At 72.4% G+C, this 57,488-nt stretch carries 49 protein-coding genes, 1 tRNA gene and 1 pseudogene (2 of these 51 running past the window's edge); 24 read left to right on the plus strand and 27 right to left on the minus strand.

The window, feature by feature from the left end; all coding sequences use genetic code 11:
• On the minus strand, positions 1–317 hold the start of the coding sequence (locus tag FHX40_RS01265; protein WP_142257893.1) for a Wzz/FepE/Etk N-terminal domain-containing protein. 484 nt of this gene lie to the left of the window's left edge; the window shows 317 of its 801 coding nt (coding positions 1–317); it begins with the start codon at positions 315–317; the stop codon falls past the left edge of the window.
• A gap of 273 nt (positions 318–590) precedes the next feature.
• Here FHX40_RS01265 and FHX40_RS01270 point away from each other — a divergent pair, with 273 nt between their 5' ends.
• On the plus strand, positions 591–1,649 hold the full coding sequence (locus FHX40_RS01270) for a glycoside hydrolase family 26 protein (protein WP_142257894.1): 1,059 nt from the start codon (positions 591–593) through the stop codon (positions 1,647–1,649).
• A 12-nt stretch (positions 1,650–1,661) separates the two neighbouring features.
• Here FHX40_RS01270 and FHX40_RS01275 read toward each other — a convergent pair whose 3' ends face one another.
• From FHX40_RS01275 to FHX40_RS01285, 3 genes are all read right to left on the minus strand, one after another.
• Complete coding sequence (locus FHX40_RS01275; RefSeq protein WP_142257895.1) at positions 1,662–2,591, minus strand: sulfite exporter TauE/SafE family protein; 930 nt, start codon at positions 2,589–2,591, stop codon at positions 1,662–1,664.
• Entirely contained in the window at positions 2,591–3,838 is a 1,248-nt protein-coding gene (gene cysC / locus FHX40_RS01280) for an adenylyl-sulfate kinase (protein WP_142257896.1), read from the minus strand. Before cysC ends, FHX40_RS01275 begins: the two co-directional genes overlap by 1 nt.
• A gap of 403 nt (positions 3,839–4,241) precedes the next feature.
• A complete protein-coding gene (locus FHX40_RS01285) occupies positions 4,242–4,970 on the minus strand; it encodes a class I SAM-dependent methyltransferase (RefSeq protein ID WP_142257897.1) in 729 nt (242 codons plus the stop codon).
• Positions 4,971–5,142: 172 nt separating this feature from the next.
• Between FHX40_RS01285 and mfd the strand changes: the two genes are divergently transcribed.
• The 12 genes from mfd to FHX40_RS01345 all read left to right on the plus strand — a co-directional run bounded on the left by mfd (position 5,143) and on the right by FHX40_RS01345 (position 18,725).
• Positions 5,143–8,682 carry a transcription-repair coupling factor gene (gene mfd, locus FHX40_RS01290; RefSeq protein WP_142257898.1) on the plus strand — a complete coding sequence of 1,180 codons (3,540 nt, stop codon included), beginning with the start codon at positions 5,143–5,145 and terminating at the stop codon, positions 8,680–8,682.
• Positions 8,683–8,804: 122 nt separating this feature from the next.
• Complete coding sequence (locus FHX40_RS01295) at positions 8,805–9,413, plus strand: SurA N-terminal domain-containing protein (RefSeq protein WP_170198674.1); 609 nt, start codon at positions 8,805–8,807, stop codon at positions 9,411–9,413.
• Between the two features lie 15 nt (positions 9,414–9,428).
• A complete protein-coding gene (locus FHX40_RS01300) occupies positions 9,429–10,400 on the plus strand; it encodes a nucleoside triphosphate pyrophosphohydrolase (RefSeq protein WP_142257900.1) in 972 nt (323 codons plus the stop codon).
• 166 nt (positions 10,401–10,566) lie between these two features.
• Positions 10,567–11,844 (plus strand): phosphopyruvate hydratase, encoded by a 1,278-nt coding sequence (eno, locus tag FHX40_RS01305; protein WP_142257901.1) that lies wholly within the window; start codon positions 10,567–10,569, stop codon positions 11,842–11,844.
• 4 nt (positions 11,845–11,848) lie between these two features.
• Entirely contained in the window at positions 11,849–12,304 is a 456-nt protein-coding gene (locus tag FHX40_RS01310; RefSeq protein WP_142257902.1) for an FtsB family cell division protein, read from the plus strand.
• A gap of 88 nt (positions 12,305–12,392) precedes the next feature.
• A complete protein-coding gene (locus FHX40_RS01315) occupies positions 12,393–12,914 on the plus strand; it encodes a DUF501 domain-containing protein (protein ID WP_189136218.1) in 522 nt (173 codons plus the stop codon).
• Positions 12,911–13,861 (plus strand): Ppx/GppA phosphatase family protein, encoded by a 951-nt coding sequence (locus FHX40_RS01320; protein WP_142257904.1) that lies wholly within the window; start codon positions 12,911–12,913, stop codon positions 13,859–13,861. The genes FHX40_RS01315 and FHX40_RS01320 overlap by 4 nt, the downstream gene beginning before the upstream one ends.
• A gap of 46 nt (positions 13,862–13,907) precedes the next feature.
• Positions 13,908–14,705 carry a uracil-DNA glycosylase gene (locus FHX40_RS01325; protein ID WP_142257905.1) on the plus strand — a complete coding sequence of 266 codons (798 nt, stop codon included), beginning with the start codon at positions 13,908–13,910 and terminating at the stop codon, positions 14,703–14,705.
• Between the two features lie 290 nt (positions 14,706–14,995).
• Positions 14,996–16,324, plus strand: a complete 1,329-nt coding sequence (locus FHX40_RS01330; protein WP_229788835.1) for an NAD(P)/FAD-dependent oxidoreductase — start codon at positions 14,996–14,998, stop codon at positions 16,322–16,324.
• A 440-nt stretch (positions 16,325–16,764) separates the two neighbouring features.
• Positions 16,765–16,837, plus strand: a tRNA-Leu gene (locus FHX40_RS01335).
• A 673-nt stretch (positions 16,838–17,510) separates the two neighbouring features.
• Positions 17,511–18,296: a Bax inhibitor-1/YccA family protein gene (locus FHX40_RS01340; RefSeq protein WP_142257907.1), complete on the plus strand. Its 786-nt coding sequence runs from the start codon at positions 17,511–17,513 to the stop codon at positions 18,294–18,296.
• A gap of 201 nt (positions 18,297–18,497) precedes the next feature.
• A complete protein-coding gene (locus FHX40_RS01345; protein WP_142257908.1) occupies positions 18,498–18,725 on the plus strand; it encodes a DUF4287 domain-containing protein in 228 nt (75 codons plus the stop codon).
• A 91-nt stretch (positions 18,726–18,816) separates the two neighbouring features.
• Here FHX40_RS01345 and FHX40_RS01350 read toward each other — a convergent pair whose 3' ends face one another.
• Complete coding sequence (locus tag FHX40_RS01350; RefSeq protein WP_142257909.1) at positions 18,817–20,034, minus strand: acetyl-CoA C-acetyltransferase; 1,218 nt, start codon at positions 20,032–20,034, stop codon at positions 18,817–18,819.
• 118 nt (positions 20,035–20,152) lie between these two features.
• Complete coding sequence (locus FHX40_RS01355) at positions 20,153–21,526, minus strand: outer membrane protein assembly factor BamB family protein (RefSeq protein WP_142257910.1); 1,374 nt, start codon at positions 21,524–21,526, stop codon at positions 20,153–20,155.
• Between the two features lie 506 nt (positions 21,527–22,032).
• Here FHX40_RS01355 and FHX40_RS01360 point away from each other — a divergent pair.
• Entirely contained in the window at positions 22,033–23,403 is a 1,371-nt protein-coding gene (locus FHX40_RS01360; RefSeq protein ID WP_142257911.1) for a cystathionine beta-synthase, read from the plus strand.
• Positions 23,404–23,507: 104 nt separating this feature from the next.
• Positions 23,508–24,746 (plus strand): acyltransferase family protein, encoded by a 1,239-nt coding sequence (locus FHX40_RS01365; protein WP_229788837.1) that lies wholly within the window; start codon positions 23,508–23,510, stop codon positions 24,744–24,746.
• Here the strand turns inward: FHX40_RS01365 and FHX40_RS01370 are convergent.
• A complete protein-coding gene (locus FHX40_RS01370; RefSeq protein WP_142257913.1) occupies positions 24,743–25,921 on the minus strand; it encodes a sensor histidine kinase in 1,179 nt (392 codons plus the stop codon). The genes FHX40_RS01365 and FHX40_RS01370 overlap by 4 nt on opposite strands.
• Positions 25,922–26,064: 143 nt before the next feature.
• On the opposite strand from FHX40_RS01370, the gene FHX40_RS01375 reads away from it, so the two are divergent.
• A complete protein-coding gene (locus tag FHX40_RS01375) occupies positions 26,065–26,307 on the plus strand; it encodes a hypothetical protein (protein ID WP_142257914.1) in 243 nt (80 codons plus the stop codon).
• A 33-nt stretch (positions 26,308–26,340) separates the two neighbouring features.
• On the plus strand, positions 26,341–27,480 hold the full coding sequence (locus FHX40_RS01380) for a cystathionine gamma-synthase (RefSeq protein WP_142257915.1): 1,140 nt from the start codon (positions 26,341–26,343) through the stop codon (positions 27,478–27,480).
• A gap of 73 nt (positions 27,481–27,553) precedes the next feature.
• Here the strand turns inward: FHX40_RS01380 and FHX40_RS01385 are convergent, their stop codons facing one another.
• From FHX40_RS01385 to FHX40_RS01395, 3 genes are all read right to left on the minus strand, one after another.
• Positions 27,554–27,994, minus strand: coding sequence for a hypothetical protein (locus tag FHX40_RS01385; protein ID WP_142257916.1), 441 nt, complete (start codon positions 27,992–27,994; stop codon positions 27,554–27,556).
• Positions 27,995–28,076: 82 nt separating this feature from the next.
• Positions 28,077–30,050, minus strand: a complete 1,974-nt coding sequence (locus FHX40_RS01390) for a vWA domain-containing protein (RefSeq protein WP_142257917.1) — start codon at positions 30,048–30,050, stop codon at positions 28,077–28,079.
• A gap of 42 nt (positions 30,051–30,092) precedes the next feature.
• Positions 30,093–31,505: a sigma 54-interacting transcriptional regulator gene (locus FHX40_RS01395; RefSeq protein ID WP_142257918.1), complete on the minus strand. Its 1,413-nt coding sequence runs from the start codon at positions 31,503–31,505 to the stop codon at positions 30,093–30,095.
• Between the two features lie 151 nt (positions 31,506–31,656).
• On the opposite strand from FHX40_RS01395, the gene FHX40_RS01400 reads away from it, so the two are divergent.
• Positions 31,657–32,847: an FIST signal transduction protein gene (locus tag FHX40_RS01400; RefSeq protein WP_142257919.1), complete on the plus strand. Its 1,191-nt coding sequence runs from the start codon at positions 31,657–31,659 to the stop codon at positions 32,845–32,847.
• A gap of 61 nt (positions 32,848–32,908) precedes the next feature.
• On the opposite strand, the gene FHX40_RS01405 is transcribed toward FHX40_RS01400, so the two are convergent.
• Positions 32,909–33,292, minus strand: a complete 384-nt coding sequence (locus tag FHX40_RS01405; protein WP_142257920.1) for a hypothetical protein — start codon at positions 33,290–33,292, stop codon at positions 32,909–32,911.
• The gene (locus FHX40_RS01410) at positions 33,289–33,513 is read right to left on the minus strand and encodes a hypothetical protein (RefSeq protein ID WP_142257921.1); all 225 of its coding nucleotides are present in this window, start codon (positions 33,511–33,513) and stop codon (positions 33,289–33,291) included. Before FHX40_RS01410 ends, FHX40_RS01405 begins: the two co-directional genes overlap by 4 nt.
• 216 nt (positions 33,514–33,729) lie before the next feature.
• On the opposite strand from FHX40_RS01410, the gene FHX40_RS01415 reads away from it, so the two are divergent.
• On the plus strand, positions 33,730–35,094 hold the full coding sequence (locus tag FHX40_RS01415) for a helix-turn-helix domain-containing protein (RefSeq protein ID WP_142257922.1): 1,365 nt from the start codon (positions 33,730–33,732) through the stop codon (positions 35,092–35,094).
• 48 nt (positions 35,095–35,142) lie between these two features.
• On the plus strand, positions 35,143–36,507 hold the full coding sequence (locus FHX40_RS01420) for a helix-turn-helix domain-containing protein (protein WP_142257923.1): 1,365 nt from the start codon (positions 35,143–35,145) through the stop codon (positions 36,505–36,507).
• Between the two features lie 451 nt (positions 36,508–36,958).
• Here FHX40_RS01420 and FHX40_RS01425 read toward each other — a convergent pair whose 3' ends face one another.
• The 7 genes from FHX40_RS01425 to FHX40_RS01455 all read right to left on the minus strand — a co-directional run bounded on the left by FHX40_RS01425 (position 36,959) and on the right by FHX40_RS01455 (position 44,177).
• Positions 36,959–37,567, minus strand: a complete 609-nt coding sequence (locus FHX40_RS01425; RefSeq protein ID WP_142257924.1) for a DUF3455 domain-containing protein — start codon at positions 37,565–37,567, stop codon at positions 36,959–36,961.
• 338 nt (positions 37,568–37,905) lie between these two features.
• A complete protein-coding gene (locus FHX40_RS01430) occupies positions 37,906–39,114 on the minus strand; it encodes an ABC transporter permease (protein WP_142257925.1) in 1,209 nt (402 codons plus the stop codon).
• Positions 39,115–39,147: 33 nt separating this feature from the next.
• Positions 39,148–39,810 (minus strand): ABC transporter ATP-binding protein, encoded by a 663-nt coding sequence (locus FHX40_RS01435; RefSeq protein WP_189136219.1) that lies wholly within the window; start codon positions 39,808–39,810, stop codon positions 39,148–39,150.
• Positions 39,811–39,865: 55 nt separating this feature from the next.
• Positions 39,866–41,815 carry a peptidoglycan-binding domain-containing protein gene (locus FHX40_RS01440; RefSeq protein ID WP_229788840.1) on the minus strand — a complete coding sequence of 650 codons (1,950 nt, stop codon included), beginning with the start codon at positions 41,813–41,815 and terminating at the stop codon, positions 39,866–39,868.
• Positions 41,816–41,821: 6 nt separating this feature from the next.
• Positions 41,822–42,724, minus strand: a complete 903-nt coding sequence (locus tag FHX40_RS01445; protein WP_142257927.1) for a hypothetical protein — start codon at positions 42,722–42,724, stop codon at positions 41,822–41,824.
• A 119-nt stretch (positions 42,725–42,843) separates the two neighbouring features.
• Complete coding sequence (locus FHX40_RS01450; RefSeq protein WP_142257928.1) at positions 42,844–43,842, minus strand: hypothetical protein; 999 nt, start codon at positions 43,840–43,842, stop codon at positions 42,844–42,846.
• Positions 43,839–44,177: a PadR family transcriptional regulator gene (locus FHX40_RS01455; RefSeq protein ID WP_142257929.1), complete on the minus strand. Its 339-nt coding sequence runs from the start codon at positions 44,175–44,177 to the stop codon at positions 43,839–43,841. Before FHX40_RS01455 ends, FHX40_RS01450 begins: the two co-directional genes overlap by 4 nt.
• Before the next feature lie 119 nt (positions 44,178–44,296).
• On the opposite strand from FHX40_RS01455, the gene ilvA reads away from it, so the two are divergent.
• Positions 44,297–45,508, plus strand: coding sequence for a threonine ammonia-lyase (gene ilvA, locus FHX40_RS01460; RefSeq protein WP_142257930.1), 1,212 nt, complete (start codon positions 44,297–44,299; stop codon positions 45,506–45,508).
• 37 nt (positions 45,509–45,545) lie between these two features.
• Here ilvA and FHX40_RS01465 read toward each other — a convergent pair whose 3' ends face one another.
• Positions 45,546–46,976 (minus strand): M1 family metallopeptidase, encoded by a 1,431-nt coding sequence (locus FHX40_RS01465; protein ID WP_142257931.1) that lies wholly within the window; start codon positions 46,974–46,976, stop codon positions 45,546–45,548.
• Positions 46,977–47,118: 142 nt separating this feature from the next.
• On the opposite strand from FHX40_RS01465, the gene FHX40_RS01470 reads away from it, so the two are divergent.
• Both FHX40_RS01470 and FHX40_RS01475 read left to right on the plus strand, forming a co-directional pair.
• On the plus strand, positions 47,119–47,733 hold the full coding sequence (locus FHX40_RS01470) for an Lrp/AsnC family transcriptional regulator (RefSeq protein ID WP_425329282.1): 615 nt from the start codon (positions 47,119–47,121) through the stop codon (positions 47,731–47,733).
• 125 nt (positions 47,734–47,858) lie between these two features.
• Positions 47,859–49,970, plus strand: a complete 2,112-nt coding sequence (locus FHX40_RS01475) for a transglycosylase domain-containing protein (protein WP_142257932.1) — start codon at positions 47,859–47,861, stop codon at positions 49,968–49,970.
• A gap of 21 nt (positions 49,971–49,991) precedes the next feature.
• Here FHX40_RS01475 and FHX40_RS01480 read toward each other — a convergent pair whose 3' ends face one another.
• From FHX40_RS01480 to FHX40_RS01510, 7 genes and pseudogenes are all read right to left on the minus strand, one after another.
• A complete protein-coding gene (locus FHX40_RS01480) occupies positions 49,992–51,038 on the minus strand; it encodes a zinc-dependent alcohol dehydrogenase family protein (protein ID WP_142257933.1) in 1,047 nt (348 codons plus the stop codon).
• Positions 51,039–51,503: 465 nt separating this feature from the next.
• Positions 51,504–51,725, minus strand: a complete 222-nt coding sequence (locus FHX40_RS01485) for a hypothetical protein (RefSeq protein ID WP_142257934.1) — start codon at positions 51,723–51,725, stop codon at positions 51,504–51,506.
• 236 nt (positions 51,726–51,961) lie between these two features.
• Positions 51,962–53,347, minus strand: coding sequence for a Dyp-type peroxidase (locus tag FHX40_RS01490; protein ID WP_142257935.1), 1,386 nt, complete (start codon positions 53,345–53,347; stop codon positions 51,962–51,964).
• A gap of 146 nt (positions 53,348–53,493) precedes the next feature.
• A pseudogene (locus FHX40_RS01495) lies at positions 53,494–55,584 on the minus strand (thioredoxin domain-containing protein).
• 214 nt (positions 55,585–55,798) lie between these two features.
• Positions 55,799–56,008: a DUF397 domain-containing protein gene (locus FHX40_RS01500; RefSeq protein WP_142257936.1), complete on the minus strand. Its 210-nt coding sequence runs from the start codon at positions 56,006–56,008 to the stop codon at positions 55,799–55,801.
• Between the two features lie 132 nt (positions 56,009–56,140).
• Complete coding sequence (locus tag FHX40_RS01505) at positions 56,141–56,347, minus strand: DUF397 domain-containing protein (RefSeq protein ID WP_142257937.1); 207 nt, start codon at positions 56,345–56,347, stop codon at positions 56,141–56,143.
• A gap of 13 nt (positions 56,348–56,360) precedes the next feature.
• The gene (locus FHX40_RS01510) at positions 56,361–57,224 is read right to left on the minus strand and encodes a helix-turn-helix domain-containing protein (RefSeq protein ID WP_142257938.1); all 864 of its coding nucleotides are present in this window, start codon (positions 57,222–57,224) and stop codon (positions 56,361–56,363) included.
• Positions 57,225–57,378: 154 nt separating this feature from the next.
• Between FHX40_RS01510 and FHX40_RS01515 the strand changes: the two genes are divergently transcribed.
• A protein-coding gene (locus FHX40_RS01515; protein WP_142257939.1) for a hypothetical protein crosses the window boundary here: on the plus strand, positions 57,379–57,488 show its beginning. 214 nt of this gene lie beyond the right edge of the window; the window shows 110 of its 324 coding nt (coding positions 1–110); the start codon lies at positions 57,379–57,381; its stop codon lies off the right edge, out of view.

The following is a 57,488-nucleotide window of genomic DNA, read 5'->3' on the forward strand; positions in this document are numbered from 1 at the left end:
GGCACGTTTATTGTGATATTTCGCCGCACTTCGTCGATATCCCGGATGCCCAGTTTCTCCGCGGCGAGCCCGGCGACCACGGCCGACTGCGCGATCTGTGCCTCGGTGTCGAGATTGAGGTTTTCCCGCTGCCGCGGACCGAGATTGTTCGGTTGATCCTGTACGCCCGTCGGTGTCACGAGCACCTGCGCGGTCGCGGTGTACGTCTCGGGCAGCACCGCGTGCAGCACGATGCCGCCGAGCGCGCCGACGAGCACGCACACGCCGGTGAGCAGCCGGTGCCGGCCGAGCAGCGAGAGGAAGGGCGACCTGCTCATGGGGACTCGCGACCCTCTTCGGTGAGGTGGATCGGAAAAGACACCAGGCACTTTACTGGATGTTCATTCCGGGCGGCCGATGCTCGAGTGAAATGCCACGAAAATAGACTAGGGCGAGTTTTGTCTTTCGCAGGAAAGCGTTGGAAAGTGGTAAAGTCGCCCGCGTTCCCCAGGCGTATATGAAATGCTTGCTCCGGCATCCTCGGAGGGGGCGAGATGGGACGAATGGGGGAAATGCGCGGTCCGCTGGGCGACGGGTCCAGGCCGGGCCGGATGCCCGGTTCGCGCCGGAGGGCGGCCGTGCTCGCCGCCGGGGTCGTCGCGGGGGCGTCGCTCGCGACCGGCGCGTGCGTCGCCGGGAACGCGCCGCGGGCCGAGGCGGGCGCCCCGCCCGCCGCCGAGGTCATCCGCCCCCGGCACTGCAAGGCGACCGAGAAGCTCATCCCCACCTGCGGAGCCTGGTGGGGGATCGCCCCCGAGGTGTTCACCAGGCGGAGCCCGGCGGTGGCCCTGGAGCGGGCCGAGCGGCGCATGGGCCGCAAGGCGGCGATCCTGCACGTCTACCACCGCAACGACGAGCTCTTCCCCACCCCCGAGGAGCGCGAGCTCGCCAAGTCCCGCATCCTGCTGATCAACTGGAAGGTCAGCCTCGAGCGCCCCTGGGCGGAGATCGCGGCCGGCCGGTTCGACCGGCGCATCGACCGGCTCGCCCGGTACATCAAGCGGACCTTCCCCAAGCGCTTCTTCCTCACCATCCACCACGAGCCCGAGGACGACGTACGGCCGCAGCCCGGCTCCGGCCGTACCGCGCGGGACTACGCGGCGATGTTCCGCCACGTCGTCACCCGGCTGCGGGAGCGCGGCGTGACCAACGCGGTGACCGTGATGACGTACATGGGCGCGCCGAACTGGGCCTCGAAGCGGTGGTTCGCCGACCTGTACCCCGGCGACGACGTGGTCGACTGGGTGGCGATCGACCCGTACGCCGACCACCGGGTGCGCGACTTCGCCGGCCTGGTGAACAAGATCCGGCCCGACTACCCGAACTGGCCCGGCTTCTACAAGTGGATGCAGGCCCGCTTCCCCGGCAAGCCGTTCATGGTCGCCGAGTGGGGCGTGTTCGAGGACCCGGACGACCCGCACCGCAAGGAGCGCATCTTCCGCTCGGTCGCGCGGCAGATCCACGACTTCCCGCAGATCAAGGCGCTCGTCTACTTCGACTCGCCGCGGGCGCCGCGCGGGGACACCCGGTTCGACACCACGCCGGGCGCGGCGCGCGCGTTCACCGCGCTCGCGCGCAGCCCGCACTTCACCGCCACGCCGGTGCCCTAGCCCGCGGCCCGGCTACAGCGACTGCGGCTGCCGTACCCGGGCGGCGCGGGTCCGGGTGACCCACCACGAGCAGGCGGCGACCGCGATCGCGCCGAGCAGGATCCACGCGGTGGCGGCGGTGCCCACGCCGAGCAGCTTGAGCGACGAGGCGAGCAGCACCACCACGAGCAGGGCGCGGATCACGCCGCCGGGGGCGCGGGCGGAGACCCGGGCGCCGAGGTAGACGCCGGGGAGCGAGCCGAGCAGCAGCGACGTGGTGAGGTCGAGCCGGAAGTCGCCGAACAGCAGGTGGCCGAGCGCGGCGGACAGCACCAGCGGTACGGCCTGCACGAGGTCGGTGCCGACGAGCCCGTTGGCGCGCAGCGTCGGGTAGAGCAGCAGCAGCGCCACGATGATGAGCGAGCCGGAGCCGACCGAGGTGATGCCGACCACGATGCCGCCGACCATACCGACCAGTAAGGTAGGAATCGGGCGTACGCGGACATCCAGGGCGGCGTCGGCGGCACCCTCGGGCAGGGCGGCGTCCCGCCGGGCGCCGAGCCACGCCTTGGCGACGAGCCCGGCCACGGCGAGCAGCAGCGCCACCCCGAGGGCGTACTTGATCACCTGCTGCACGTCGGCGCCGTCGCCGAGCAGGCGGGCGACGAGCACGCCGCAGAACGCCGCGGGCACCGACCCGGCGCACAGCCAGCCCACCAGCCGGAGGTTCACCGTGCCCCGCCGCAGGTGGACGAGGCCGCCGACCGGCTTCATCACCGCCGAGGCCACCAGGTCGCTGGAGACCGCGGCGAGCGGCGGGACGTCGAAGAACAGCAGCATCATCGGCGTCATCAGCGCCCCGCCGCCCATGCCGGTGAGCCCGACCACCAGCGCGACGAGGAACGCTCCCCCGGCGAGCGCGGGATCGACCTCGAGCGCGCCCCACGGCGTGTCCCAGCGCATCAGCGAATCCAGCCTCCGGAGGTGAGCAGGTTCATCACCGCCGCGACGGCCTTCTCCACCGGCATGTCCGTGGTGTCGATCACCAGGTCGGCGTCGTCGGGCTCCTCGTACGGGTCGGAGATGCCGGTGAACGCGGGGATGAGCCCGGCGCGCGCCTTGGCGTACAGGCCCTTGCGGTCCCGCCGCTCGCACTCCTCCAGCGGCGTGGCCACGTGCACGAGCAGGAAGACCCCGCCGACCTCCTCCACCATCGCCCGCACCTCGGCCCGGGTCGCCGCGTACGGCGCGATCGGCGCGCAGATCGCGAGCCCGCCGTGCCGGGCCACCTCGGCGGCGACGAACCCGATGCGCCGGATGTTGAGGTCCCGGTCCTCCTTGGAGAAGGTCAGCCCCTTCGACAGCAGCCGCCGCACCACGTCCCCGTCGAGGTAGGTGACGGTACGGCCGCCGCGCTCGAGCAGCGCGTCCCGCACCCCGCGGGCGATCGTCGACTTGCCCGACCCGGACAGGCCGGTGAAGAACAGCACGAGCCCGCGCCGGTGCGGCGGCCCCGGGATCTCGACCGGCTCGGGGGCGGCGAAGTGCTCGGCCGCGCCGTACGCGGCGGCGACGTGCTCGCGCAGCTCCAGGTCGATCGGGGCCTCCCGGGGCGCGAGCGGCACCGCGACCACGGTCACCCCGAACGGCGCGCCCTCCTGGCGCAGCCGGTCGGCGGCCCGCAGCGCGTCGCGCACCACGGCCGGGCCGCGCTCCCCGAAGATGAGCGGGAGCAGCAGCACGGTGGCCGCCTCCAGCTCCACGGCGGTGGCCTTGATCTCCTCGAGCACGGTGTCGTCGAGCGGCCCACGGCTCGTCACCGCGAGCACCGGCCCGTCCCCGAGCTCCGCGCGGACCTCGGCGGGGCCGCGCCGCAGCCGGGCGAACGGCCCGTGCTCGGGCGTGCCGAGCCGCTTCACCGGCCCGGCGACCTCCCCGGTCTCGGCCTGCTCGGTGACGGTGAGCTCGGCGAGCGCCGCGCCCTCCGGGTCGCACAGCCGGACCGTGTCCCCGGGCGCGACCGGGAACGGCAGGTGCAGCGTCACCGGGGCGGGCCAGGGGGTGCCGTCGGTGAGCCGGCCCCGCGCGGTGACCTCGGCGACGTCGGCCGCGCCGAGGAACCCGGTGAGCGGGTGGAACGCGCCGGAGAGCAGCAGCTCCAGGTCGGCGAGCTCACGGGCGTCGGGAGTCCACTCGACTTGGTTTGGCATCCACCTATTCCGATCGACTCGATAGGAATTGCTTCACCTTAACGAATGCGACGAGCCTAACCACGTCGGCCCCCTGGTGACGGGCCTCGCGCAGAGAGACCGCCGGCCGGGGCCGGGCAGGGTACGGCGGGCCCGGAACGCCTCGTCCGTGGCGGACAGGGCGGAGCCGACCGGAGACCGGAGGAGACGCGGCCGGGCGTGCGGAGCCGTACCCGTGCGACACCGGTGGGCGGGGACGGACGTGATCCGGTGCGGAAACGGCCGGGCGCTCCCGGGGTGACCGGCGGAGAGGATGAAGGCCGGTGCCGCCGGTCGGATCGAGCGTGAACGTTTCGCGGGCGATGGCGGTCCCGCCGGGTGGACGGGCGGGGAACGGAAAGCGGTGGAAAGCAGGGCCGGGGGATCAGAGCAGCCGGGCGAAGTGGTTCTGCGGTTTGCGGATGACGAGGGTGATCTCGTCGCAGGTGGCGGAGAGGCGGCCGCGGGAAAGTTTCTCGGCGAGCCCGCACATCGCCCGCACCAGCCGGGCATGTCGCCCGCGCAGCGCGGGCCCGGAGGAGCCGAGATAGTCCTCGGCGATCATCAGCCCGCGCATCAGGCAGAAGGAGCGGATGCCCTCCCGCGAGGTGACCGGCTCGTACACCGCGGGCAGCGGCCCCGGCGTGCCCGGCGGCACGAACCGGTGCCACAGCCGCCGCCGCAGCCACCCCGGCAGCATGCGGTCGTAGAACCCGTACGCCGAGGACCGGTCGCGCATCTCCACGAGCAGCAGCCCGCCGGGCCGCAGCGCGGTGGCCATGCGGTCGAGCACGAGCTCGGCGTGCCGGATGCGCTCCAGCAGGAACGACACGTACACCACGTCGAACGACCGCGGCGGCATGGGGGTGGCGCGCAGGTCGCCGAGGCACCAGGTGTCGAGGTCGGTGCGGGCCGCGGTGGCCGAGCGGAGGATCGGCAGGTCCTCGTCCACGCCGGTCACCCGGGCGTCGACGCCGTCGAGCCGCAACCGGGCGCCCCGGCCGCACCCCGCGACCAGGACGTCGAGCCGCCGCCCGAGCTCGTTCCCGTGCTCGCGGACGCGTTGCCCGAACACGTCGCTCTGGACCACGGGCGACCAGCGGACCTCAGACATGTCACTCATAGTAGCGAATCGACTGCACAAAGCGTCCGGGGCCGGGCGCTCGCCACCTGCGCCGCACCCGTCCCGGCACCAAGTAGCCTTGACGTGAATGGTCGCCCCCGGCGGCCCGTCGCCGTCTCGGGGGCCGCTCGTCTCTGCCAACGTGGGGCTGTGGGCATTCGCTATGTCTCTTTCCGGACTGCTCGATCTCGTCATCGCCGACCCCGGCCTCGCCGCCGCGCTTGACCGGTCCGGCGAGGACGTGAACCTGGTCGCGCCGCCCGCGCTGCGGCCGTTCGGGGTCGCCGCGCTCGCCCGCCACCGGCCCGTCCTCGCCGTGACCGCGACCGACCGGGAGGCCGAGGACCTCGCCGCCGGGCTGAGCAGTCTGCTGGAGGAGAGCAGCGTCGCCGTGTTCCCCGCGTGGGAGACGCTGCCGCACGAGCGCCTGTCCCCGCGCAGCGACACCGTGGGCCGCCGCGTCGCCGTGCTCCGCCGGCTCGCCCACCCGGTCGAGGGCGACCCGGCCGCCGGGCCGCTGCGGGTGGTGGTCGCCCCGGTGCGGGCGGTGCTGCAGCCGATCGTCTCCGGCCTCGGCGACCTGGAGCCGGTACGGCTCCGCGCGGGCGACGAGGCCGACCTCGACGAGCTCGTCGAGCGCCTGGTGGCGAACGGCTACCACCGGGTGGACATGGTGGAGCGGCGCGGCGAGGTCGCGGTGCGCGGCGGCCTGCTCGACGTGTTCCCGCCCACCGAGGAGCACCCGCTGCGGCTGGAGTTCTGGGGCGACACGGTGGAGGAGATCCGCTGGTTCAAGGTCGCCGACCAGCGCTCGCTGCAGGCGGCGCCGGACGGCCTGTTCGCCCCGCCGTGCCGGGAGCTGCTGCTCACCCCGCAGGTGCGGGACCGGGCCCGGCGGCTCGCCGACGAGCACCCGCGGCTCAAGGACATCCTCGACCAGCTCGCCGAGGGCACCCCGCTGGAGGGCATGGAGGCCCTCGCGCCGGTGCTCGCCGACGGCATGGACCTGCTGCTCGACCACATGTCCGCGGGCACCGGCGTGTTCGTCTGCGACCCCGAGCGCATCCGCGGCCGGGCCGAGGAGCTGGTGCGTACCAGCCAGGAGTTCCTCGAGGCGTCCTGGATCACCGCCGCGGCCGGCGGCGAGGCCCCGATCGACCTGCGCGAGGCCGCGTTCCGCACCCTCGACGAGGTGCGCGCCCGGGCCCGCGAGCTCGGCCAGCCCTGGTGGACGATCGCCCCGTTCGAGACCACCGACGAGGGCGGCGATGCGGTGACGCCCGCGGTCCAGGAGGCCGAGGCGTACCGCGGCGACACCCGGCGGGCGCTCGGCGACATCAAGGGCTGGCTCGGCGACGGCCGCGCCGTGGTGCTGCTCAGCGAGGGGCACGGCACCGCCGAGCGCATGGTCGAGCTGCTCAAGGGCGTGGACGTGCCCGCCCGGCTCGCGCCCGGCCTGCCCGAGCCGCCACAGCCCGGCGTCGTGCACGTCACCACCGGCCGGCTCGAGCACGGCTTCGTCACCCCGCGCCTCGCGCTCGTCACCCACACCGATCTGGTGGGGCTGAAGGCGTCCACCCGGGACATGCGCAAGCTGCCGAGCCGCCGCCGCAACATGGTGGACCCGCTGCAGCTGCGCCCCGGCGACTACGTGGTGCACGAGCAGCACGGCGTCGGCCGGTACGTGGAGATGGTGCAGCGCGTGGTGCAGGGCGCCACCCGCGAGTACCTGGTGATCGAGTACGCCAAGGGCGACCGGCTCTACGTGCCCACCGACCAGCTCGACCAGGTCACCCGGTACGTCGGCGGCGAGGCGCCCACGCTCAACCGGATGGGCGGCGCCGACTGGGCGAAGGCGAAGAGCCGGGCGCGCAAGGCGGTGAAGGAGATCGCGGGCGAGCTGATCCGGCTGTACAGCGCCCGCATGGCCTCGCCGGGCCACGCGTTCGCCCCGGACACCCCGTGGCAGCGGGAGATGGAGGACGCCTTCCCGTACGCCGAGACCCCCGACCAGCTCGCCGCGATCGAGGAGGTCAAGCGCGACATGGAGCGGCCGGTCCCGATGGACCGGCTGATCTGCGGCGACGTCGGGTACGGCAAGACCGAGATCGCGGTGCGCGCGGCGTTCAAGGCGGTGCAGGACGACCGCCAGGTGGCGGTGCTCGTGCCGACCACGCTGCTGGTGCAGCAGCACATGGCCACCTTCACCGAGCGGTTCGCCTCGTTCCCGGTGGTGGTGCGCCCGCTGTCCCGGTTCCAGAGCGACGCCGAGGTGGCCGAGACGCTGCGCGGCCTCGCCGACGGCACGGTCGACGTGGTGATCGGCACCCACCGGCTGCTCTCCCCGGAGGTGCGGTTCAAGAACCTCGGGCTGATCATCATCGACGAGGAGCAGCGCTTCGGCGTCGAGCACAAGGAGGCGATGAAGCGGCTGCGCACCCAGGTGGACGTGCTCGCGATGTCGGCGACCCCGATCCCGCGCACGCTGGAGATGGGCCTCACCGGCATCCGGGAGATGTCCACCATCCTCACCCCGCCGGAGGAGCGCCACCCGATCCTCACCTTCGTCGGGCCGTACGACGAGAAGCAGATCGCCGCCGCGATCCGGCGCGAGCTGATGCGCGACGGCCAGGTGTTCTACGTGCACAACCGGGTGCGGTCGATCGACAAGGCCGCCGCCCGGATCCGCGAGCTGGTGCCGGAGGCGCGGGTCGCGGTCGCGCACGGCCAGATGAACGAGCACCAGCTCGAGAAGATCATGGTGGCGTTCTGGGAGCGCGAGTACGACGTGCTCGTGTGCACCACGATCGTCGAGTCCGGCCTCGACGTGCCGAACGCGAACACGCTCATCGTGGACCGGGCGGACAACTACGGCCTCGCCCAGCTCCACCAGCTGCGCGGCCGGGTGGGCCGGGGCCGGGAGCGCGGCTACGCCTATTTCCTCTATCCGCCGGAGACCCCGCTCACCGAGACCGCGCACGAGCGGCTCGCCACGATCGCCCAGCACACCGAGATGGGCGCGGGCATGTACGTGGCGATGAAGGACCTGGAGATCCGCGGCGCGGGCAACATCCTCGGTGCCGAGCAGTCCGGCCACATCGCCGGGGTCGGCTTCGACCTGTACGTGCGCATGATGGCCGAGGCGGTGCAGGAGCAGAAGGCGAAGCTCGCCGGGGGCGAGCCCGAGCCGGAGCGGGCCGAGGTCAAGGTCGAGCTGCCGGTGAACGCGCACATCCCGCACGACTACGTCACCTCCGAGCGGCTGCGGCTGGAGGCGTACAAGCGCATCGCGGGCGTCACCTCGGACGACGACGTCGCCGCGATCCGCGAGGAGCTGCGCGACCGGTACGGCCCGCCGCCGGAGGAGGTGGACAACCTGCTCGAGGTGGCGCGGTTCCGGGTGCGGGCGGCGAAGGCCGGGCTCACCGACATCACGCTGCAGGGCCAGCACATCCGGTTCTCGCCGGTCGAGCTGAAGGAGTCCCAGCAGGTGCGGCTGCAGCGGCTCTACCCCAAGTCGGTGTACAAGGCGCCGACCCGGCTGCTGCTCGTGCCGGTGCCGCGCACCAAGCCCGTAGGGGGGCGGCCGTTGCGTGACCTGGAGCTGCTGAAATGGTGCCGGGACCTGGTGGAGGCGATGTTCCCGCCGGCCCCGGCGGGCCAGGCGGCGTCCGGTCAGGCGGCGGCGTCGGCGGCGCGCTGAGCCATGGCACCGGGAACGGTCGCTCCGGGCAGGTTTTCCACAGCCAGTGCGAACGAAGGATCGAGGGGGCGGGCGCCGATGGTAACGTGCCTGCGTCCCGGGCATATCGGAAGGTCGATACGGTGAAGTCGAATCGTGTGCGTTTCCTGCTGGCGGTGGCCGCCACCGCCGCGGCGCTGACCGCCTGCACCCCCGCCGGCACCGCCGCCGTGGTGGGCGGCGAGCGCATCTCCTCCGCCGAGCTGAACCAGAACATCGAGGCCGTGAAGCGGGAGGCCGCTGCGATCAACGCCGATCTGGACGCGCCCGAGGCGCTGCCCGCGAAGCTGCCCCAGGTGGTGCTCCACTACCTCGTGCTCATCCGCCAGTCCGAGCAGCTCGCCCGGCGTGACGGCATCACGGTGAGCGAGAGCGAGATCGACCAGCAGATCAAGCGGTACGAGGACGCCTACCAGATCTCGTTCGACCAGCTCGCGCCGCGGGTGGGCATCCCCAAGGCCCGGATCCGCGACTTCATGCGCGCCCAGGTCATCCAGAACAAGGTCGCCCCGCGGCTCGGCATCACCGAGCAGACCACCGAGAACGAGGCGATGGAGAAGCTGGACAAGGCGCTCTCCGAGGCCGCCCCGGTGACCTGGAACCCGCGGTACGGCAAGCGCGTCGGGCTCGACGGCCGGTTCGAGCTGCCCGACCGGTTCGGCGCCGCGGACGCCGACGGCAACGAGGGCTGACCCGGAGCGCGGCCGGTGCTGATCGTCGTCACCAGCTCGCCCCGGGTCGCCCCGGGGCCGCTCACCCACCGGGCGTGGGAGGTGCTGCGCGCCCACCCGGTGCTCGTCGGATCGCCCGAGCACCCGCTGCTGCCGCACCTCGCCGAGGCCGGGATCACCGCCGAGACGGTGGACCCCGACCCGGAGGCGGTCGCCCGCCGCGCGGCCGCGGGCACGGTGGTCTGGCTCGCCGCGCAGGACGGCGACGAGGAGTTCCTCGCGGCCGTCGGTGAGGCCGCCCGCGCCCTGCCCGAGCCGCCCGCGATCGAGACCGTCGCGGGCACGGCCGACCTGCCCGGCGCGCGGCTGATCGACCTGGTCCGGGTGATGGACCGGCTGCGCTCGAACTGCCCGTGGGACGCGAAGCAGACCCACGAGTCGCTGCTGCCGTACCTGCTGGAGGAGGCCTACGAGGTCACCGAGACGATCGAGGAGGGCGACCACGGGGCGCTCCGCGAGGAGCTCGGCGACCTGCTGCTCCAGGTCGCCTTCCACGCCCGCATCGCCGCCGAGCGGGACGCGGACGCGGGCGGCTTCGACATCGACGACGTGGCCGAGGCGATCGTGGCGAAGCTGGTGCGCCGCCACCCGCACGTGTTCGGCTCGGTCTCGGTTTCCGGCGCGGACGAGGTGAGCGACAACTGGGACGCGATCAAGGCGGCCGAGCGCGCGGCGAAGGGCGGGGACGCCTCGGTGCTCGCCGGGGTGCCGATGGGCCAGCCCGCGCTCTCCCTCGCGGCGCAGCTGCTCGGCCGCGCCACCCGCGCCGGCGCCCCGCCGGAGCTCGCCGAGGACGTCGGCTCGGGGCTCGGCGCCCGGCTGTTCGCGCTGGTGCGCGAGGCGCAGCAGGCGGGCCTCGACCCGGAGGCGGAGCTGCGCGCCGCCGCCCGCGCGTACCGGGACCGGGTGCGGGAATGGGAGGCGTCCCGGGACTCGGCCGCACCCTGACGCGGGGTCGTTCCGCGGGTCCCGGCGCGGGTACGAGCCCGGGCGCCGATTCGGCGTCCGGATCCGTGTCCTGATGCGGATGTGGCACGTGTGGCCGACGTGGCGGTCGCGGGCGGGCCGGATAGGCTCTTGACGTAACTTGGGGACCTACCTCTAGGAGTGCTTCGTGGCTTCCATCGAGGCCGTTACCGCGCGTCAGATCCTCGACTCCCGGGGCAACCCGACCGTGGAGGTCGAGGTCGTTCTGGACGACTACAGCACCGGCCGCGCCGCGGTACCCAGCGGCGCGTCCACGGGGCGGTTCGAGGCCGTCGAGCTCCGCGACGGCGAGGCCGCGTACGGCGGCAAGAGCGTGGAGAAGGCCGTGCTCGCGGTGACCGACGAGATCGCCGACGAGATCCACGGCATCGAGGCCGAGGAGCAGCGGATCATCGACCAGACGATGATCGACCTCGACGGCACGCCGAACAAGTCCCGCCTCGGCGCGAACGCCATCCTCGGCGTGTCCCTCGCCGTGGCGAAGGCCGCCGCGGAGAGCGCCGACCTGCCGCTGTTCCGCTACGTGGGCGGGCCGAACGCGCACGTGCTGCCGGTCCCGATGATGAACATCCTCAACGGCGGCGCGCACGCGGACACGAACGTCGACATCCAGGAGTTCATGATCGCGCCGATCGGTGCGGAGACCTTCTCCGAGGCGCTGCGCTGGGGCGCGGAGACCTACCACGCGCTCAAGGCGGTGCTCAAGGAGCGCGGGTACGCCACCGGCCTCGGCGACGAGGGTGGCTTCGCCCCGAACCTGCCGTCGAACCGGGACGCGCTCGACCTCATCGTCGCCGCGATCGAGAAGGCCGGGTACACCCCCGGCGGCGACATCGCCCTCGCGCTCGACGTCGCCGCGTCCGAGTTCCACCAGGACGGCGTCTACACCATCGAGGGCAAGGGTCGCAGCGCCGACGAGATGATCTCCTACTACCAGGAGCTGGTCGACGCCTACCCGCTCGTCTCCATCGAGGACCCCCTCAACGAGGAGGACTGGGAGGGCTGGAAGGCGATCACCCAGGCGCTCGGCAACCGCGTCCAGCTCGTCGGCGACGACCTGTTCGTCACCAACCCCGAGCGGCTCGCCCGCGGCATCGCCGAGGGCGTGGCGAACGCGCTGCTGGTCAAGGTGAACCAGATCGGCACGCTGTCGGAGACCCTCGACGCGGTCGAGCTCGCGCACCGGGCCGGCTACCGGTGCATGATGAGCCACCGCTCCGGCGAGACCGAGGACGTCACCATCGCCGACCTCGCGGTCGCCACCAACTGCGGCCAGATCAAGACCGGCGCCCCGGCCCGCTCCGACCGGGTGGCGAAGTACAACCAGCTCCTGCGCATCGAGGAGCTGCTCGACGACGCCGCCGAGTACGCCGGTCGCAAGGCCTTCCCGCGCTTCACCGGCTGAGGCGATGCGGCGCCCGCAGTTGACGGGGCGGGCGGCGATCCTCGCGGTCGTCGTCTGCGCGATCGTGATGAGCCTCGCCTACCCGGTGCGCGAGTACATCGCCCAGCGGCGGCAGATCGCCGAGCTGGAGGAGCAGCGGGCCCGGGGCCTGGAGGAGCTGCGGCGGCTCACCGAGCAGAACCGCAGGCTCTCCGATCCCGAGTACATCCGGCAGCAGGCGCGCGCCCGCCTGCACTACTGCGGCGCCGGTGAGAAGTGCTACGTCGTGGCGGACGATCCCGCCCGCGACGACCGGTCCGACCGGAAGGCCGAGACCCGGTCCGATCCCAAGGTGCCCTGGTACCAGGCGCTGTGGGAGTCGACGCAAGCCGCCGACGCGGGCACCGGGCGCCGCGCCGGCGGCACCGGCCGGGACGGCGGCACCGGCGGCGGCGACGAGCGGGGCGAGGCCGCGCGGTGAGCGCCCGCCGGGGAACCGGCGGACCGGGCGGTCCGCGGCTTCGGGCAGGATGGGGGCAGGACAACGCCGGTACGGGAACGGGAGCGGCATGATCGATCCAAGGGATGTGGCGGCGGTCGAGCTGCAGCTCGGACGCAAGCCGCGGGCGATGCGCCGGGTCGCGCATCGGTGCCCGTGCGGACTGCCGGACGTGGTGGAGACCGCGCCGCGGCTGCCCGACGGCACGCCGTTCCCCACGTTGTTCTACCTGACCTGCCCGAAGGCGGCCTCGGCGATCGGCACCCTGGAGAGCTCGGGGCTGATGCGTCAGATGCGGGAGCGGCTCGCCGAGGACCCCGAGCTCGCCGCCCGCTACCGGGCCGCGCACGAGGACTACCTCGCCCGGCGGGCCAAGGCCGGTGAGGAGGAGGGCCTGGAGCCGCTGCCGGAGGGCATGCAGAGCGCCGGCGGCATGCCGACCCGGGTGAAGTGCCTGCACGCCCTGGTCGCGCACGAGCTCGCCGTACCGGGGATCAACCCGTTCGGCCGGGAGGCGCTCGACATGCTCCCCGAGTGGTGGGCCGGAGGCCCGTGCGTGAAGGTGCCCGAGCCGGAGGAGGAGGGCGAATGAGGGTCGCGGCGATCGACTGCGGCACGAACTCGGTACGGCTGCTCATCGCCGACGTCACCGACGGCGGGCTCGCCGACGTGGAGCGGCGCATGGAGATCGTCCGGCTCGGCGAGGGCGTCGACCGAACCGGGCGGCTCGCCCCGGAGGCGCTCGACCGCACCTTCACCGCGATGCGCGGGTACGCCAAGCTGATCGCCAAGCACGCGGCCGACGGGCCGACGCCGGTACGGGTGGTGGCGACCAGCGCCACCCGGGACGCCGCCAACCGGGACGCGTTCGTCTCCGGGGTGCGGGAGATCTTCGGCGTCGACCCGGAGGTGGTGAGCGGCGACGAGGAGGCCCGGCTCTCGTTCACCGGCGCCACCGGCGACCTGCCGCCGGGGCTGGCCGAGCCGTACCTGGTGGTGGACATCGGGGGCGGCTCGACCGAGTTCATCGTGGGCACGGGCGGCGGCCCGGCCTCCGGGGACGTCGCCGGGGCGATCTCGGTGGACATCGGCTGCGTACGGCTCACCGAGCGGCACCTCAAGGGCGCCGGCGATCCCCCCGCGGCCGAGGCGGTGCAGGCGGTCGTCGCCGACGTGGAGGCCGCGCTCGACCGCGTGGAGCGGGCAGTGCCGGTGCGCGAGGCGCGCACGCTCATCGGCCTCGCCGGGTCGGTGACCACGGTGACCGGCATCGCGCTCGACCTGCCCGCCTACGACTCCGCGCGCATCCACCACTCCCGCGTCCCCGCCGCGCGGGTGAGCGAGGTGGTCTCCCGCCTCCTTGCGATGACCCACGACGAGCGCGCGGCGATCCCGGTGATGCACCCGGGCCGGGTCGACGTGATCTGCGCGGGCTCGCTCATCCTCGACCGCATCATGCGCCGCTTCGGCTTCGCCGAGGTGGTGGCGAGCGAGCACGACATCCTCGACGGCATCGCGTTCAGCCTGTACCGCCGGTAGTGACGACGGTTTGGCCCCGGCGGCGCGAGCTGGCACGATCGGGCGTGTGAGTCACGTACCCCCGGGCAGCGGGTGGCCCGGCGACCCCGCACACCCCGGCACGCCGGTCGCGCACGACGCCGCCGAGGTGCGCGCGCTCGCCGCGGCCAGCCCCGATCTCGGCGAGCTCGTCGCGCGGGAGTCGGTGTGCCGCGCCTGCCCCCGGCTGGTGAAGTGGCGGGAGGAGGTCGCCACGGTACGGCGCCGCGCGTTCGCCGACCAGACCTACTGGGGGCGGCCGGTGCCCGGCTGGGGCGACGAGCGGCCCCGCGTCCTCGTCGTCGGGCTCGCGCCGGCCGCGCACGGCGGCAACCGCACCGGCCGGATCTTCACCGGGGACCGCAGCGGGGACTGGCTGTTCGCCTCGCTGTACCGCACCGGGCTCGCCGCGCAGGAGACGAGCACGCACGCCGGGGACGGCCAGCGGCTGCTGGGGGCGCGGGTGGTCGCGGCGGTGCGGTGCGCGCCGCCGGAGAACAAGCCGACGAGCGAGGAGCGGGACACCTGCCTGCCGTGGCTGGTGCGGGAGGTCGAGCTGGTCGCGGCGTCGCTGCGGGTCGTGGTGGCGCTCGGCGGCTTCGCCTGGCAGGCGGTCTTCCCGGCGTTCGGGCGGGCCGGGTTCGCGGTGCCGCCGCGCAGGCCGCGGTTCGGGCACGGCGCGCGGGCCGAGCTGCGCGCCCCCGACGGGCGCACCGTCACGCTGCTCGGCAGTTATCACCCGAGCCAGCAGAACACGTTCACCGGACGGCTCACCGCGGACATGCTCGATGATGTTTTCCGGCAGGCGGTGGAGCTCGCGAAATAATCGCCCGGCGCGCCGCGTAAACGGCCCGCCGTACCCGTGAAGAATCACCCGCCCTCACCCGGGGAAGGCGGCGTACGGCCAGGTCAGGGCGGGTGTGATCGATGGCATGATTCGATCCCGCCATGGCGCGCGGTATACGCGCACCGGCGAATTCCCGCGGCGTTCCGCGGGTATTGATCCACGTGGCGGGTTCGCGCGGGCGCCCGCCGCGTATATCGATTGGTGATCTTCGGGGCCGATGTCCTATCCTTGCTTGTGAATCCTTTCACAAGCAGCCCGGGGGGCGCAAGGTGAATCGCGAGTCGAAGCACATCCTCATCGTCGGCGGCGGCTACGTGGGCCTCTACACGGGCCTGCGGCTGCAGCGCAGGCTCCGGCGCGAGCTGCGCGACGGAAGCGTGCGCATCACCCTGATCGACCCGCAGTCCTACATGACCTACCAGCCGTTCCTCCCGGAGGCCGCGGCCGGAAACCTCTCGCCCCGGCACGTCGTGGTGCCGCTGCGGCGGGTGCTGCCGAAGGTCCGCATCCTCAACGGCAGGGTCACCAAGGTCCACCACGCCGCGCGGACCGTCACCTTCCAGCCCAACGCCGGTCCGGTGCAGGAGATCGGCTACGACATCCTCGTGATGGCGGCCGGCTCGATCTCCCGGACGCTGCCGATCCCCGGCCTCGCCGAGGTCGGCATCGGGTTCAAGACGATCGGTGAGGCCATCCAGCTCCGCAACCACGTCCTCGCCCAGCTCGACATCGCCGAGTCCACCGACGACCCGGAGGTGCGGCGCAGGGCGCTCACCTTCGTCTTCGTCGGCGGCGGCTTCGCGGGCGTCGAGGCGCTCGCCGAGGTCGAGGACATGGCCCGGGACGCGATCAGGTACTACCCCCGCGTCTCCCCGGAGGACCTGCGGTTCGTGCTCGTCGAGGCCGCCGACCGCATCCTGCCCGAGGTCGGCCCGGAGATGGGCCGGTGGACCGCGAACGAGCTGCGCTCCCGCGGCATCGAGATCAAGATGAACACCCGGCTGGAGTCGGCCGAGGACCACGTCATCCGGACCTCGGACGGCGACGAGTTCCCGGCGGGCACCCTGGTGTGGACCGCGGGCGTCAAGCCCAGCCCGGTGGTGAACGCCGGTGACCTGCCGCTCGACGAGCGCGGCCGGGTGAAGGCGACCCCCGAGCTGACCGTGGACGGCGTGCCGGACGCGTTCACCGCGGGCGACGTGGCCGCCGTGCCCGACCTCACCCGGCCCGGCGAGTTCTGCGCGCCCAACGCCCAGCACGCGGTGCGCCAGGCCAAGCTGCTCGGCGACAACATCGCCCGGTACCTGCGCGGGCAGCCGCTCGTGCCGTACCGCCACCGGTACGTCGGCTCGGTGGCCTCGCTCGGCCTGCACGACGGCGTGGCCCACGTCTACGGCATCAAGCTGCGCGGCTTCCCCGCGTGGTTCATGCACCGCACCTACCACCTGTCCCGGGTGCCGACTTTTAACCGAAAAGTCCGTGTTGTGGCGGACTGGACGCTTGCGCTCTTCTTCAAGCGGGAAACCCTCTCACTCGGCCAGCTCCACCGGCCGCGTGAAGCTTTCAAGGCCGCGGCCGCGGCCGCGCGCAGGCGATGAGCGTCAGGCGGGGTCGTCCAGGTGCCGGACGGCCCCGCCACGTCGTGTTCCGCGGCCCCGTGACCGCGTGCCCGGTGTGGGACGCGGGCACGGGGGCGATATCTTTTTGTGACATTGTTGATCCCTGTCAACCAACGGGGCGGCTCGCGCGTGCCTGTTCTGACGGCTTCCGATCACTAAAGGCCGCGACGAGAGTCGGATCACTCGGCCGGGTGAACCGTCGTCGGGCTAACGGGAGGTGGAGAATGTCGTGGCCGCGAGCCCTGCACCGGCAGACGCCGGCGCCGTTTACGGGTGCGCCGGCGACGCGCTCTCGGCCTGCTTACGCGCTTTATTTGTGTGGATCGCCTGGATGCCTTCCGCGCATACTGTTATGAAGTAAGAGAAGCGTCGTAAGATTATCCGGCCGCCGTTGAACGGTCGTAACATACGTTTGCGCCGCCCCCGTAGCCCAACGGCAGAGGCAAACCCCTTAAAAGGGTTTTAGTGTCGGTTCGAATCCGACCGGGGGCACGTGGCGCCACGAGGCGTAATCGTCCGGTCGCCTGCGGAAACGTGCCAACAAAAGGCAACGGCCGGAGAAATGGCCGAAGCCTTGCCCCGGGGTTTCCGGAGGCGGCCGGAATGGTAACGCCGAGGCGATTTATCGGTGGCCGCGGGGTGGGAATCCGCTTTCCTGGAACGTTTGTCGCCGAGCGCCGCCGGGTTTTGCCCGGGCGCCCGCCCATTGCCCGGTTCCCCGCGGCCGGCCGGTTCGGCCGCCGCACAATCACCGTTCGGTATGGTGCGGCCTTCGGCCCGCCGGTCCGGGCGCCGCGCGCGTTCGGAGCCGCCCGTGCGCCGCCCCGGGGCCGCCACGGGCCGCACACCCGGCCGTCACCGCGCCGCCGGCCGGCCGTACCGCAGGGATACCGGCGATGCGGAACCCGGAATCGACGGCCGCGGAAGCGGGAACCACGTGGTCGGGTCGCTCGTTCACCAGTCGCCACGTACTCCGGCCCCCGGTCGTACGTGGTCGCGTTCCCGCCGCCGTACCCGGGCCCCGGCGCGGAGGCACGGGGACACGGACGCGCGGGCACGTGACGGGCGCACCGGCCACAATGCTGGAACAGAGGTCGGCGCGATACGACCGTGTGATGTCGATCAAATAGACTTCGCAGCACTAGGTCGCAGCGTGGAGGCAGCGATGCAGAGCAGGAACCCCGTATTCAAGAAGCAGCGGGTCGCGAGCCAGGGGGTATGGAACGCACCGCCGCCGTCCCCTGAACAGCTCCACTACATGTACAACGCGCCGTCGTACGCGCCGCCGGCCGCGCGCCCGATGACGATCGACGACGTGGTGGTGCGCGGCTTCATCACGCTCGGCACCCTCGTCGTCTCCGCGGCCGCCGCCTGGGTGCTCAACCTCGGCCCGGCCTTCGCGGCGCTCGGCGCGATCGTCGGCCTCGTCCTCGCGCTGATCGTCTCGTTCCGGCAGAGCACCAACCCGGCGCTCATCCTCGGCTACTCGGTCGCCTACGGCGTGACCGTCGGGGTGGTCAGCCACCTGTACAACGAGGTCTCCAACGGCATCGTCTTCCAGGCCGTGCTGGGCACCGCGCTCGCGTTCGGCGCCATGCTCGCCGTGCACTCGCTGCGGATCATCCGGGTCACCCCGAAGTTCACCCGGTTCGTGGTCGGCGCCGGCATCGCCCTCATGGCGATGATGCTGATCAACCTGGTGGCGAGCTTCTTCGTCGAGGACGGCATCGGCATCCGCGCGGGCGGCCCGCTCGCCATGCTGTTCAGCGTGGCCACGATCCTGATCGGCTGCTTCTTCCTGCTGCTCGACTTCAACGACATCGAGCAGGGCGTGCGGTCGCAGATCCCGGAGAAGTACGCCTGGCTGATGGCGTTCGGCCTCACCGTCACGCTGGTCTGGCTCTACCTGGAGATCCTCCGCTTCCTCAGCTACTTCACCAGCAGTGACTGAGATCTCATGACGTGACAGGGGCGTCCCGGGCCCGGGGCGCCCCTTCGTCGTACTGGGATCGATCACCCTGGGTTGCCGGTTGCGGGCGCTTCGTGCTTAAAGATCTACCCTTCGTAACGAAGCGGTGTCTATTTGGGCCTTGTCAGGGCGGAAGCCGTAAGGCAATGTCAAGCCAAAGAGGCTTCACCCGTGGAGGTGCCCATGTCGCTCAGCCACTCACCGGAGATGCACCGCAAGCTGATCGAGCGCGTCCCGGCGGTCACGGGTCGCGACCTCCCCGAGTGGTTCCGAGCCATCGACAACGGTCCCGCCTTCCTACGGTGTGAGGAAAGAGCGAACTGGCTCGCGCAGGAGCACGGGCTCACCCACGGCTTCGCCCGGGCGATCGTGCACGAGCACGAGCGCAAGCGCATCAGCCGCTCCGTCTGATACCCGGGGACACAAGGACACGACGCGGCCCACGCCGGTTCGGCGTGGGCCGCCTTTGTGTCGTCCGCGGGCAGGGGGCCGCGGGCCGCGGTCAGCTCAGCCGCTCGATGATCATCGCCATGCCCTGGCCGCCGCCCACGCACATCGTCTCCAGCCCGATCGTCTTGTCGTGGAAGCGCAGGCTGTTGATGAGCGTGGAGGTGATGCGCGCGCCGGTCATGCCGAACGGGTGCCCGACCGCGATCGCGCCGCCGTTCACGTTGAGCTTGTCGATGTCGATGTTCAGGTCCCGGTACGACGGGATCACCTGGGCGGCGAACGCCTCGTTGATCTCCACCAGGTCGATGTCCTTGATCGACATGCCCGCCCTGGCGAGCGCCCGGCGGGTCGCCTCCACCGGGCCGAGGCCCATGATCTCCGGCGACAGCGCGCTCACCCCGGTGGCGACGATCCGGGCGAGCGGGGTGATCCCGAGCTCGGCCGCCTTCACGTCACTCATGATCACCAGGGCCGCGGCGCCGTCGTTGAGCGGGCAGCAGTTGCCCGCGGTGACCGTGCCGTCCGGCCGGAACGCCGGCTGGAGCTCGGCCACCTTCTCGTACGTGGTGCCGAGCCGCGGCCCGTCGTCCTTGCTCACCACCGTGCCGTCGGGCAGCGTCACCGGGGTGATGTCGGTCGCCCAGAACCCGTTCTCGATCGCCTTCTCGGCGAGGTTCTGCGACCGCACGCCGAACTCGTCCTGCTCCTTGCGGGAGATGCCGCGCAGCCGGGCGACGTTCTCGGCGGTCTGCCCCATCTCGATGTAGATGTCGGGCAGCTCGCCGTCCTCGCGCGGGTCGTGCCAGTCGAGCCCGCCCTCGGCCATCTTCTGGGTGCGGGCCCGCGCCTCGGCGAAGCGCGGGTTCTGGGTGTCCGGCAGGGAGTCGGAGCTGCCCTTGACGAAGCGGGAGACGCACTCGACCCCGGCCGAGACGAACACGTCGCCCTCGCCCGCCTTGATCGCGTGGAAGGCCATGCGGGTGGTCTGCAGGGACGAGGCGCAGTACCGGGTGACGGTGGTGCCCGGCACGTTGTCCAGGCCGAGCAGCACCGCCACCACCCGGGCCATGTTGTAGCCCTGCTCACCCCCGGGCAGCCCGCAGCCCAGGAGCAGGTCGTCGATCTCCGCGGGGTCGAGCTGTGGCACCTTGTCGAGCGCGGCCCGGACCATCTGCACCGTCAGGTCGTCGGGACGCATGTCCTTCAGCGACCCCTTGAAGGCGCGGCCGATCGGCGAGCGGGCGGCGGCGACGATGACTGCCTCAGGCATGTGGCCCTCCTGGTAGTAACGCTCCCTCCTGCCGGAGGCTACAACGCAGAAGGGCGAAATCCACGCGACACGGCGCAAAAAACAGAACTTTGTACGGTTCGGATAGCCGCCGTGGCCGTCAGGCGAGGCCGTACATGCCGGGCGTGGTGCCCGAGCCGTCCTTCACCGCGTGCAGCGCGCCCTTCTCGTCCCGCCACAGCCGCCAGCCGTCCTGGCTGCCGGTGAACCACAGCGGCGGCCGGGCCGAGCCGTCGTTCACCCGTTTGCCGGTGGCGAGGTCGAACTCGCACAGCGCGGCCACCGAGTAGAACCCGGTCGGGGTGATGTCCTTCAGCTTCAGCGGCTGCGGGTCGGTGACGCAGAACGACCAGCCGCGCAGGCCCTCCGGCTCGGTGGCCCGGCCGGTGGTGAGGTCGAACGCGGCGCCCTTCGCGTCCCGCTTGAGGAAGCCCAGGGTGCTCGGCCGCTCGGGGAAGGCGAGCCACCACCCGCTGCCGGGGATCTGCTGGGTGCCGATCTGGCCGATCACCCGGCCGGACTCGGCGTCGAGCAGCGCGAACCCGCCGTACTGGCCCTGCCCGTCCACCGGCCGCACCACCGGGGCGAACCCGGGGCTGCCGCTGGGGTAGACGCGCACCACCGAGGGCCGGATCCAGTTCACCTGGCCGTCGTCGAGCGACACCGAGAACATGCCGAACGTGGAGGTCGTCTTCGTCTCGGGGTTGGTGTACGGCGCGACGTAGCCGACGAGGTTCTTGCCGGACGCGCCGAACGCCCAGCCGCCGGACAGGTCGACGCCCGGGCCGAGCGCCTGCTCGACCGGGGTGCGCCACAGCACCTTGCCGGTCTTCACCTCGCGGGCCTCCAGGAGCGGGTGCTCGGCGAGCCGGAGCAGCACCACCCGCTCGGCGTCGGACCACTCCACCTCCGCGATGCCCGGGATGCGCCACTTGGGCTCACCCGCGGCCGGGTCGAGCACCACCACCCGCGCCCGGGCCAGCTCGGTGTTCTCCGACACGCACAGGTACGGCCCGCAGCGCTGCGGCCCGAAGCTCGAGTGCACCGGGCGGACCCACTTGCGCTCGCCGGTGCGCGCGTCCCGGGCGACCAGGGCCGCGCCGTTGCCGCCGCCCGCGGCCGGCTCGATCGCGGCGACCACGCCGCCACCGTCGCCGGTCTCCACCACCGCGGGGGCCTGCACCCCCATGCCCGGCAGCCGCCCGCGCATCGTCGCCGGGTGGGCCCACAGTTTCCGTCCGCTCGCAAGGTCGACGGCCACGGTCTCCAGCGCGCCGTCCGGGGTCATCGAGGTGGTCGCCGCGACGCCCGCGCCCACGGCGGTGCGGCTGACCACGGTCACCTGCGTGTTCTGCCAGCCGGGGAGCTCCTTTTCGGACGAGGTGGCCGCGTCGCCGCCGGAGCAGGCGGCGCTCCCCGCGAGCACGGCGAGAAGGAGGCCGGCGAGGGCGGGTTTTGCCTTGATCACGGACATTCCACTCCAAACGGGTGACGGCACGGCCGCGGAGGGTCACCGTGCCAGGGCGTCGTCGACCGACGGCCCGCCTCGCCGGAGCGGACCGCCCACCGCCGAGAGTGGAACCGGCCGCCCGGCCGGCGACGCGGGTCGCGGTCATCGCCGTGCCGGAGTCCTCCGCGGCGGTCGCCGCCGCGAGGTGTATCGGTTGTGATCCAGCGCCGCGCGCGGGCTTCCCCGCCACACCAACGCGGCGCATACAGAAGGTAGCACCGCGTAAGCCCTCCGCAGGGGGCGTCTGGCAGATGGATGGTAACGATCGGGATTTGGGCATCCGTCCGTAAAGGCCCGGCCCGTCCATGGGCGGCGCCGCGCGGCCCCGGCCGGCCCGGCTCGCCGTACCGGGCGGGCGCCGGTGTTCCGGTCACGACCGCCGGGCAAGGTAGCGTGAACGTGCCGGATCCGTCCGGCCTGAAGCGTTCCAACGTTGCCCGTCAGGGGCTTCGGCGACAAGGTGGTTGTCGGTGCGTGTGTATGACTCGCTCATCGAGCTGATGGGCGACACCCCGCTCGTACGGCTGCGCCGGGTGACCCGCGGCGTCCCCGCGCAGGTGCTGGCCAAGGTGGAGTACTTCAACCCCGGCGGCTCGGTCAAGGACCGGATCGCGCTGCGCATGATCGAGGCGGCGGAGCGGTCGGGGGAGCTGCGGCCCGGCGGTGTGATCGTGGAGCCGACGTCGGGCAACACCGGCGTGGGGCTCGCGATCGTCGCCCAGGAGAAGGGCTACCGGTGCGTGTTCGTGGTGCCGGACAAGGTGGCCCAGGACAAGATCGCGGTGCTGCGGGCGTACGGCGCCGAGGTCGTGGTCTGCCCCACGGCCGTGCCGCCGGACCACCCCGAGTCGTACTACTCGGTCTCCGACCGGCTGGCCCGGGAGATCCCCGGCGCCTGGAAGCCGAACCAGTACGCCAACCCGGACAACCCGGCGAGCCACTACGCCACCACCGGGCCGGAGATCTGGGAGCAGACCGAGGGGAAGGTCACCCACTTCGTCGCCGGGATCGGCACCGGCGGCACGATCAGCGGGACCGGCCGCTACCTCAAGGAGGTCTCCGGCGGCAAGGTGAGGATCATCGGCGCCGACCCGGAGGGCTCGGTGTACTCCGGCGGCACCGGCCGGCCGTACCTGGTGGAGGGCGTCGGCGAGGACATCTGGCCGGAGACCTACGACCGTGACATCTGCGACGAGGTGATCGCGGTCTCCGACAAGGACTCGTTCACCATGACCCGGCGGCTCGCCCGCGAGGAGGGCCTGCTCGTCGGCGGCTCCAGCGGCCTGGCGGTGGTCGCCGCGCTGCGGGTGGCCGAGCGGGCCGGGCCGGACGACGTGGTCGTGGTGCTGCTGCCGGACGGCGGCCGCGGCTACCTGTCCAAGATCTTCAACGACGAGTGGATGGCCGACTACGGCTTCCTCACCACCGGCGGCGAGGAGGGCCTGGTACGCGACGTGCTCGGCCGCAAGCCGGGCGACCTGCCGCAGTTCGTGCACGCCCACCCGCACGAGACCGTGGGCACCGCGATCTCGATCATGCGCGAGTACGGCGTGTCGCAGCTCCCGGTGATGAAGGAGGAGCCGCCGGTGATGGCCGCCGAGGTGGTCGGCTCGATCGTGGAGCGGGACCTGCTCGACGGCCTCTACCGGGGCAAGGTCGGCCCGGACGACCCGGTCGGCGAGCACATGTCCGCCCCGCTGCCGATGATCGGCGCGGGCGAGCCGGTGTCGATCGCGGTCGACGCGCTGGAGAAGGCCGACGCCGCCGTGGTCCTCGACGACGGCAAGCCGGTCGGCCTGGTCACCCGGCAGGACCTGCTCGGCTTCCTCGCGGGCCGCTGATCCCGCGCGGCCACCCGCCGCCGTTGGGCCTGTTCGGCGGCGGGTGGCCGACCTATGCTGGCCGCATGGGCGAACGTGGGAGTGCGGCACACCCTCCCACGTCGGTGACGCCCCGCTCCGGGACGGCGGAGCGACGCCCGGAGCTCGACGCGATCCGCGTCCTCGTCGTCGCAGGGCTGGTGTTCTTCCACTCGGCGCTGGTCTTCGACACGCGGGACGACTACTACGTGAAGAACGCCGCGACCACCGAGGTCACGACGTACCTCGCCGGCCTCGCGGTGCTCTGGGCGATGCCGATGCTCTTCCTCGTCAGCGGCGTCGGCGCCTGGTACTCGCTGCGCCGCCGTGGCGCCGGAGGTTTCGCCGTGGAGCGGCTGCGGCGGCTCGGCGTGCCGCTGCTGTTCGCGACCGTCGTGCTGCTGCCGCTGCCGCAGTGGCTGCGGCGGCTCGGCGAGGGCGGCCGGGAGTCGTACGCGGAGTTCCTGCCGCTCTTCTTCGACGTCCGCCTCGACCTCGCCGATTTCCCGTTCGTCGTGCGGGGCGAGTACTTCGAGAGCGGGCACCTGTGGTTCGTCGTGCTGCTGCTCGCGTTCTCGCTGCTGCTCGCGCCGCTGGTGCGGTGGTTCCCGCGCCGCGCCGCCCGCCGGGCCCGGGAGGGGCTCGCCGCGGCCGTGCGGGCGCGCGGCCTGGTGCTGATCCTGCCCGCGATCCCGCTCGCGCTGGTCAGCGCGCTGCACGGCATGGAGGAGGGGTTCGCGGCCTGGAGCCGGTGGGCGTACCTGCTGTTCTTCCTGTACGGCTACGCGCTCGCGGCCGAGCCGCGGCTGCGCGAGGCGATGCGGCGGGACGCGATCTTTGCCGCCCTCGCCACCCTCGTGCTGTTCGGGATCGGGATGCCGGTCTTCCTCGCCGTGGGCGAGACGACCGGGGCCGACCCGTTCACGACGATGATCCCGGCGGCGATGGGCGCCCGCGGGCTGTACGGCGCGGCGGGCTGGTGCTGCCTCGTCGCGATCCTCGGCCTGCTCGACCGCCGCCGGGCGCGCAGGCCGGCCGATGCCGCGTCGTCACCCGCGTCGTCCGGGCAGGCGACGGCCGCGCCGCCCGGCCGTACGCGCCGGGTGTACGCCTACCTCGCCGCCGCCGCGTTGCCGCTGTACATCCTGCACCAGCCGGCCGTGGTCGCCGTCGCCTACCAGGTGGTCCGCTGGGACGCCCCGATCCCGGTGAAGTACCTGGTGATCGTGGCGGCCGCGGGCGCGCTCACGCTCGCCGCGTACGACCTGCTGGTACGGCGCACCCCGGTGACCCGGTTCCTGTTCGGGATGCGTCCGGCGCGCTAGGTGTCGCACTTGAGCACGGCGCAAACCTCCCAGGCCCCGTCGACGGTCTGGCCGTAGGTGAGGGTGCCGCCGAGGGCCTCGACCCGCTCGGCCATGCCGACCAGGCCGAAGCCGCCGCCGAGCCGCCGCAGCCTGGAGTCGCCGCCGCCGCCGAAGCTGCCGCCGCCGTAGTTGCGGACGCGCAGCCGTACCCCCTCGGGCACGAGGGAGAGGTCGACCTCGACCCAGGCGCTGCCCGGGGCGTGCTTGCGGATGTTGGTGAGCGACTCCTGGAGCACCCGGTGCAGGGTGGTGAGCACCTCGGGCGGCAGGTTCGCCGAGCTCACCCCCTGCCCGATCTCGAAGGCGACCTGCGGGCCGCCGTTCGCGGTGAAGTTGTCGACGAGGGCGCGCAGGTCGCTCAGCGCGGCCCCGGGGGTGCGGGCGGCGTCGTCGTCCGCGCGCAGCACGGAGACGAGCCGCCGCATCGAGGTGAGCGCCTCGGTGCCCGCGGCGGCGATCGCGTCGAGCGCGGGCGGCACCGCCTCCGGCTTCTGCTCGGCGATCGTGCGGGCGGCCTGGGCCTGCACGACGATCCCGGTGATGTGGTGGGCGACGAGGTCGTGCAGCTCGCGGGCGATGTCGAGCCGCTCGGCCCGGCGCACCGCCTTGACCGCCTCCTCGCGGCGTTCCTGCTGGTAGCGCAGGTACCCTCCGATCGCCGCCGCGGTCGACCAGAGGACGAAGAACATGAAGCCGATCGTGATCTCGCCCGGTGAGGAGTACCGGGCCGCGGTCAGCTCCAGCACCACCATGTCCGCGATCGCCAGCCCCGCGGCGAGGAGGAACGGCTTGACCGTGCGCAGCGCGGTGATGGGGAGCAGCAGCAGCGCCCCCACCTCGGTGGCCCCGGGGTGGCCGTAGAAGTTGGACAGCTCGCTCAGCGTCACGTGGAACGCCGAGGTGAGGAACGAGACCACAAGGAAGACCGGCATGGCCACCCGCAGCCACCGGCGCCGGAGGAGTACCGCGACGAACCCGAGCACGCTGCTCACCGTCACGGGCACCTCGGCCACGACGGCCTGGAGGTTGAGCAGCACGATCACGTCGAACAGCAGGGCGAACAGGAAACAGCCGATCAGCGCGAGCTCGCTGAGCCGGCGGATGATGACCACGAAACGGTGTATGTCGCCCACGGAAAACGAGCCTATGGCCCCGGTCAAAACCCGGCCATCGGCCTTTTGGCCGAGGGGACCGGCGACGGACCACCTCTTCGGCCGAAGTGCCCACGGGCCCTGAAGACGCACGCTGGGAGCACGACAGAAGGAGGGTCACCCCAATGACGGTCATCGCAATCGTGCTCGCCGGCCTCGCCGTTCTCCTGGTCATGCTGCTCGTGGTCGCCGACCCGGTGCTGCTCTCCCGCATCAACGGCGAGCCGGCCGAGGGCGGCAGCGGGCGCCACCTGTCCACCCACCCCGAGCTGCGCCGGCCCGCGGCGTCCCCTTTCGCCGCCGCCGTGCACGTCCCGGGGCCGCGCGCGCCGCACCCCAGCGAGACGCGCCGCACGGCCGGGGTGTGAGCCCCCACGTCCGGGGCGGATACCCTCGGACGCATGACTGAAGGCTTCGAGACCCTGGCCATTCACGCCGGGCAGGAGGCCGACCCGCGCACCGGCGCGGTGGTGCCTCCGATCTACGCCACCTCGACCTACAAGCAGGACGGGGTCGGCGGCCTGCGATCGGGATACGAGTACAGCCGGACGGCGAACCCCACCCGGACCGCGCTGGAGGAGTGCCTGGCCGCGCTGGAGGGGGGCGTGCGCGGCCTCGCGTTCGCGTCCGGGATGGCCGCCGAGGACACCGTGCTGCGCGCCCTGTGCCGGCCGGGGGATCACGTCATCATCCCGAACGACGCCTACGGCGGGACCTACCGGCTGTTCCACAAGGTCTACACCCGCTGGGGGCTCACCTTCGACCCGGTGCCGCTCGGGGACCTCGACGCGGTGCGCGCCGCGATCACCCCGGCCACCCGGCTGATCTGGGTGGAGACCCCGACCAACCCGCTGCTCGGCGTCGCCGACATCGCCGCGCTCGCCCAGCTCGCCCGCGAGGCGGGGGCACGGCTCGTGGTGGACAACACCTTCGCCTCGCCGTACCTGCAGCAGCCGCTCGCCCTCGGGGCCGACATCGTCGTGCACTCGACCACCAAGTACATCGGCGGCCACTCCGACGTGGTCGGCGGCGCGATCGTCACCTCCGACGCGGAGCTCGGCGAGCTGTTCGCCTTCCACCAGAACGCCATGGGCGGGGTCGCCGGGCCGTTCGACGCCTGGCTCACCCTGCGCGGGGTCAAGACGCTCGCGGTGCGCATGGACCGGCACTGCGACAACGCCGAGCGCGTGGTGGAGATGCTCTGCTCCCACCCGAAGGTGACCCAGGTCTACTACCCGGGCCTGCCCACCCACCCCGGCCACGAGGTCGCGGCGAAGCAGATGCGCCGGTTCGGCGGCATGGTGTCGTTCCGGGTGGCCGGTGGCGAGGAGGCGGCGGTGCGGGTGTGCGACCGCGCCAGGCTGTTCACCCTGGGCGAGTCGCTCGGCGGCGTGGAGTCGCTGATCGAGCACCCCGGCCGGATGACCCACCAGTCGGTGGCGGGCTCCCCGCTCGAGGTGCCCGGCGACCTGGTGCGCCTGTCGGTCGGCATCGAGTCGGTCGACGACCTGCTCGCCGACCTCACCGAGGCCCTTCGCTAGGCCCGTCGTCTCGGGCCGCTCCGGCGCGTGGCGGGCCCAGGCCCGGTCGCGGGCCCGCCGCCCGCGGCCGGGACTACGCCTGCGGCGGGCTGCCCGCGACCATGAGCACGAGGATCACGAGCCAGAGCAACGCGACGAGGCCGCCGAGCGCGGCGATCCGCCCGGTCTGCGCCTTCGCGTCATCCTCGGACGACTCGTTCGACAGCACCCGTACCGCGGTGGCCTGGTCGCGGTCGATGACCACCAGCAGCACCAGGCTGACGATGAACAGCGTCATCGACACCGACATGTACGGCGCGCCGAGGAAGCCGCGCCCGAGCAGCGCGCCGAACACGAAGACGCCGACGGTGAGCACGCCGAAGATCCGCGTGCCCCGGTGCAGGTACCGCACCACCTCGACGTTCCGCTGCCGGATGTATCGGGGCGTGGCCCCGGTGAAGGCCGCCACCGGACCGAGCGTGAACATGGAGAACGCTATGTGCAGCCACAGCAGCACTTGGTCGAACAGCGTCATGTGCCCGAGCGTAGCGGCTCGGTGATCAGATCGGCAGGCGCGCCCGCCCGCCGGAACCCGGCCGTATGGCCGGCCGTACGGCTCAGCGGCGGCGGGTGCGGGCGCGCAGGAAGTCGCTGACCACGTACTCGCCGAGCCGTTCCGCGCTCGGCGAGAACACCCGGCCGCCGTTGCGGCGGGCCACCTCGTCGACGAACGCCTTGAGCCGCTCGTCGGCCGCGAGCATGAAGATGTTGAGCGTGGCGCGGCGCCGGGTCATCTTGTCCACCTCGGCGAGGGTGAGCTCGAGCGTCTCCTTCGACGGCGGCCACTCGAACCAGTACCGGCCGTTGCGCATGAGGTGGGCGGTGGGCTCGCCGTCGGTGACGATGAGCACGACCGGCTCGAAGTCGGGGTGGCGGTCGAGGTGCCGCCCGGCGATGAGCAGCGCGTGGTGCAGGTTCGTGCCCTGCACCATGTCCCAGTCGAGCCCGGCGAGCTCGTCCGGCTGGAGCACCCGCGCGTAGTTGGAGAACCCGATGATCTGCACCGCGTCCTGCGGGAACTTCGTGGTGACGAGGGTGTGCAGGGCGAGCGCGGTCTGCTTCGCCGCCGCCCAGGTGCCGCGCAGCGCCATCGAGTACGACAGGTCGACGAGCAGGCAGACCGCGGCCGCGGTGCGCCGCTCGGTCTCGGCCACCTCGAAGTCGTCCACGGCGAGCCGTACGGCACGGCCGCCGGTGCCGTCCGCCGGGCCAAGGCCGCCGCGCCGTACCGCGTTGACCACGGTGCGGACCACGTCGATCGGCTGCTCGTCGCCGAACCGCCACGGCCGGCTCGCCCCGGTGAGCTCGCCCGCGGCGCCCGCGTCGTGCTGCTCGTGGTCGCCGCGCCGCCCGGAGTCGAGCGAGGAGAACACCCGGCGCAGCGCGGTCTCGCCGAGCCGGCGCACCGCCTTGGGGGTGAGCTCGAGCTTGCCGCGGCGGCGGCGCAGGTAGCCCTGCTCCTCCAGCTCGCGCTCGATGCGCTTGAGCACCTCCAGGTCGTCGACGGCCGAGCGGCCGAGCGCCCGCCGTACCGCGGCCTCGTCGATGTCGTCGAGCCGGGCGCCGGGGTAGTCCTGACGCAGCGCGGTCTCCAGCTCGGCGAGGTCGGCGAGCTCCTGCAGCGCGGTGGTGGCGTCGGCCATGCCGAGCGGCCGGTCCCCGGTCATCCGCTCGGGGGTGTCCCAGGCGAGGTCGGGGCGGCGGGCGTACAGCCGCTCGCCGAGGCCGCGCATCTGCTCGGCGATACCGGCCTGCTCCAGCGTCTGCTCCATCAGCGCCTGCAGCTCGGCCCGCTGCTCGGGGGTGAGCGAGGCGAGCAGCCGCCGGGCCGCGGCGGCGCGGCGGGCGAGCATGTCGACGAGTTCCTCGAGGTTCCGGGGGCGCTCCGGGAACAGGTCGCCGTACTTCTCCATGAACCGGTCGAAGTCGGCCTGGGTGTGCTCGCCGCGGGCGTCCCGGTCGAGCATCTCGTTCAGCTCCGACAGCATCTGCCGGACGCGCTCCATCGCCTGCGGGTCGGCGTTCGCGAGCGCGTCCCGCATGCCGCGGAACTGGGCGTCGAGCACCTCCCGGCGCAGCAGGTCGCGCAGCTCCTCGAAGGTCTGCCGGGCCGCCGCGGACCGCCAGTCGTAGCCGGACAGCCGCCGGATCGCCTCGGCGGTGTCGGACGGCAGCGCGTCGAGCTCGGCCTCCCGCATGCGCGCGTCGTCGCTCGGGTCGGGGAACAGCTCGGCCCGCTCCAGGCCGATCGCCTTGTCGAGCAGCGCCCGCGCCCGTTCCAGGGTGCCGTCGAGCCGCCCGCGCTCGCGCAGCTCCCGGCGGCGCTCGCGGACCTGGCGGAGCAGCTCGTCGAGCCCGCGCCGGCCGGGCGCGCCGGGCAGGCCGCGGCGCAGCAGGTCGCGCAGCGCGTCGAGCGGGGAGGCGCCCGCCAGGATCGCGTCCCCCATCTCGTCGAGGGCGGCACGCACGTCGTACGGCGGGGCCAGCGGGTCCGGCCCGTCGCGATACTCGCCGTAGCGGTAGCCGCTCATGGTCCCTCCTCGGGTCGGGCGCGTGGGGTGGCCTTGCGTGCCTCAGGTGCGGTAACGGGCCCCGCCCCCCTCGATCTCGTCCTTGGACAGGCGCCGCAGCAGGTAGAGGCCCTCGAGCGCGAACTCCAGCGCGGCGGCGGCGTGGCCGGGGGACTCGTCGCCCTCGCCCATGCCGAGCGCGGACATGATCTTCGACAGGCCGGGCACCGGGCCGATCCGGCGCAGCAGCTCGGCCGCCGGGACGAGGTCGCCGGACTCGACCTGGGTGCCCTCGCTGAACTTGTCGAGCAGCGGGGTGAGGTCGAGGGCGCCGAGGCGCTGCCGGAAGGTCTCCGCGGTGGCCCGCCGCAGCAGGTGGGCGAGCACCTCGGTCTCCCGGCCCTCCTCGCTCACCTCGAACTCGACCTTGCCGCGCAGCGTTTGCACCACCGCGGGCAGGTCGCAGATCCGGGTGACCGCGCGCTCCTCGCCGGTGATCGCGGCCCGCCGTACCGCGGAGGCGGCGGCGGTCTCGGCGGCGGCGATGGAGAACCGGGCGGACACGCCGGAGCGGGCGTCCACCGCGGTGGACTCGCGCACCAGCCGGGTGAACCGCGCGATCACCTCGACGAGGTGGTCGGGCAGGTCGGCGCCGAGGGTCTCCCAGTCGAGCCGGGCCTCCTGGCGGATCAGCCGCAGCTCGGCGTCGAGGTCGAGCGGGTAGTGGGTGCGGATCTCCGCGCCGAACCGGTCCTTGAGCGGGGTGATGATGCGGCCGCGGTTGGTGTAGTCCTCGGGGTTGGCGCTGGCGATCAGCAGGATGTCGAGCGGCAGCCGCAGGTTGTAGCCGCGGATCTGGATGTCGCGCTCCTCGAGCACGTTGAGCAGCGCGACCTGGATGCGCTCGGCGAGGTCGGGAAGCTCGTTGACGGAGAAGATGCCGCGGTTGGTGCGGGGCACGAGGCCGTAGTGCACGGTCTCCGGGTCGCCGAGGGTACGGCCTTCGGCGATCTTGATCGGGTCGACGTCGCCGATCAGGTCGCCCACCGAGGTGTCGGGCGTGGCGAGCTTCTCGCCGTACCGCTCGTCGCGGTGCCGCCACGCCACCGGCAGATCGTCACCCTTCTCCTCGGCCAGCCTGCGGCAGCGTACGCAGACCGGCGCGTACGGGTGGTCGTTGATCTCGCAGCCGGCGACGACCGGCGTCCACTCGTCGAGCAGGCCGGCGACGGTGCGGATGAGCCGGGTCTTGCCCTGGCCGCGTTCGCCGAGCAGGACGATGTCGTGGCCGGCGAGCAGGGCCCGCTCGAGGTGGGGGAGCACGGTGTCGTCGAAGCCGACGATGCCGGGGAAGCGGGGCTCACCGGAACGCAGCCGGGCGAGCAGGTTCTCGCGGATCTCGGCCTTGACCGTGCGGTGGACGTGACCGGTCTCGCGCAGTTCACGCAGAGTGTGAACCTCTGGGATTGGATGCACGGGATCGAGACTATGTCGCGCCTCGCCGTCGCGCACCCCTCCGCGATCGCGGATCTTCCGCCAACGAGTGACGCGGAGAACGAGTTGTTACCTCTGTAGTGGGGAGAAACGGGCCAAGGGGACAAGCCGGACCTAGAGAGAGGCGAGACTCATGGCAGTGTTGACGAGTCGCTTCGCCGACGGTCTCGCCGTGGGCGAGATGGGTACCGATCTGGTCGCGACCGCGGAGCGGGCGGTGCGACAGGCCCTGTCGGGCCTGTCCGGTTCCCCGGACCTGGTGTGCTTCTTCATCTGCGGCGACGACCCCGACGACGTGACCCGGGCGGGTGTCCGAGCCATGGAGATGGCCCGCCGGGCCGGTGCGGACACGCACGTGATCGGATGCAGCGCCACGGGTGTGATCGGCGGCGGCCGCGGGATCGAGGTGACGCCCGCGGTGAGCGCGTGGGCGGCCACCCTCGACAAGGCGAGGATCATCCCGTTCGCGCTCGAGACCTTGCAGGCCGAGGACCGTTTCGTGGTGATCGGATTGCCGGAGCGGGACGGTGAGGACCGTGCCGCGATCCTGCTCGCCGACCCCTACAGCTTCCCGACCGACGCGTTCGTCGAGCGCTCCGGCCAGGTGCTCGGCGGCCTGCCGCTGATCGGCGGCCTCGCCAACGGGTTGCAGGGCCGCGGCTCGGTACGGCTGTTCGCCGACGGCCAGGTGTACTTCGAGGGCGCGATCGGCGTGCTGCTCGGCGGCCCGATCGCGGTGGACGCCGTGGTGAGCCAGGGCTGCCGCCCGATCGGCCGGTCCATGGTCGTCACCGCTGCCGAGGACAACCTGCTGCTCGAGCTCGCCGGCCAGCCCGCCCTCGCCCGCCTGGAGGAGCTGGTCAGCTCCCTCGACGAGGACGACCGGGAGCTGGTCGCCGCGGGCCTGCAGATCGGCATCGCCATGGACGAGTACGCCGAGCGGCACGAGCGGGGCGACTTCCTCATCAGGGGCGTGCTCGGCATCGACCCCGAGCGTGAGGCGATCGCCATCGGCGACGTGGTGGAGGTCGGCCGCACGGTCCGCTTCCAGGTCCGCGACGCCGCCGCCGCCGACGAGGACCTCTACGAGATGCTCGAGCGGTACGTGGAGCAGGGCCGCCGGGTCGACGGCGCGCTGCTGTTCTCCTGCAACGGCCGCGGCGCCACCATGTTCGGCTCCGCCGACCACGACCCGGCCGCGGTCCGCGAGGCGCTCGGCCCGATCGGCGTCGCCGGCTTCTTCGCCGCCGGCGAGATCGGCCCCGTGGGCGGCCGCAACCACGTCCACGGCTTCACCGCCTCCATGCTCATCTTCCGCGGCTGACCGGCCGCGTCACCCGGGTACGCGGCGGGGCCACCCCCACCCGTCTCGCCACGCCCGCCCGTCACCCGCGACCCCCATCGCCGCCCTCCGCCCCCGCCATGCGGCAGGCCGTGCCGTACGGCCCGCCGGTCCATCGCCCGGCGGGGTTGTCGTCCACCCGCACCACGCCCGTGTCCGGGTCACGCCACGCGCGCACGATGACCGGGCCGTACCGGTAGTCCGGGTGGGGAAGCATGTTCAGATCCAGCAGCGCCTGGCGGATGCTGCCCGAGGCGCCGTTCGGCATCGTGCGCAACGCCTCGATCAGGTGGCGCCTCGCCGTGACGAACGACTCGCTCACCCCGCACACGCCGCGCCCGTCGCCGCCGTCGACGTCATAGACGTACAGCGGCGGCCACCACGGCCACAGGAACGCCCCGGCCGCGTTGGTCCTCTCCTCGGTCATGGGGCGGGTGCCACCTTCCGGCCCGCGCCCGGCCACCCGGCACCCGCCTCGGCCTCACGCAACAGCTCTTGCAATGCCGCGATCGTCCGCGCCTCCACCTCCCGCACGCCCGGCACCGGCGCCAGCGGGACCGCGTAGAACCGCCGCGCCCAGACCCGGTAAAGGATCAGCCAGCGCGGCTCGACCAGGTCGAGCCCTGCCGCGGCGGCCCGCTCGCGCACGTCCCAGAGGATGCGTGTCCACGGCGGCCGTGCCGTACCCGGCCGATGCCGTCCGGTCCGGCGGCCGTCTCCGCACCACGTCCTCATCGATCACCTCGTTTTCCCTGTCGTTTGCCGTGACGTGGTGTCATAGTTGTGTTGACTCTCCGTGATGAACAAGACGCGCTGTGTCGCCTGCTCGCCGCTGCGACACGGTGCGACGGATCGCGAGGGGACATGTCGGAGCGATCGGAAGCACTCGGCCCATGGGCGGGATTCGGCGCGGTGCTGCGGACGTGGCGGGAGCGGCGCGGGCTCAGCCTGCGCGGCCTCGCCGAGCGGATCCGGTGGGACCACTCGGTGATCGGCAAGTGGGAGCAGGGCAGGAACGCGCCGTCCGCCGCCGCGATCACCGCGCTGGAGGGCGTCCTGGCGACCGGCGGCGAGCTGACCGAGGCCGCGCTGCGTGCGCAGGCCATGGAAGTCGAACGGTTACGGGGAGAGATCCGGCGGTTGCGGAACCGTACGCTGCCCGCGAGGGCCGAGAGCACAGAGGATGTGGATCACATGGAACGGCGCGCGGCCATGCAGTTCCTTGCCGCGCTCGGCACCACGGCGGTCGTGCCGCCGAGCGCGATTCAGGCGATCCTGTCCGAGGTGAACCGCGCCATCGGGGACCGAGGCGACTTCGATCTCGACGACTGGGACCGGACGGTCTGGGAGTACGGCTTTCGCACCAACTCCGGCCCGCTCGGCGCGCTGATCGGTGAGCTGACGGCCGACATCGTCCAGGTCAAACGCCTCCTCGACGACAACCCGACGCCATCGGAACGCGCCGGCCTGCTCCGCATCATCGCCGGGCTCAACCAGATACTGGCAGGCGAGCTGACCCACATGCAGGAACCGTCGGCCGCTCGCCGGGCACACGCGACCGCACGCCGCGCCGCCGACGCCTCCGGCGACCGTGACCTGCGCGTCGCCGTGCGCGCGGGCCATGCCTGGAACGCCTACGCGTTGGGTGAGCATCCGCGGATCGTTCTCCGTCGACTCGACGACGCCATCCATATCGCGAACGGCGCGCCCAGCGCCGGGCTCGCCAACGCGTATGCGACTCGCGCGTTCGTGCTCGCCGTACAGGCGGACGCCGGGGACGGGGACAAGGACGCCGCCGTCGACGCCCTGCACAACCTTCACGACGTGTTCGAGCGCCTGCCCGCCAGTGCGACCGAGGACGAGGTGTCCATCTGGGGCTTCGCCGAGCGCGCCCTCCGGTTCAGCGAGGCGCACACCTTCGCGCTCACCGGGCGTCGGCGAGAGGCGGAACAGGCGATCTCCCAGGCGTTCGCCCTCTACCCGCCGGAACTGGTCCACGGCCTCGCCAATCTCCGGCTCATCCAGGCCTACACCCTCGTCCGGCAGAACGACATCCCACAGGGCCTCGACCACGCCATGGCCACCGTGCAGGACGTGCCGATCACCCCGGCCCGCCGCCGGATAACCGGCCAGGTCATCAACGCCCTGCCGGAAAAGGCCCGCTCCCTTCCCGCCGCCCGGGAACTGCACGCCCTCGCGATATCGGGCGCATCGCCGCGGGACGTCTAATACGGGGAATGCCGCGTCGTCGGCGAGCATGGCGGAACGCGAGGGGACATGGCGGAGCAGACGGGAACGATCGGTCCCGACCCCTGGGCGGCGTTCGGGGCGGTGCTGCGGATGTGGCGGGAGCGGCGTGGGCTGAGCCTGCGCGGGCTGGCCGAGCGGATCCGGTGGGACCACTCGGTGATCGGAAAGTGGGAGCAGGGCCGGAACGCGCCGTCCGCCGACGCGATCACGGCGCTGGAGAGCGCCCTGGAGACCGGCGGGGAGCTGACCGAGGCCGCGCTGCGTGCGCAGGCGATGGAACTCGAACGGTTACGGGGAGAGATTCGGCGGTTGCGCAGCCGTACCCTGCCCGCGAGGACCGAGAGCAAAGAGGATGACGACGACATGGAACGGCGCGCGGCGATGCAGATCCTCGCCGGGCTCGGGACCACGGCGGTCGTGCCGCCGAGCGTGATCCAGGCGATCCTGACTCAGGTAAACCGCGCTATCGGCGATCGGGACGGCTACGGGCTTGACGAGTGGGAGCGAACCATCTGGGAGTACTCCTATCGCGGCACGACCGGGCCGCTCGGAGCCACGATCCAAGGTCTGGCGGCGGACATCGTCGAGGTGGGGCGTCTGCTGGATCGCAGTACCGATCCGCTCGCACGTGCCGGGCTGCTCCGGGTGAGTTCTCAGCTTTCCGCACTGCTTGCTGGAGAGCTGGATGACGTGGGTAGCCATCACGCGGCCTGGCAGGCATGGCGGACCGCGCGACGGGCCGCCGACGCCTCCGGGGACCGCGACCTCGCCGTGTGGATTCGCGCCAGGGAGGCGACTGCGGCGTACTTCCTCGGGAAACCGGTCGAGGTGGTCACCCGTCTGGTCGATGAGGCCATCGGATTCGCCAAGGGCGCGCCGAGCGCCGGGCTGGCCAAGGCGTACGAGATCCGCGCCTTCGCGCTCGGCTCGCAGGGCGACGCAAGGGGGGCTCATGCCGCGTTGCGGGGCCTGTTCGAGGTGTTCGATCGGCTGCCGCACGCGGTCACCACCAACCGCCACCTGATCGGGTTCAGCTTCACCGAGGACCACGTGCGTTGGGATGCCGCCTACGTCTCCGCTCTCGTCGACGACAGGCGGCGGGCGTCACAGGCTCTCGATGCCGCGCTGACCATATACCCGCCCGAGCTTGTGCACGGCGTGGCGAATCTCCAGTACATGCAGTCCCTCAGCCTCGTCCGGGACGGCGACGTGGAGGAAGGGCTCAACCACGCCCTGACGAGTGCACAGGGGCTGCCCGTCAACGCGGCGCGGCGGCACATCGCCGGTCAGATCCTCAAGGCCCTGCCGGAGAAGGCGCGTACGTTGCCGGCCGCTCAACAGCTGCGCACCATCACCGAGCCGACCGCGGCTGTGTCGTATCCCCGAACGTGATCGACGGATATCGGCGACGAGGATTCCGCGTGACCGGTGCAGGTGTTCGCCAAACCACCGGAAACCGCTGAAACTTTCCGCGTCGAGTCAGGGCGAAGGCGAGACGGGTGGTGACGTTGGGCGAGCGCCGTACGGCTGGACTTACTTTCTCCGGGCAAGGGTGAGACGTTCCTGGCACGCGTACTGCCTCGGAATGGGAGCCCTTAGCATTTCCCGGCGCATTCCACGGGCCACGGAAAGGGATTCGGCGGCCTGTCACTCCGATGTCGTGCGGAGTTTTCCGGGCCCGCTCTGTAGACGCACCACGTGCGCGCCGGCGGCGTCGCGCCGGACAGGCGAGGCCGGTAGGCCGTCGCCGGGCTCGGGGATGACGCTTCGGCGGAGGTGCGCCCCCGCCCGGGGCCTACGCCGGGCGGGGGCGCGGTATGCGGAGGTGGTTATCGGTGCGGAGTCAGCGGTTCTTCGCGGCGAAGAAGCGGTACTGCGCCCGGTACGGCACGCTCTTGATCTCGCCGTCCTTGCAGGCCCGGGTGGGGGCGGCGCCGCCGCTGGTGGCGAGGCGCTGGATGTAGGTGACGCGGCCGAACAGGCCGTTGCCGCGGGTCTTGGTGGCCTCGAGCAGGAGGTGCGGGATCGTGCCCTTGACCTCGACGTTGGCGATCGCCTTGCCCTCGACGAGCGAGCCGTCCCGGATCGACTGCCAGCTCGGGCCGCGGAAATGGACCGCCACGGGCCGGTCGCCGGGGCCGAACAGGGTCGCGACCGGCTCGACGAACTCCCACGTGCCGCCGGTGCACTCGTAGATCTGGACGCCCTTGGCGGAGAAGGTGCCGATGGGGACGTTGCCCGCGGGCGGCCTCAGCTTGGCGGAAACCGGGGTGGCCGGGCGCGGCTTGACCGCGGCCTCGACGCCTCGGTGGCCTGCGTGCGGGGGGACGGGACGTGGGTTGGGGGTGGCTTCGGCGGCTCCGGAAAACGCGGCGATGAGGCCGGTCCCGAGCAGGCCGGTGGCGGCGACACGCCGCAGGGACGAAACAGACGCCTTGAGGGAGATACCCATCCAGACCCCCGTGACTCGTGTGGCGTGGGACAACGGCGACGATACCCGGCCGAGCTGATAAATGCAGCGTTATTCAGAAAAATCGAATCGTGGCCGACGCGTGCCCATCGGAGTGCCGCGAAACGGCCCGGCCGCAGGCGGGCTTCAGATAATTCCGAGCCGACACGAAATTCGATTGTGCAATCGTCACGAAAACCGTGCCCGGGTGTCACGAAATCGACCCGCCGGGACCCGGGGATTTCGCGCACCGGAGGTGAGCCGGCGGTGCGTGCCGGGTCCGTCGGCCTCGCACGGGCCGTCGCGGCGGCGTGCGCGGGAGGCGGCCGCCCGGCGGCGGGTCAGCGCAGGGCCTCGACGGGTTCCAGGCGGGCGGCGCGCAGCGCGGGGTAGAGGCCGGCGAGGAGGCCGACCAGGGCTCCGGCGACGGGGGCGGCGACGGCGAGGCGGATGTCGAGGAGCGGGGTCCACTGGCGTACGGCGGAGACGGCGACGACGGCGACGATGCCGAGGCTCGCCCCGACGACGCCGCCCGCCAGGCCGACGAGGGTGGATTCCAGGAGGAACTGGACGGCGATGTGCCGGCGGGCGGCGCCGAGGGCGCGGCGCAGGCCGATCTCGGCGACGCGCTCCATGACCGTCACCAGGGTGACGTTGGCGATGCCGACGGCGCCGACCACGAGGGAGACCAGGCCGAGCACGAGGAAGAGGGCGTTGACGTCCTGCTCCACGGCGTCGCGGGCGCGCGTGGGGGTGGGCGGCACGATCACCTGCAGTTCGCCCGCGCGGCCCGGGCTGAGGGCGAGCGGGGCCTGGCGGGCGATGAGGTCGGCGGCCCCCAGGGAGGTGCCGATGACCACGCGGGTGACGTGGCGCAGGCCGAGGTCGGGGCCGATGGTGGGCGGGACGATCACGGCCGCGGAGAGCGCGCGTTCGCGCTTGAGGTCGCCGAGGATGCCGATCACGGTGTAGGCGCGGCCGCGGATGAACACGGCGGGCAGGTTCTCCAGGCGGGAGACGCCGAGCATGCGGGCGGCGTCCGCGCCGAGGACGGCCACGCGGTCGCGGCGGGCGACGTGGCCGGCGTCGAAGAACCGGCCCTTGAGCAGCCGTCCGCCGGTCGCCTCGGGGAGGGTGGGGGAGGCGGCGACGACCGGCAGCGTCCGGTCGGCGACCCGGGTCGGGTCGACCAGCGTGTTCGACCGTACGGCAAGGCCGGAGCTTTCCCTGGTCTGCGCGATCGCGGCGGCCGCGACCACGCCGCGCAGCCGGGCCAGCTCCTCGGGCGCGTTCCAGCCGATCGGCGCCTCGTCGTCATCCGGCGCCTCGACGGTGACCGTGGTGGCGGTGAGCTCGTCGAAGCGGCCGACGATCTGGTTGCCGGCGGTCGCGGCGACGCCCAGGGTGACCACGAGCGTGGTGATCCCGATGACCGTGCCCAGGGCGGTCAGCGCGGTGCGCACCGGTCGTGCCAGCAGTCCGGCGAGCGCCTCGGCGAACAGGTCGCGCACGTCGGTACGGCCGCCGCGGGGCGTCGGCTTCGCGTTCATCCGATGGTTCTCCGTGCTGGTCGCGGGCGGCCGTCACTCCTCGGCGAGCACGCCGTCGACGATGCGGACGCGGCGGTGGGCGCGCTTGGCGACCTCGTGCTCGTGGGTGATCACCACGATCGTGTGGCCCTGGTCGCGCAGGTCGTCGAACAGGTCGAGGATGAGGCCGGTGTTGCGGCTGTCGAGGTTGCCGGTGGGCTCGTCGCACAGCAGCAGGGACGGCTCGCGCACGATCGCGCGGGCGATCGCGACCCGCTGGCGTTCCCCGCCGGAGAGCCGTTCCGGCGGGAAGCCCGCGCGGTGGCTCATGCCGACCTTGGCGAGCGCTGCCTCGGCCCGGGCACGCCGTTCGCCGCGCGGGCCGCCGCCGTAGATCATGGCGATCATCACGTTCTCCAGCACGGTACGGCGGGGCAGCAGGTGGAAGGCCTGGAAGACGAACCCGATGCGGTGCCCGCGCAGCCGGGTGCGCGCGCCGTCCCCGAGCGTGGTCGTCTCGATGCCGTCGAGCTCGTACCTGCCCGAGGTCGGCCGGTCGAGCAGGCCGAGGATGTTGAGCAGGGTCGACTTGCCCGACCCGGACGGGCCGACGACGGCGAGGTAGTCGCCCCTGCGCACGCGCAGCGAGACGTGCGCGAGGGCGTGGACCGGCGGCTCGGCGGGGAACACCCGGCACACGTCACGTAACCGGATCACGTCCGGCGGCCCGGCGGGCCCGGGCCCGGGCGGCCGTGGCCTCGCCGGTCGCGGGTCAGGAGTCGCCGAGCACCACACGGTCGCCCTCCTTCAGCGTGCCCGGGACGACGGGAGTGACCTGGACCTTGCCCGCGGCGGTGAGGCCGGTGCGCACCTCGACGTCGCGGGTGCGGTCCGGGGCGTACTCCACCTGCACCCGGGGTTTGCCGTCGGCGGAGGTGACCACGGCGCCGACGGGCACGGTGAGCACCTCGTCCTCGGTCGCGCCCACCGTGATGCGGGCGGTGACCGCGGCGCCGACGAGCGACCGCAGGCCCTTGGCCGACCTGACCTGGAGCAGGACGGCCTCGGCGCCCAGGTCGGGGCGGGCCTCCTGGCCGCCGGCGCCGGTGCCGCGGCCCGGCTCGCCGGTGGCGGCGGTGGCGGCGCGGGCCTTCTCGCCGAGGGCGACGAGCGTGGCGGGGTACGAGCGGCCGCCGTCGAGCTCGACGGTCGCCGGCATGCCGGATCGGAGCAGCTCGGCCTCCCGGACGTCCACCGATCCGGTGACCATGAAGGTGGAGCCGGTCACCACGGCCACCCGGTCCAGGACGATCTCGCCGGCCCGCACCTCGACCTTGTCCACGCGGGCGGGCAGGTCGGGCAGGAAGACGATCTCACCGGCCGGGATGCTCAGGCCGTACGTGCGCTCGTACGCGGCGAGGATCTCCCGGGCGGCGGCCAGGTTCCGCTCGCTGTTGCGCACCTTGAGGTCGAGCACGCCGCGGTCGCGGGCCTGCCGGAGCGCCTGCTCGGCGGCGAGCACGGACTCCCGCGCGGTGCGTACGGCACGGCGCAGCTCTTCCAGGCGTTTGGCGTGGGCCGCGGCCGCCTGTGCCTCGAACGCCTCGAGGGCGGCCTCGGCCGCGGCGAGGTTGCGCTCCGCGGCGACGACGGCGGCGCGGAGCCGCTCGGGGTCGGCGGGCGGCGCGGACGCCGTGGGCTGGGCGCTCGGCTGGGCGGCCGGCGCCGTGGGGTTGGCCGCGGGGGTCCCGGCGGCCGGGGCACCGCCGGCGGGGGTGCCCGGACGGGTGGGCGCGGCCTTAGCCTCGGCGAGCGCGCGGCGGGCGTCCGCCAGGTCCTCCTGAGCCACCTCCACGGCACGGCGCAGCTCCCGCTGCCGGACCGCGTCCTCCGGGCTCATCGTCCGCGCCTCGGCGTCGGCGAGGTTGCGCCGGGCGTCGCGCAGGTCGGCACGCGCGTTGGCGAGCTTCGCCTTGAGCACGGTGAGGTCGCGCGCCTCCCGGGCCGCCTTCCGGTCGGCGCGCAGCGTCTCCTCGGCGGTGCGTACCGCCTGGCGCAGCTCGGCGAGGGTCCGCCGTTCGGTGATCCCGGGCTCCTGGGCCCGGTACCCCTTGCCCGCGTACCACCGCCGCACCGCGTCCGCCGTCGCCCGGTCGAACACGCCCGACACCCGCACGCCGTACCCCATGCGGCGCAGCGCCCGCTGCAGCTGGCGCACGTCGGCGCCCCTGGTCCCCGGCGTGATGGTGCGGTGCATCGGCACCGTGCCCTCGAGGGCGAACACCGGCCGCCCGTCGACCTCCAGCAGCACGGCGCCCTCGGTGAGCCGGCCGACGCGCGGCGCCCTGGTCACCCGCTGCCCGCCGCCTCCGCCCGCGGCGGCCCCCGCCACGCCCGCACCGACGTCCCCGGCGGCGCCGCCGGTGCCGCCCACGGCCCCCGCGAGCGTGACCGGCACCGGCGAGCCGTACTCCAGCCGCCCGCTCACCGCCACGGTGCTGGTGAGCCGCTCGCGGGTCACCGGGGCGGTGACCAGCGACGGCGCGGGCGGGCGGCGCGCGGCGGCCTCGTCGGCGGGGGAGCGCAGCCGGGTGCCGACCACCCAGCCGACGGCGGCGATCGCCAGGACGGCGGCGATGGCGCCCCCGAGCAGGCGACGCGGCGACCGCATGGCGGCACCGCCGTCGGCGGTGGGGGCGCGCCGCCGGGACCTCCCGCGCACCGGCGCCTACTCCCCGAAGCCGTACTCGTCGCTCACCCGCCGGCCGATGTCCGCCTCCTTCGGCGCGTAGGCCGCGTAGAACTCCCTGCCGCACTCCAGGTCGTCCAGCGCCTCCTTGATCTCCCGGGTGAGGTACGGCCTGGCCTCGTCGGCCGTGATGGAGGGGATGGTCACGATGCCCGGCGGGTCCTCCTTCACCCCGGGCGGCGGGGTGTGCAGCCCGCTGCTGACCCGGTTCATCTCGGCGTTGTACTTCTTCAGGCCGCGCTCGGCGAGCGCCACCGGCGTGTCGGACTCGACCGCGTACCCTTTGCCCTTCAGGCAGTCGGCCATCTGCCCGGCGAGCCGGACCAGCCGCGCGTCCCCGTCGAGCTCCCGGGCTTTGAGCTCGGCCCAGCGCTTCCTGACCTTGTCCAGGCGGTCGAAGAAGGAGGACACCTCCTTGCCGGTGACCTCTTTCACCGCCCGGGACAGGCACTCGTCGCGGGCCTTCTCGTAGGCGCCCCGTTGCGCCCCGGAGAGCGACTCCTGGATCTTCACGTTGGGATCCAGGGCCTCCTCGTCGTCCGGGTTGACGAGCGCTTCGGTGCCGAACTCCTTCGGGTAGACGATCCGCGACCAGACCCCGAAGCCGTACTTCTCGCGGTATCGCCGCATTGCCGCGTAGTCACCGGCGGCGAGTTTGATCTCCTCCTCGGTCTTCTCCTCCGGGAGATAGGGGACGTACCGGAAGCCCTGCTGCTTCATGCAGTCGGCGATCGCCGACTCGACGCGGTACTGCGCGCTCTGCTCCTGCGGTGCGGGGGAGGACGGGGCGGGCAGGGCGGCCGAGGTGTCGTCACCGCACGCGGTGAGCAGGGCCAGGGATAGGACGGCCAACGCGGCCTTCGGCACAGAACGGACGAACATCCGGACCTCACATCGGTAGCCGGGCATGGTCGATCAGGCGTACGTCGCGGATGACGCCGCCGAAGGAGCGCTTGGGGTGCGACGCCCGAATCCGGGCGCGGTGCCACAGCGGGCGAGAGTCAGAGCAGGGCGTGCCGGCGCGCGCGGACGGGCACGGCCGCCGACACGAGGGCCAGCAGGGCCAGCACGGCCCAGTGGGACAGGTCGTGGGACGGGAACCGGGCGTGGTTCTCGACCAGGTGCACGAGCGTGACCAGCGCATACATGCCGCCCGCGACGGCCCAGCGCAGGTCGCCCGTCACCCGCCCGGCCAGGATCGCCAGGCCGAACACGGCGAGTTCGAGCACGAGCCGTGCGACGGTGCGCGGCGTGGCGGCGGTGGCCTCGAGCCAGGCCGGGTCGGTGAGCGCCACCGCGGGTACGGCGAGCCACCACCACGAGGAGCGGACGCGGGGCCGCCCGCCGCGCAGCGCGAGCACGAGCAGCGCGCCGAACAGCAGGGCGTACCCGGTCACCGGGGCGATCGGGCCGCCGAGGGAGTGGAGCGGGGCCTCGTGCCACACCCCGGCCCCCGGCCAGAGCGCGTCGGGGTACACGGGCAGGAGCGTGGCCCCCAGCCATGGCCGCCCCAGGGCCAGCCCGGCCGTCTTCACCCCGCCGGCCGCGACGAGCGGGAGCGCGAGGGCGAACCGGCCGCGCAGTACGGCGAGCAGGGTGAGCGCCGACAACCCCGTCCAGAGCGGCACGGATCCGGCGTACCGCACGAGCGTGGCGAGGTTGAGCACGGCGAGCACGGTCGCGCCGAGGTGGAGGCCGTCGGCCCAGGCGGGGCCGGTGGCCGCGTACGTCAGCCGGGTGCGCAGCCCGCCGGCGACGAGCGCGAGCGCCTCGCGCGGCGCGGGCATGCTCCGGCCGGGCTCGGCGACGTCGAGGACGGTGCCGAGCAGCTCCTCGCCGTGGGCGGCGCGGTAGGCGGGCGGGTAGGCGAGCAGCAGCCGCCGGTACCGGTGCTCCAGCCTGGCGAGCCGGAGGTCCGCGTCGCGCCGCGGCCCGGCCGTGCCGCACGCCGTACCACCGGCCGTGCTCGCCAACCGGCTCCCCGCCCTGGTCCCGGTCACGCGAACGCCTCGCCGGAGCCGAGGAGCCCGGCCACGACCGAGGCGGCCTGGCGCATGCGCGCCGCCTCCTCGATCACCATGCGGCGGCCGTCGTCGGTGAGGCGGAAGTACCGGCGCTGCCGCCCGTCCACCACCTCCTCACGGTCCACCGTGATCACGTTGTTCGCGGCGAGCCGGTCGAGCGCGCCGTACAGGGTGCCGACGGCGAGCCGTACCCGGCCCTCGGACAGGTCCATCACCCGTTTGATGATCCCGTGTCCGTGCAGCGGCCCGCTCAGCAGCGCGGCGAGGATGAAGTACGTGGGCTCGCTGAGCGCGGGTCTCCCCTTTGCCATGCGGCCACCATACTTCGCCGCACGAAGTATGACAAGGCTGCCGAATCGGTAAGGCGCGGCACCCGGGGCACCGGGCGGCGCGGCGGCACGTGGCAGACTGCGGCCATGGAAGGTGCGCCATGGCTGTCCAGGTGAACTTCGACGACATCGTCGCCGCCCGCAAGCTGCTCGACGGCGTGATCACGCACACCCCGATGCCGCACTCCCGCGTGCTGTCCGAGCTGGTCGGCGGCCCGGTCTACCTGAAATGCGAGAACCTGCAGCGCGCCGGCTCGTTCAAGATCCGCGGGGCGTACGTGCGGATCGCCCGGCTGAGCGCGGAGGAGCGGGCGCGCGGGGTGGTCGCGGCGAGCGCGGGCAACCACGCCCAGGGGGTGGCGCTCGCCTCGAAGCTGGTCGGCACGCGGGCGACCGTGTACATGCCGGAGGGCGCGCCGCTGCCGAAGGTGGAGGCGACCCGGGCGTACGGCGCGCAGGTCGTGCTCACCGGGCAGACCGTGGACGTGGCGCTCGCCGAGGCGATGAAGTACGCCGAGCGGACCGGCGCGGTGTTCATCCACCCGTTCGACCACCCGGACGTGGTGGCCGGGCAGGGCACGCTCGGCCTGGAGATCGTCGACCAGCTGCCCGAGGTGGGCACGATCGTGCTCGCGATCGGCGGCGGGGGCCTCGCCGCCGGGGTGGCGCTCGCCGCCAAGACGCTGCGGCCCGGCGTACGGGTGGTGGGCGTGCAGGCGGAGAACGCGGCCGCGTTCCCGCTCTCGCTCGCCGCGGGCCGCCCGGTCACGGTCGAGCCGTCCCCGACGATGGCCGACGGCATCGCGGTGGGGCGGCCGGGCGACCTCACCTTCGAGATGATCCACTACCTGGTCGACCAGGTGGTCACGGTGTCCGAGGAGAGCCTGTCCCGGGCGCTGCTGCTCTGCCTGGAGCGGTCGAAGCTCGTGGTGGAGCCCGCCGGGGTGGCGGGGGTGGCCGCGCTGCTCGACCGGCCGCACATGGTGGAGCCGCCGGTCGCGGTGGTGCTCTCCGGCGGCAACATCGACCCGCTGCTGCTGTCGAAGCTGCTGCGCCACGGCCTCGCCGTCGCCGGCCGGTTCCTCGCCTTCCGCATCCGGCTCGCCGACCGGCCGGGCGCGCTCGCCGCGCTGCTCACCCGCATCGCCGACCTCGGCGCGAACGTGATCGACGTGGTGCACGAGCGCATGGGCCCGCGGCTGCGCCTCGACGAGGCCGAGGTGCTGCTCCACCTGGAGACCAAGGGGCCCGACCACTGCGAGGAGGTGCTCCAGGCGCTCCGCGACGACGGCTACAAGCTCTTCTTCGGCTAGCGGTACGGCCAAGCCGTACGGCCGGGCCGTACGGGACTCACCCGTTGAAGTCGGGCCGCCCCTTCTTGAACAGCCAGGCGTCGAACAGCCCGTCGAGCCGCTTGCCGGACATGCGCTCGGCCATCGCGATGAAGGCGTCGGTGTCGCCGTGGCCGTACTTGTGCGTGGCCGCCCACTCGCGGAGCAGGGTGAAGAACGTGCGGTCGCCGATCTCCTTGCGCAGCGCGTGCAGGGTCATCGCGCCGCGCATGTAGACCGAGAGGTTGAACAGGTCGTTCTTCTGCGCGATCCCCGGCGGGTAGTCCCAGATCGGGTTGTTCGGCATCTCGTACTGGTTCTTGAACGCCGTCTCCACGGTGGTGTCGCCGGCCCGCTCGTTCCACAGCCACTCGGCGTACGTGGCGAAGCCCTCGTTCAGCCACAGGTCGCGCCAGCGCTTGATGCTCACGCTGTTGCCGAACCACTGGTGGGCGAGCTCGTGCGCGATGATCGACTGGTCCGGCTCGAAGCCGCCGTAGATCGGCTTGGTCTGGTTCTCCAGCGCGTACCCGGCCTCGTAGTCGTCGACCACGCCGCCGGTGGAGCGGAACGGGTACGGGCCGAACAGCTTCGCCCAGTAGTCGGTGATCTTCGCCGAGGTGGTGTGCAGGTCGTCGAGCGTGTGCGCGTACTTGGGGTCGGCCGCGGTGAAGGAGGGGATGCCGCCGGGGGTGCGGCCGGTGCGCACCTGGAACCTCCCGAGCGTCATCGTGGCGAGGTAGGTCACCATCGGGTTCGACTCGCGCCAGGTGAACGTGGTCTTGCCGTCCTTGGTCACCGGCGGCCGCACCTGCTCGCCGTTCGCGATCGCGGTGAGCCCCTCCGGGACCGTGATGGTGAAGTCGAAGGTCGCCTTGTCCTGCGGGTGGTCGTTGCTCGGGAACCAGGTCTTCGCGCCGTTCGGCTGGCAGGCGACGAACGCGCCGTCCGCCGTGGCCACGAACCCGTACGTGCCGAGCGCGCCCGGCTGGTGGAACGGCCGCGGCACGCCGCCGTAGTCGATCTCGACGGTGAACTCGGCGTCGCGCTCCAGCGGCGCGGCCGGGATGATCGTGAGCTCGTCCCCGGAACGTTCCACCCGGGCGGCGGCGCCGTTCACCCGCGCCCCGCGCACGGTGAGCCCGTGCAGGTCGAGGTTGAACCGGGACAGCCGCTGTACGGCCTTCGCCCGGATGCGCGCGGTGCCGTCGAGCCGCTTGGTCTCCGGGCTGTAGGCGAGGTTCAGGTCATAGTGGGCGACGTCGTACCCGCCGTTGCCGTCGGTGGGGAAGTCCGGGTCGCCGATGCCGGGCGCGCCCGCCACCGCGGCCTCCTGGGCGCCGCCGCCGGCCGGGTTCGGCGAGGCCGGCGCGGCGGGGGTGGCCGGGCCGGACGCCCCGGTCGAGGCCGAGCAGGCGAACGTCGTCGTCGCGATGAGGACGGCCGACATCGCCGACCTCAACAGCGGTTTCCCCGTGCCCCCCATGGTTCGCAGCCTATGCGAGGAAGGGCCGTGCATCGGGCAGGCGGCGACGGCGTTTCGCGGCCTTTGCCGTCGCCGGGGTTTACAAGCCGGGCCGTACCACCGGACGGTGGCGATAATCGATGACAAGGAGCGCAATCCGTTCGAGGGGGATTCGCCCATGGCGGTGGACCTGCTGGACGCGCGGCTCATCGCGCTGCTCACCGCGGAGCCCCGCCTTGGGGTGCTGGAGTGCTCGCGGCGGTTGCGCGTGGCCCGGGGGACCGTGCAGGCGCGGCTCAACCGGCTCATGGCGAGCGGGGTGATCACCGGGTTCGGGCCGCAGGTGGATCCGGCCGCGCTCGGGTACCCGGTGACCGCGTTCGTCACGTTGCAGATCCGGCAGGTGAGCGGCCACGACCCGGTGGCCGACCGGCTGGCGCTCATACCGGAAGTGCTTGAGGCGCACACGATCACGGGCACGGGTGACATGCTGTGCCGGGTGGTCGCGCGCAGCAACGCCGACCTGCAGCGGGTGATCGACGAGATCGTCGGCATCGAGGGGGTGGTGCGCACCTCGTCGGTGATCGCACTGGACACGCCGGTGAGCTACCGCGTGCTGCCGCTCGTCACCGCACAGGCGGCGGCGGTCGGCAAGGGTGGACAAGGTAAAGGACACGGTAAGGGACACGGTAAGGGGCAGGGTAAGGGGCAGGGTAAAGACCTCGCAAAGAGCAGCAAATAACCGATTTACGCCCCGATTAACCGTCAACCGGTCATTAGGCTCTCGATTGGGCCACGGGGTGTGTCCGCAACCAGGCGATCGGGGGGATCAAGGTGCGTGACGGCCGGGGGAAGCGTGGGCGCCGTGTGGTGCGCTTGGTGCTGCTCACCTTCTGTGCCGGACTGCTGCTCGGCATCGGCGGGTTCGCCCTCGCGTACGCCGTCACCCCGATCCCGGACGGCGCCAAGCCCGCGGCCCTCGCCCAGAGGTCCGTCATCTTCTACCGGGACGGCAAGACCGTGCTCGCCACCCAGGGGGTGAACCGTACCCGGGTGGCGCTCGACCGCGTCCCGCCGCACGTGCGCAACGCGGTGATCGCCGCGGAGAACCGCACCTTCTACGAGGACCAGGGCGTGTCGATCACCGGCACGCTGCGCGCGATGTGGTCCACCCTCACCGGCCGGCAGCTGCAGGGCGGCTCCACCATCACCCAGCAGATGGTGCGCAACTACTACAGCGGCCTCAGCCAGGAGCGCTCGATCACCCGCAAGCTCAAGGAGATCCTGATCGCGCTCAAGGTCGACCGGTCGAAGCCGAAGGACTGGGTGCTCGAGCAGTACCTCAACACGATCTACTTCGGCCGCGGCGCGCACGGCATCCAGGCGGCCGCCCAGGCGTACTTCGGCAAGAACGTCGGCGACCTCTCCGTGGCCGAGGGCGCGTACCTCGCCGCGGTGATCCAGCAGCCGAGCCGGTTCGCCGACCCCAAGGGCGACGACCTGAAGGCCGTGCAGGCCCGCTGGAAGTGGGTGATCGACTCGATGCGGCAGATCGGCGCGCTCACCGCCGACCAGGCCGCCGCCGCGCGCTTCCCCACGCTCACCAAGCCGAAGGGGCCGCTCTCGCTCACCGGCCAGAAGGGCCACATGCTCGCCCAGGTGCGCGCCGAGCTGAACCGCCGCGGCTACACCGACGAGCAGATCAACCAGGGCGGCCTGCGCATCGTCACCACGTTCGACAAGGAGCTGATGGCCGCCGCGCAGCGGGCCGTCGAGTCGACGCTGCCGGACAACACGCCGAAGAAGGTACGCACCGGCCTCGCCGCGGTCGACCCGGAGACCGGCGAGGTGCTCGCGTTCTACGGCGGCAAGGGCTACCAGTACGACAACGCGTTCTCCGCCAAGGTCCAGGCCGCCTCCACGTTCAAGGTGTACGCGCTCGCCGCCGCCCTGGAGGAGGGCCTCGGCCTCGGCACCCGGGTGAACGGCAACTCGCCGATGCGGGTCGCCTCCGCGCTCATCCCCAACTCCGGCGGCACCTCGTACGGCTCCGCGATCGACCTGGTCACCGCGACCCGGCACTCGGTGAACACCGCGTTCGTCGACCTCGGCCAGCGCATCGGCCTCGACAAGGTGTTCCAGGCCGCGCAGGACGCGGGCATCCCGGCCGACCAGCTCGAGCCGCACAAGGCCGCCGCCACGTTCCCGCTCGGCGTCGCCTCGGTGAGCGCGGTGCAGCAGGCCGCGGGCTACGCCGTGTTCGCCGCGGGCGGCGTGTACCACGAGACCCACGTGATCCGCTCGGTGCGGGACGCCTCCGGGGTCACCCGCGAGTTCACCTCCGAGGGCAAACGCGTGTTCAGCCCGGCCACCGCCGCCGACACCACGTACGCCCTCACCCAGGTCGTCCAGGCCGGCACCGGCACCGCGGCCCGGCTCAGCGACCGCCCCGCCGCGGGCAAGACCGGCACGATGGACAAGTCGTCCGCGGTCTGGTTCGTCGGCTACACGCCGCAGCTGTCCACCGCGGTCAACATGTTCCGGGACGACAACAAGCCGGTCACCATCCCCGGGTACGGCGAGCTGTACGGCGGCTCGCTGCCCGCCCAGATCTGGCGGGCGTTCATGACCGAGGCGATGGCGGGCAAGCCGGTGGAGAACTTCCCCGAGCCGACCAGCTACCGGGTGTGGACCGACCCGTTCGAGGACGAGGGGGAGCCGACCCCCGAGCCGACCCCGGAGGTCACGGCGCCGGAGGAGCCCACCGAGGAGCCCGCCCCGCCGACGCAGGAGCCGGAGCAGCCCGCCGACGAGCCGCAGCCCGGCGACGAGACCGGCCGCCCGGACGGCGACGCCGACATCCGGGTGCCCGACCTCTTCGACGACGACAGGGACGGCCCCGGCGGCGGCCCCGGTTCCGACGAGCGGCCCGCCGACCCCGACACCCCGTTCTTCGGCGGCCCCACGCGGAACCCGTAGCGGCCCGGCCGTGGCCGCGGGTCAGGCGGCCCAGGGGACCCCGCCGTCCGGGGTGAGCAGCACCTTGACCGCGCGGCGCTCGTCCATCGCCCGGTACCCCTCGGCCGCGGCGTCGAGCGGCAGGATGAGGTCGAACACCTTGCCCGGGTCGATCCGCCGCTCGACGATCAGCCGGATCAGCTCGGGCAGGTAGCGGCGTACCGGCGCGGGGCCGCCGTGCAGGTGCACCAGGGACTCGAACAGCTCGTCCCCGGGCAGCGCGACGTCGTGGGCGAGGCCGACGAACCCGACGTGCCCGCCGGGCCGGGTGGAGCGGATCGCCTGCACCATCGACTCCTGGGTGCCGACCGCCTCGACCACGCTGTGCGCGCCGAGCCCGCCGGTCAGCTCCCGGATGCGGGCCACGCCCGCCTCGCCGCGCTCGACGATGATGTCGGTGGCGCCGAAGTGCCGGGCGAGCTCCTGCCGGGTCGGGTGGCGGCTCATCGCCACGATCCGGTCCGCGCCGAAGTGCCGGGCGGCGAGCACCGCGCACAGCCCGACCGCGCCGTCGCCGACCACGACCACGGTCTTGCCCGGCCCGGCCTCGGCGGCGTCCGCCCCGAACCAGCCGGTGCCGAGCACGTCGGAGGCGGCGAGCAGGCTCGGCACCAGGTCCGGCTCCGGCGACTCGGGCGTCGGCACGAGGGTGCCGTCGGCGAGCGGGATGCGGGCGAGCTGCGACTGGGTGCCGATCGTGGCCATGAGCACCCGGTTGACGCACCCGCTCTGGTAGCCGGACCGGCAGATCTCGCAGGTGTTGTCGGAGGCCCAGAACGAGCCGACCACGAACATGCCGGGCTCGAGCGTGGTGACCGCGTCCCCGACCTCCTCCACCACGCCGACGTACTCGTGCCCCATCGGCCGCGGCGCGGGCACCTCGTCCGCGCCCCGGTACGGCCACAGGTCCGAGCCGCAGATGCAGGTCGCCACGAGGCGGATGATCGCGTCGGTCGGCTCCTCGATCACCGGATCGGGCCGGTCCTCGACGCGGACGTCGTGCGGTGCGTACAGAACGGCTCCATGCATGATCGTGCCCTCCAGGGTCGCCGGGTGCCGGGACGGCCGCCGGGCGGCGGACGCCGTGCCGTACCGGGGTTGCGGGGTGACCGGCACGAGCGTCGCCGGTGGGCGCGCGGGCGGCCGACCGGCCGGCGTTCGGGTCGTCGTCCGGCTCGGTGTTCAGCTGGGGCCGCGTCCGGTCGCTCGGGTACGGCGCGCCGGTCTGGTACGGCCCGCTCGGCGCGACGTGCGAGACGCGGCTCACGCCGCCCCTACCCCTGAGCGGGCACACCTCGCGAACCGGACGGCAATGCTTGGCCGTACCGGGGCGGCGGGAGGCGATCGGCCGGGGCCGGAGACGGGATGAGGCCGGAGCCCTCGGTCCGGGGAAAGGGCTCCGGCCTCGCGGAAGGGGAACACGGCTCGGTGGAGCCGCCCCGGGAGGGCCGGCGGTGCGGGGAGCGGGCCCGGATCCGGCCCTCGTGCCGGGTCTCAGGGGCGCTTGCGCGCCGATCGAATGAGCGGAACCCGGCCCGCGCGGGAACCGCCGCCGTCGTCGGGGTCGCGGAGGTGCAGGAGCCGCACCGGCAGGCGGTCCCGGACATGCGGCTGCGGAATGTTCGGTCGCACGTTGCCGAGCATCGCCTGGGTGTCCGCGCCCGGATGCGGCGAGTCCCACGCGAGCGGTTCGAGGTCGTCGAGGACGACCGGCATGCCCGTCACCCCTGTCTGCCGGCGGGTTGCTCCCTTCTGATGGGTGAGTCGGGAATTGCGTGGAAAAAGTTCTGAACCGGGCAAAAAATCACTCGCGGTGACGGCGGTATCCGATCGCGTGCCGGCGATCCTGTGGCGGCGGTGTGACCGGCTGGAGAAAACGCCGGTGGGCGGGTACGGGACAGGCCGGACCCGCGGTGGCGGGCCCGGCCTCGGAGAACGCCCGGAGGTCCGGGTCAGAGGTTGTTGAGGTAGGCGAGGGACGGCATGAAGAAGTACTCGCCGCCCTTCATCGTCACCGTCTGGGGGACCTGCGGCAGCGGCGGGGAGAGCTCGTTGCCGCCCCAGGCGAGGGGATAGCGCACGGGCACGTCCCTGGCGCCCTGGCCGATCAGGGGGTCGAGCCCGGTGCCGGACCGCGGGAAGTCGGGGTTGTTCGACCAGGCGCGCTGCATGAACTCGAACTGCCGCACCAGGCTGGAGTTGAAGGCCATGAACAGCAGGCCGACGCCGCCGGTCGGCCGGGTCTCCGGCGGGGCGTCGTCCCAGGGGTTGTCGGTGCGCACGCCGTACGTCTGGCCGCGGCGGGCCATCATCACGCCGAGCGTGCGCTCCGTGCCGCCGTCCTTCGACTCCCGGGGCGTGGTCTTGCGGATGTGCGCGAAGACCGGGCACTTGTTGCCGGGGTCGCCGTCGTAGTTGAAGTCGTTCACCGCGGGGGAGGGGTCCTCACCGGGCTTGGCGTACAGCCGCAGCGGCGTGCCGTCCCGGAACCGGCCCACGAGCATGGCGCCGGCGCGCTTGCGGTCCTCGCCGGTGAGCCCGAGCCGGTCGGCGAGCTGCTCCTCGGCCTGGCGGAACGCCCGCACGTTCTGCTCGAGCTTGCGGAAGACGAAGTAGCTGCCGAAGTGCCGGTTCGGGTTCGGGGCGAGGGGGTCGGCCACCAGCACGTGGCGCAGCGGGAAGAACGGGTTCCAGTTGTCCTTCGGCTCCGCCGCGACCTGGTCGGCGAGGAACAGCGGCTGGCTGCGGCCGTCGACGTACCCGAAGTGCTCGATGCCCTCGCCCTCCGGGTTGCGCTGGCCGAGCCCGGTCTCCTCGCCGAGAATCCGGGCCGTCGGCGGCAGCAGCTCGAGGATCGTGGCGCGGGTCGCGGCGACCGGCTCGGGGGTGGCGTCGCCGATCAGGATGACGGCGTGGATCTCCTCCCGGTACGGCTCCTCCCACTCGGCGACCGGCGGGTCGTTCAGCGTGCTTGTGCGCCGTTTCATTCCGGCCTGGAAAGCGTTGTCGGTGAAGAGATCCGTCGCGTCACCGATTTGGCGGTAACCCGCCTTGCTGATGCCGACCCCGACGTACGTCGTTCCGCTTATTTGCGACATGCGGAACGAGCGGAGTTCGCGTAGATGCTCCTTCGCCGATTTCATGAGCGGAACCAGGCGCCGCAGGAATCGCCGCCCGTCGCCGCCGTCGCCGAAGTGCAGGAACAGTACCGACAGGTGCTCCCGGACATGCGGGTGCAGGATGTTGGCCTGCAGGGTTTCGAGCATCTCCTTGGTGTCCTCGTCCAGATCCGGCGAGTTCCACGCGAGAGGCTCGGTATTGTCGAGTTCGACCGGCATGCCCTTTTATCCCCTTTCTTTGATAAAGACCTTCCTCCTTTCTGCGTAAGTCCCCAGTGATTGGGGCATGCTTTTGGCTCGGTGGGTAAAATTACGCACAGTAACGGCCGGTGAGGCCGCCTCAGGCGGGTTCGCCTCCGGCGGCGTCACCGGCCCTGTGCCAGCTCCGCGCGCAGCTCGTCCGGTGTGGTGACCGGGGCGCGGCAGGTGAAGCGGCGGCAGACGTACGCGGCCGGGCGCCCGTCCACCAGGCCGCGCGCCTCGAGCAGCGGCACCTCGGCCCGGCCGTCGGCGGGCTCGCCCAGCGCGATCGCCGCCCCCGGCACGTCGGCGAGGAACGCGGCCCGGTGCAGCTCCGCCGTACGCGGATCGCCCGCCGGGCCGACCACCGCCACCTCGACCGGCCCGGCCTGGGCGGCCTGGGCGACCGCGAGCCCCCACCCGGCGAACCGGGCGAACTTCGCGGCGAGCGTGGAGACCACGCCGAGCGCCGACTCGGCCGCCTCCCGGTGCCGCGCCGACCCGGTGAGCGCGGCGTAGGTGAGCAGCGCCCCCGCGGCCGCCGTGGTCCCGGACGGCGCGGCGTTGTCGGTCGGGTCCTGCGGGCGCTGAAACAGCTCGGCGCCGCCGTCGTCCGGCGTGTCGTAGAACCCGCCCTTGCCGTCGGGGAAGTGCTCGAGCACCACGTCGAGCAGCTCGCCGGCGCGGCGGAACCACCGGGTCTCGCCGGTCACGCCGTACAGGGTGAGCAGGCCCTCGGCGACGTCGCCGTAGTCCTCCAGCACCCCCGCGTTCGGCCCGGGCCGCCCGTCGCGCGAGGTGCGCAGCAGCCGCCCGCCGGCCACGTGCACCTCGTCGAGCAGTACGGCGGCGGCGCGGGCGGCGTCGACGAGGTCCGGCCGGTCGAAGATCACCCCGGCCTCGGCGAGCGCGGCGATGGTGAGCCCGTTCCACGCCGCGACCACCTTGTCGTCGCGGCCGGGCCGTACCCGGGCGGCGCGGGCCTCGCGCAGCGCGGCGCGCACCCGCGCGAACCGCGCGGCCTCGTCGGGGTCGGCCGGGGCCTCCGGGTCGCCGGAGCCGGGCCGGGGGGCGAGCGGGTCGGCGAGCAGCCGCAGCACCGAGGTGCCGCGCTCGAACGTGCCCTCGTCGGTCACCCCGAACACCCGGCACGCCCACGCGCCGTCCTCGTCCCCGAGCACGGCGCGCAGCTCGTCCGGGGTCCAGACGTAGAATTTGCCCTCCTCGCCCTCGCTGTCCGCGTCGAGCGCCGAGGCGAACCCGCCCTCCGGCGTGCGCATCTCGGCGAGCAGCCAGTCCGCGGTCTCCAGCGCGATCCGCCGGGCCAGCGCCAGCTCGACGTCCCGGTCCGGGTTCTCCTCCGCCGGGCGCGCGGCGAGCGCCCGCCACCAGTGCGTGTAGACGCGCAGCAGCAGGGCGTTGTCGTAGAGCATCTTCTCGAAGTGCGGCACGGTCCAGGTGGCGTCCACGCTGTACCGCGCGAACCCGCCGCCGAGCTGGTCGTAGATGCCGCCGTACGCCATCGCGGCCAGCGTCCGGCCCGCGATCCGCATCGCGTCCGGGGTGCCGCGGCGCAGCAGGAACTCGAGCACCATCGACGGCGGGAACTTCGGCGCCGTGCCGAACCCGCCGTGCATCGGGTCGAACTCCGCGGCGAGCGCCCGCTCGGCCTGCGCCAGGTCGTCCGGGGTCGGCAGCGGCCCCTTCGGCAGGCCGGCGTGCTCGGTGAGCGCGCGCACCACGTGGGCGCCCTGGCGGAGCACGCCCTCGCGGTCGTTCCGCCACGCCTCCGAGATCCCGATCAGCAGCCGCTGGAACTGGGCGCGCGGGAAGTAGGTGCCCGTGTAGAACGGGTGCCCGTCCGGCGTGGCGAACACCGTCATCGGCCAGCCGCCCTGGCCGGTCATCGCCTGGGTGGCGGTCATGTAGATCGCGTCCACGTCGGGACGCTCCTCGCGGTCCACCTTCACGTTGACGAACCGCTCGTTCATCAGCGCCGCGGTCGCCTCATCCTCGAACGACTCGTGCGCCATCACATGGCATCAGCGGTCGCGAGAGGCTAACCAGTGGCAGGACGAGTACCCAATGCTGATCAGCATGGGCACGTCCCGCCGCTTGGCCTCTCGCATCGCCTCCTCTCCCCACGGCCACCAGTCCACCGGGTTGTCGGCGTGCTGTAACAGATAAGGCGACGTTTCACCGCGTAGCCGGTTCATACCTCCACCCTGCCACGCCCCCGCCGCGAACCCCACCCGCCGACGCGGACGCGGCAGCCGTACGGCAAAGCCGTACCCGCCCATGCCTGCACGCCTGCGCGCGGCGAACCATGCCGTCCTTACCGGGCGGCCAAGAAAGACCAACCGGCGGCTGCCGGAATGCTTACCGAACGGTTGAGAGCGTGACCGTCGGACCCGCCTGGTGCTCGGTGAATCAGTGACCAAGCGCGCCAGACTTGATCCGCGAGATGAAGGCCGCCCAGTCGGCGGCGCTGACCACGAGCGCGGTTCCGCCCGGATTCTTGCTGTCCCGCACCGCCACTCGGCCCGCCGCCAGGGCGGCGACCTCCACGCACTCGCCGTTCTGCCCCGAATGACTGCTCTTGCGCCACATGGCACCCGACAGATCGATTTCGTACGTCATTGCGCACCTGCCGATTTTCGGCACATCCGGCTCTGCTTACCGGTCAACCCGGTCGCCCGGTCATGCGGGCTGTTCAGGCATGCCGCGAGTCGGCCGGCCGCGGGATCCGTGCCGACCGCGTACTCGCCGCATTCAGCGGCCAAGTACACCCGACTTGATCTGCGAGATGAAGTTCGCCCAGTCGGCTGCGCTGACCAGGAGCGCAGGTCCATGCGGGTTCTTGCTGTCCCGCACCGCGACCTGGCCCTTCGCCACGGCGGCGACTTCCACACACTCGCCGTTCTGCATCGAATGACTGCTCTTACGCCACACCGCTCCCGAGAGGTCCACGTCGGCCATCGGGCATCTCCTTTCACCCGTCGGCTAGGGATTTTGCCGCTCTTATCAGCATAGTTCGCGTGTCCTGAGGGCTGAGGGCCACCGCTCTCAGGTGGTCGAAAGCGTTGACGTAGTTACGGATCTCTTCTGGCTTATCCAGGGAGATACTTCCGCCTATGGTCTCCATGTAAACAACGTCCGTTTCGGACGGTTCCTCGAATTTAAGGATGACGAAGGGCCCGCAGATCCCCGGGTGCGCCCCGACCGTGTAGGGGACGATCTGGATCGTCGTCTTGCCGGCCTCGCTCGCCGTGATCAGGTGCTCGAGCTGGGCGAGCATCACCTTGGGGCCGCCGACCACGCGGTGGATCGCGGCTTCATCGATGATCGCCCAAAGCTGGGGACGATCGGGCTTGTCGAGCACGCGCTGACGGTTCATGCGTACCTCGACGCGCCGCCGGATCTCGTCGGTGTCGAGTTCGAGTGGCCCGCCCTTGCCCAAAGCCATCGCGTAGTCCTCGGTCTGCAACAGTCCTGGGACCACGGCGAGTTGGAAAGTGTGGATGGCGTACGCCTCCTCTTCCAGGCCGATGATGAATTCGTATCGGCTGGGCAGAACGTCGCGGTATGCGTACCACCACCCTCGTTTACGGGACTCCTTGGCGAGTTGAACCAGTGCCGCCAGATGTTCCTCGTCCGTCACCCCGTAGAGGGCGCACATCACCCGGACGTCATTCGGGTGCGGTGCGGTACGGCCGGTTTCGATACGGAAGACCTTGGTGTGATGCCAGTCCAGTTGCCGGGCGACCTCCTCCTGGGTGAGTCCCGCCTCTTCGCGAAGCCTTTTCAGTTCTGCGACGAGCTGACGGCGCCGTACCCGATTCTGTCCGCTCGACATGTGAAAACTCCCTCCCGGCCCGCTCTGAAGCCACTATCGTGATTAGCGCTTCTTGCAGCCCTGCATAAAACGGCATGCAGTGGACCTAGCAACGCAAAGCATGCCACCTATGCGGAGTCACGCGCTGGCGAAGTGCGAAAGGTCGGTTTTGTTCATGACGGCTTCCCAGGCGACGCGCACCGTTGTCTACCTGGTTCAGGCCAGGAGCGAAACGGGCGATTGGAACGATACAGGAGAGTTCGGAGTTGGAAAGTCGCGCGGCGT

Source organism: Thermopolyspora flexuosa (genome assembly GCF_006716785.1).
Lineage (GTDB): Bacteria > Actinomycetota > Actinomycetes > Streptosporangiales > Streptosporangiaceae > Thermopolyspora > Thermopolyspora flexuosa.

Bases quoted from the DNA above. Each gene is read 5' to 3' on its own strand.
- FHX40_RS01270 (WP_142257894.1), top strand. From the start codon at position 591: ATGCCCGGTTCGCGCCGGAGGGCGGCCGTGCTCGCCGCCGGGGTCGTC.
- FHX40_RS01275 (WP_142257895.1), bottom strand. From the start codon at position 2,591: ATGCGCTGGGACACGCCGTGGGGCGCGCTCGAGGTCGATCCCGCGCTC.
- cysC (WP_142257896.1), bottom strand. From the start codon at position 3,838: ATGCCAAACCAAGTCGAGTGGACTCCCGACGCCCGTGAGCTCGCCGAC.
- FHX40_RS01285 (WP_142257897.1), bottom strand. From the start codon at position 4,970: ATGTCTGAGGTCCGCTGGTCGCCCGTGGTCCAGAGCGACGTGTTCGGG.
- mfd (WP_142257898.1), top strand. From the start codon at position 5,143: ATGTCTCTTTCCGGACTGCTCGATCTCGTCATCGCCGACCCCGGCCTC.
- FHX40_RS01310 (WP_142257902.1), top strand. From the start codon at position 11,849: ATGCGGCGCCCGCAGTTGACGGGGCGGGCGGCGATCCTCGCGGTCGTC.
- FHX40_RS01315 (WP_189136218.1), top strand. From the start codon at position 12,393: ATGATCGATCCAAGGGATGTGGCGGCGGTCGAGCTGCAGCTCGGACGC.
- FHX40_RS01320 (WP_142257904.1), top strand. From the start codon at position 12,911: ATGAGGGTCGCGGCGATCGACTGCGGCACGAACTCGGTACGGCTGCTC.
- FHX40_RS01340 (WP_142257907.1), top strand. From the start codon at position 17,511: ATGCAGAGCAGGAACCCCGTATTCAAGAAGCAGCGGGTCGCGAGCCAG.
- FHX40_RS01345 (WP_142257908.1), top strand. From the start codon at position 18,498: ATGTCGCTCAGCCACTCACCGGAGATGCACCGCAAGCTGATCGAGCGC.
- FHX40_RS01350 (WP_142257909.1), bottom strand. From the start codon at position 20,034: ATGCCTGAGGCAGTCATCGTCGCCGCCGCCCGCTCGCCGATCGGCCGC.
- FHX40_RS01355 (WP_142257910.1), bottom strand. From the start codon at position 21,526: ATGTCCGTGATCAAGGCAAAACCCGCCCTCGCCGGCCTCCTTCTCGCC.
- FHX40_RS01375 (WP_142257914.1), top strand. From the start codon at position 26,065: ATGACGGTCATCGCAATCGTGCTCGCCGGCCTCGCCGTTCTCCTGGTC.
- FHX40_RS01380 (WP_142257915.1), top strand. From the start codon at position 26,341: ATGACTGAAGGCTTCGAGACCCTGGCCATTCACGCCGGGCAGGAGGCC.
- FHX40_RS01385 (WP_142257916.1), bottom strand. From the start codon at position 27,994: ATGACGCTGTTCGACCAAGTGCTGCTGTGGCTGCACATAGCGTTCTCC.
- FHX40_RS01390 (WP_142257917.1), bottom strand. From the start codon at position 30,050: ATGAGCGGCTACCGCTACGGCGAGTATCGCGACGGGCCGGACCCGCTG.
- FHX40_RS01400 (WP_142257919.1), top strand. From the start codon at position 31,657: ATGGCAGTGTTGACGAGTCGCTTCGCCGACGGTCTCGCCGTGGGCGAG.
- FHX40_RS01405 (WP_142257920.1), bottom strand. From the start codon at position 33,292: ATGACCGAGGAGAGGACCAACGCGGCCGGGGCGTTCCTGTGGCCGTGG.
- FHX40_RS01415 (WP_142257922.1), top strand. From the start codon at position 33,730: ATGTCGGAGCGATCGGAAGCACTCGGCCCATGGGCGGGATTCGGCGCG.
- FHX40_RS01420 (WP_142257923.1), top strand. From the start codon at position 35,143: ATGGCGGAGCAGACGGGAACGATCGGTCCCGACCCCTGGGCGGCGTTC.
- FHX40_RS01425 (WP_142257924.1), bottom strand. From the start codon at position 37,567: ATGGGTATCTCCCTCAAGGCGTCTGTTTCGTCCCTGCGGCGTGTCGCC.
- FHX40_RS01430 (WP_142257925.1), bottom strand. From the start codon at position 39,114: ATGAACGCGAAGCCGACGCCCCGCGGCGGCCGTACCGACGTGCGCGAC.
- FHX40_RS01445 (WP_142257927.1), bottom strand. From the start codon at position 42,724: ATGTTCGTCCGTTCTGTGCCGAAGGCCGCGTTGGCCGTCCTATCCCTG.
- FHX40_RS01455 (WP_142257929.1), bottom strand. From the start codon at position 44,177: ATGGCAAAGGGGAGACCCGCGCTCAGCGAGCCCACGTACTTCATCCTC.
- ilvA (WP_142257930.1), top strand. From the start codon at position 44,297: ATGGCTGTCCAGGTGAACTTCGACGACATCGTCGCCGCCCGCAAGCTG.
- FHX40_RS01465 (WP_142257931.1), bottom strand. From the start codon at position 46,976: ATGTCGGCCGTCCTCATCGCGACGACGACGTTCGCCTGCTCGGCCTCG.
- FHX40_RS01480 (WP_142257933.1), bottom strand. From the start codon at position 51,038: ATGCATGGAGCCGTTCTGTACGCACCGCACGACGTCCGCGTCGAGGAC.
- FHX40_RS01485 (WP_142257934.1), bottom strand. From the start codon at position 51,725: ATGCCGGTCGTCCTCGACGACCTCGAACCGCTCGCGTGGGACTCGCCG.
- FHX40_RS01490 (WP_142257935.1), bottom strand. From the start codon at position 53,347: ATGCCGGTCGAACTCGACAATACCGAGCCTCTCGCGTGGAACTCGCCG.
- FHX40_RS01500 (WP_142257936.1), bottom strand. From the start codon at position 56,008: ATGACGTACGAAATCGATCTGTCGGGTGCCATGTGGCGCAAGAGCAGT.
- FHX40_RS01505 (WP_142257937.1), bottom strand. From the start codon at position 56,347: ATGGCCGACGTGGACCTCTCGGGAGCGGTGTGGCGTAAGAGCAGTCAT.
- FHX40_RS01510 (WP_142257938.1), bottom strand. From the start codon at position 57,224: ATGTCGAGCGGACAGAATCGGGTACGGCGCCGTCAGCTCGTCGCAGAA.